General features: G+C 72.4%; 44 protein-coding genes and 9 tRNA genes (1 of these 53 running past the window's edge). 23 read left to right on the top strand and 30 right to left on the bottom strand.

Features of this window, described 5'->3' with window-relative positions:
• Positions 1-349 precede the first annotated feature (349 nt).
• A complete protein-coding gene (locus tag ACFWFZ_RS18625; RefSeq protein WP_030666248.1) occupies positions 350-886 on the bottom strand; it encodes a MarR family winged helix-turn-helix transcriptional regulator in 537 nt (178 codons plus the stop codon).
• A 124-nt stretch (positions 887-1,010) separates the two neighbouring features.
• Here ACFWFZ_RS18625 and ACFWFZ_RS18630 point away from each other — a divergent pair, with 124 nt between their 5' ends.
• Positions 1,011-2,294 carry an MFS transporter gene (locus ACFWFZ_RS18630; RefSeq protein ID WP_387123953.1) on the top strand — a complete coding sequence of 428 codons (1,284 nt, stop codon included), beginning with the start codon at positions 1,011-1,013 and terminating at the stop codon, positions 2,292-2,294.
• Between the two features lie 60 nt (positions 2,295-2,354).
• On the opposite strand, the gene ACFWFZ_RS18635 is transcribed toward ACFWFZ_RS18630, so the two are convergent.
• Both ACFWFZ_RS18635 and ACFWFZ_RS18640 read right to left on the bottom strand, forming a co-directional pair.
• Positions 2,355-4,199 carry a SpoIIE family protein phosphatase gene (locus ACFWFZ_RS18635; RefSeq protein WP_387123955.1) on the bottom strand — a complete coding sequence of 615 codons (1,845 nt, stop codon included), beginning with the start codon at positions 4,197-4,199 and terminating at the stop codon, positions 2,355-2,357.
• A gap of 135 nt (positions 4,200-4,334) precedes the next feature.
• On the bottom strand, positions 4,335-5,765 hold the full coding sequence (locus tag ACFWFZ_RS18640) for an NAD(P)/FAD-dependent oxidoreductase (protein ID WP_387123616.1): 1,431 nt from the start codon (positions 5,763-5,765) through the stop codon (positions 4,335-4,337).
• A gap of 333 nt (positions 5,766-6,098) precedes the next feature.
• Here ACFWFZ_RS18640 and ACFWFZ_RS18645 point away from each other — a divergent pair, with 333 nt between their 5' ends.
• Positions 6,099-6,863 (top strand): TetR/AcrR family transcriptional regulator, encoded by a 765-nt coding sequence (locus ACFWFZ_RS18645; RefSeq protein ID WP_387123618.1) that lies wholly within the window; start codon positions 6,099-6,101, stop codon positions 6,861-6,863.
• A gap of 320 nt (positions 6,864-7,183) precedes the next feature.
• The gene (locus tag ACFWFZ_RS18650; protein WP_387123620.1) at positions 7,184-9,181 is read left to right on the top strand and encodes a sigma-70 family RNA polymerase sigma factor; all 1,998 of its coding nucleotides are present in this window, start codon (positions 7,184-7,186) and stop codon (positions 9,179-9,181) included.
• Positions 9,182-9,671: 490 nt separating this feature from the next.
• Here the strand turns inward: ACFWFZ_RS18650 and ACFWFZ_RS18655 are convergent, their stop codons facing one another.
• Positions 9,672-11,894, bottom strand: coding sequence for an asparagine synthase-related protein (locus ACFWFZ_RS18655; RefSeq protein WP_387123622.1), 2,223 nt, complete (start codon positions 11,892-11,894; stop codon positions 9,672-9,674).
• Positions 11,895-12,524: 630 nt separating this feature from the next.
• On the opposite strand from ACFWFZ_RS18655, the gene ACFWFZ_RS18660 reads away from it, so the two are divergent.
• From ACFWFZ_RS18660 to ACFWFZ_RS18675, 4 genes are all read left to right on the top strand, one after another.
• Positions 12,525-14,186 (top strand): sporulation protein, encoded by a 1,662-nt coding sequence (locus ACFWFZ_RS18660; RefSeq protein ID WP_387123624.1) that lies wholly within the window; start codon positions 12,525-12,527, stop codon positions 14,184-14,186.
• Positions 14,187-14,215: 29 nt separating this feature from the next.
• Entirely contained in the window at positions 14,216-15,448 is a 1,233-nt protein-coding gene (lhgO, locus tag ACFWFZ_RS18665; protein WP_387123626.1) for an L-2-hydroxyglutarate oxidase, read from the top strand.
• 143 nt (positions 15,449-15,591) lie between these two features.
• Positions 15,592-16,431, top strand: a complete 840-nt coding sequence (gene trmB, locus ACFWFZ_RS18670) for a tRNA (guanosine(46)-N7)-methyltransferase TrmB (protein ID WP_387123628.1) — start codon at positions 15,592-15,594, stop codon at positions 16,429-16,431.
• A 43-nt stretch (positions 16,432-16,474) separates the two neighbouring features.
• The gene (locus tag ACFWFZ_RS18675; protein ID WP_387123630.1) at positions 16,475-17,854 is read left to right on the top strand and encodes a PrsW family intramembrane metalloprotease; all 1,380 of its coding nucleotides are present in this window, start codon (positions 16,475-16,477) and stop codon (positions 17,852-17,854) included.
• Here ACFWFZ_RS18675 and ACFWFZ_RS18680 read toward each other — a convergent pair.
• Both ACFWFZ_RS18680 and ACFWFZ_RS18685 read right to left on the bottom strand, forming a co-directional pair.
• Positions 17,763-18,788, bottom strand: a complete 1,026-nt coding sequence (locus ACFWFZ_RS18680) for a M23 family metallopeptidase (protein WP_387123632.1) — start codon at positions 18,786-18,788, stop codon at positions 17,763-17,765. The genes ACFWFZ_RS18675 and ACFWFZ_RS18680 overlap by 92 nt on opposite strands.
• A 432-nt stretch (positions 18,789-19,220) precedes the next feature.
• Positions 19,221-19,294: transfer RNA gene (locus tag ACFWFZ_RS18685), tRNA-Met, on the bottom strand.
• A gap of 326 nt (positions 19,295-19,620) precedes the next feature.
• Between ACFWFZ_RS18685 and ACFWFZ_RS18690 the strand changes: the two genes are divergently transcribed.
• Positions 19,621-20,865 (top strand): hypothetical protein, encoded by a 1,245-nt coding sequence (locus ACFWFZ_RS18690; protein ID WP_387123634.1) that lies wholly within the window; start codon positions 19,621-19,623, stop codon positions 20,863-20,865.
• Positions 20,866-20,934: 69 nt separating this feature from the next.
• Here the strand turns inward: ACFWFZ_RS18690 and ACFWFZ_RS18695 are convergent, their stop codons facing one another.
• From ACFWFZ_RS18695 to ACFWFZ_RS18725, 7 genes are all read right to left on the bottom strand, one after another.
• Positions 20,935-21,450, bottom strand: a complete 516-nt coding sequence (locus ACFWFZ_RS18695; protein WP_387123636.1) for a GNAT family N-acetyltransferase — start codon at positions 21,448-21,450, stop codon at positions 20,935-20,937.
• Between the two features lie 241 nt (positions 21,451-21,691).
• A tRNA-Lys gene (locus ACFWFZ_RS18700) sits at positions 21,692-21,764 on the bottom strand.
• Positions 21,765-22,048: 284 nt separating this feature from the next.
• Positions 22,049-24,211 (bottom strand): DEAD/DEAH box helicase, encoded by a 2,163-nt coding sequence (locus ACFWFZ_RS18705; protein ID WP_387123638.1) that lies wholly within the window; start codon positions 24,209-24,211, stop codon positions 22,049-22,051.
• 256 nt (positions 24,212-24,467) lie between these two features.
• Positions 24,468-25,013 (bottom strand): hypothetical protein, encoded by a 546-nt coding sequence (locus tag ACFWFZ_RS18710; protein WP_387123639.1) that lies wholly within the window; start codon positions 25,011-25,013, stop codon positions 24,468-24,470.
• 85 nt (positions 25,014-25,098) lie between these two features.
• Complete coding sequence (locus ACFWFZ_RS18715; RefSeq protein ID WP_387123641.1) at positions 25,099-25,473, bottom strand: fluoride efflux transporter FluC; 375 nt, start codon at positions 25,471-25,473, stop codon at positions 25,099-25,101.
• Positions 25,470-25,985, bottom strand: a complete 516-nt coding sequence (locus tag ACFWFZ_RS18720; protein WP_387123643.1) for a CrcB family protein — start codon at positions 25,983-25,985, stop codon at positions 25,470-25,472. The genes ACFWFZ_RS18715 and ACFWFZ_RS18720 overlap by 4 nt, the downstream gene beginning before the upstream one ends.
• Positions 25,982-26,332 (bottom strand): metallopeptidase family protein, encoded by a 351-nt coding sequence (locus tag ACFWFZ_RS18725; protein ID WP_030012899.1) that lies wholly within the window; start codon positions 26,330-26,332, stop codon positions 25,982-25,984. The genes ACFWFZ_RS18720 and ACFWFZ_RS18725 overlap by 4 nt, the downstream gene beginning before the upstream one ends.
• 104 nt (positions 26,333-26,436) lie before the next feature.
• On the opposite strand from ACFWFZ_RS18725, the gene ACFWFZ_RS18730 reads away from it, so the two are divergent.
• The 3 genes from ACFWFZ_RS18730 (at position 26,437) to ACFWFZ_RS18740 (ending at position 26,721) form a co-directional block, all read left to right on the top strand.
• Positions 26,437-26,509, top strand: a tRNA-Glu gene (locus ACFWFZ_RS18730).
• A gap of 39 nt (positions 26,510-26,548) precedes the next feature.
• Positions 26,549-26,622, top strand: a tRNA-Asp gene (locus ACFWFZ_RS18735).
• Between the two features lie 22 nt (positions 26,623-26,644).
• Positions 26,645-26,721 (top strand) — tRNA-Phe (locus tag ACFWFZ_RS18740).
• 37 nt (positions 26,722-26,758) lie between these two features.
• Here the strand turns inward: ACFWFZ_RS18740 and ACFWFZ_RS18745 are convergent.
• From ACFWFZ_RS18745 to ACFWFZ_RS18755, 3 genes are read right to left on the bottom strand one after another with little or no spacing between them, the layout of a single operon-like run.
• Positions 26,759-27,595 (bottom strand): cytochrome c biogenesis CcdA family protein, encoded by an 837-nt coding sequence (locus tag ACFWFZ_RS18745; protein ID WP_387123645.1) that lies wholly within the window; start codon positions 27,593-27,595, stop codon positions 26,759-26,761.
• Positions 27,592-28,359 carry a DsbA family protein gene (locus tag ACFWFZ_RS18750; protein WP_387123647.1) on the bottom strand — a complete coding sequence of 256 codons (768 nt, stop codon included), beginning with the start codon at positions 28,357-28,359 and terminating at the stop codon, positions 27,592-27,594. Before ACFWFZ_RS18750 ends, ACFWFZ_RS18745 begins: the two co-directional genes overlap by 4 nt.
• Positions 28,360-28,414: 55 nt before the next feature.
• Positions 28,415-28,825, bottom strand: coding sequence for a hypothetical protein (locus ACFWFZ_RS18755; RefSeq protein ID WP_387123649.1), 411 nt, complete (start codon positions 28,823-28,825; stop codon positions 28,415-28,417).
• 111 nt (positions 28,826-28,936) lie between these two features.
• Between ACFWFZ_RS18755 and hrpA the strand changes: the two genes are divergently transcribed.
• Both hrpA and ACFWFZ_RS18765 read left to right on the top strand, forming a co-directional pair.
• On the top strand, positions 28,937-32,860 hold the full coding sequence (hrpA, locus tag ACFWFZ_RS18760; RefSeq protein WP_387123651.1) for an ATP-dependent RNA helicase HrpA: 3,924 nt from the start codon (positions 28,937-28,939) through the stop codon (positions 32,858-32,860).
• Between the two features lie 71 nt (positions 32,861-32,931).
• A tRNA-Asp gene (locus ACFWFZ_RS18765) sits at positions 32,932-33,005 on the top strand.
• Positions 33,006-33,626: 621 nt separating this feature from the next.
• Here the strand turns inward: ACFWFZ_RS18765 and bldC are convergent.
• The gene (bldC, locus tag ACFWFZ_RS18770) at positions 33,627-33,833 is read right to left on the bottom strand and encodes a developmental transcriptional regulator BldC (RefSeq protein ID WP_003949541.1); all 207 of its coding nucleotides are present in this window, start codon (positions 33,831-33,833) and stop codon (positions 33,627-33,629) included.
• Positions 33,834-34,401: 568 nt separating this feature from the next.
• Positions 34,402-35,256 carry a hypothetical protein gene (locus ACFWFZ_RS18775; protein ID WP_387123653.1) on the bottom strand — a complete coding sequence of 285 codons (855 nt, stop codon included), beginning with the start codon at positions 35,254-35,256 and terminating at the stop codon, positions 34,402-34,404.
• Between the two features lie 191 nt (positions 35,257-35,447).
• Between ACFWFZ_RS18775 and ACFWFZ_RS18780 the strand changes: the two genes are divergently transcribed.
• On the top strand, positions 35,448-36,566 hold the full coding sequence (locus tag ACFWFZ_RS18780) for an amino acid dehydrogenase (RefSeq protein WP_079025728.1): 1,119 nt from the start codon (positions 35,448-35,450) through the stop codon (positions 36,564-36,566).
• 280 nt (positions 36,567-36,846) lie between these two features.
• The gene (locus ACFWFZ_RS18785; protein ID WP_387123655.1) at positions 36,847-37,110 is read left to right on the top strand and encodes a DUF3073 domain-containing protein; all 264 of its coding nucleotides are present in this window, start codon (positions 36,847-36,849) and stop codon (positions 37,108-37,110) included.
• Between the two features lie 81 nt (positions 37,111-37,191).
• Here the strand turns inward: ACFWFZ_RS18785 and purM are convergent, their stop codons facing one another.
• From purM to purS, 7 genes are all read right to left on the bottom strand, one after another.
• A complete protein-coding gene (gene purM / locus ACFWFZ_RS18790; protein ID WP_387123657.1) occupies positions 37,192-38,262 on the bottom strand; it encodes a phosphoribosylformylglycinamidine cyclo-ligase in 1,071 nt (356 codons plus the stop codon).
• A 93-nt stretch (positions 38,263-38,355) separates the two neighbouring features.
• Entirely contained in the window at positions 38,356-39,873 is a 1,518-nt protein-coding gene (gene purF, locus ACFWFZ_RS18795) for an amidophosphoribosyltransferase (protein ID WP_387123659.1), read from the bottom strand.
• Positions 39,874-40,297: 424 nt separating this feature from the next.
• Positions 40,298-41,110: an META domain-containing protein gene (locus tag ACFWFZ_RS18800; RefSeq protein ID WP_387123661.1), complete on the bottom strand. Its 813-nt coding sequence runs from the start codon at positions 41,108-41,110 to the stop codon at positions 40,298-40,300.
• Positions 41,111-41,164: 54 nt separating this feature from the next.
• On the bottom strand, positions 41,165-41,947 hold the full coding sequence (locus ACFWFZ_RS18805) for a sterol carrier family protein (RefSeq protein WP_387123663.1): 783 nt from the start codon (positions 41,945-41,947) through the stop codon (positions 41,165-41,167).
• A gap of 363 nt (positions 41,948-42,310) precedes the next feature.
• Positions 42,311-44,560, bottom strand: coding sequence for a phosphoribosylformylglycinamidine synthase subunit PurL (purL, locus tag ACFWFZ_RS18810; protein ID WP_387123665.1), 2,250 nt, complete (start codon positions 44,558-44,560; stop codon positions 42,311-42,313).
• Positions 44,557-45,237, bottom strand: a complete 681-nt coding sequence (purQ, locus tag ACFWFZ_RS18815) for a phosphoribosylformylglycinamidine synthase subunit PurQ (protein WP_387123667.1) — start codon at positions 45,235-45,237, stop codon at positions 44,557-44,559. Before purQ ends, purL begins: the two co-directional genes overlap by 4 nt.
• 2 nt (positions 45,238-45,239) lie before the next feature.
• Positions 45,240-45,491: a phosphoribosylformylglycinamidine synthase subunit PurS gene (gene purS, locus ACFWFZ_RS18820; protein WP_008740952.1), complete on the bottom strand. Its 252-nt coding sequence runs from the start codon at positions 45,489-45,491 to the stop codon at positions 45,240-45,242.
• Positions 45,492-45,811: 320 nt separating this feature from the next.
• Here purS and ACFWFZ_RS18825 point away from each other — a divergent pair, with 320 nt between their 5' ends.
• The 8 genes from ACFWFZ_RS18825 to ACFWFZ_RS18860 all read left to right on the top strand — a co-directional run bounded on the left by ACFWFZ_RS18825 (position 45,812) and on the right by ACFWFZ_RS18860 (position 50,244).
• The gene (locus tag ACFWFZ_RS18825; protein ID WP_387123669.1) at positions 45,812-46,129 is read left to right on the top strand and encodes an Lsr2 family protein; all 318 of its coding nucleotides are present in this window, start codon (positions 45,812-45,814) and stop codon (positions 46,127-46,129) included.
• An 88-nt stretch (positions 46,130-46,217) separates the two neighbouring features.
• Positions 46,218-46,289, top strand: a tRNA-Gly gene (locus ACFWFZ_RS18830).
• Between the two features lie 72 nt (positions 46,290-46,361).
• Positions 46,362-46,434: transfer RNA gene (locus ACFWFZ_RS18835), tRNA-Gly, on the top strand.
• Positions 46,435-46,578: 144 nt separating this feature from the next.
• Positions 46,579-47,523 carry an ABC transporter ATP-binding protein gene (locus ACFWFZ_RS18840; protein ID WP_387123671.1) on the top strand — a complete coding sequence of 315 codons (945 nt, stop codon included), beginning with the start codon at positions 46,579-46,581 and terminating at the stop codon, positions 47,521-47,523.
• Positions 47,520-48,284: an ABC transporter permease gene (locus ACFWFZ_RS18845; RefSeq protein ID WP_387123673.1), complete on the top strand. Its 765-nt coding sequence runs from the start codon at positions 47,520-47,522 to the stop codon at positions 48,282-48,284. The genes ACFWFZ_RS18840 and ACFWFZ_RS18845 overlap by 4 nt, the downstream gene beginning before the upstream one ends.
• 21 nt (positions 48,285-48,305) lie before the next feature.
• A complete protein-coding gene (locus ACFWFZ_RS18850; RefSeq protein ID WP_387123675.1) occupies positions 48,306-49,541 on the top strand; it encodes a sensor histidine kinase in 1,236 nt (411 codons plus the stop codon).
• Positions 49,538-50,149, top strand: coding sequence for a response regulator (locus ACFWFZ_RS18855; RefSeq protein ID WP_387123677.1), 612 nt, complete (start codon positions 49,538-49,540; stop codon positions 50,147-50,149). Before ACFWFZ_RS18850 ends, ACFWFZ_RS18855 begins: the two co-directional genes overlap by 4 nt.
• 22 nt (positions 50,150-50,171) lie before the next feature.
• Positions 50,172-50,244: transfer RNA gene (locus ACFWFZ_RS18860), tRNA-Gly, on the top strand.
• A gap of 46 nt (positions 50,245-50,290) precedes the next feature.
• Here ACFWFZ_RS18860 and ACFWFZ_RS18865 read toward each other — a convergent pair.
• The 5 genes from ACFWFZ_RS18865 to ACFWFZ_RS18885 all read right to left on the bottom strand — a co-directional run.
• Positions 50,291-51,196: a phosphoribosylaminoimidazolesuccinocarboxamide synthase gene (locus ACFWFZ_RS18865; protein WP_387123679.1), complete on the bottom strand. Its 906-nt coding sequence runs from the start codon at positions 51,194-51,196 to the stop codon at positions 50,291-50,293.
• Between the two features lie 95 nt (positions 51,197-51,291).
• The gene (locus ACFWFZ_RS18870) at positions 51,292-52,779 is read right to left on the bottom strand and encodes a N,N-dimethylformamidase beta subunit family domain-containing protein (protein WP_387123681.1); all 1,488 of its coding nucleotides are present in this window, start codon (positions 52,777-52,779) and stop codon (positions 51,292-51,294) included.
• 184 nt (positions 52,780-52,963) lie between these two features.
• A complete protein-coding gene (locus ACFWFZ_RS18875; RefSeq protein ID WP_387123683.1) occupies positions 52,964-54,769 on the bottom strand; it encodes a hypothetical protein in 1,806 nt (601 codons plus the stop codon).
• A gap of 307 nt (positions 54,770-55,076) precedes the next feature.
• A complete protein-coding gene (purD, locus tag ACFWFZ_RS18880) occupies positions 55,077-56,330 on the bottom strand; it encodes a phosphoribosylamine--glycine ligase (RefSeq protein WP_387123685.1) in 1,254 nt (417 codons plus the stop codon).
• A gap of 60 nt (positions 56,331-56,390) precedes the next feature.
• A protein-coding gene (locus tag ACFWFZ_RS18885) for a DNA polymerase III subunit gamma and tau (protein WP_387123687.1) crosses the window boundary here: on the bottom strand, positions 56,391-57,671 show its 3' portion. Its footprint extends 945 nt past the window's final position; the window shows 1,281 of its 2,226 coding nt (coding positions 946-2,226); the start codon falls outside the window, past its right edge; it ends in the stop codon at positions 56,391-56,393.

Below are 57,671 nucleotides of genomic sequence, written 5' to 3' on the forward strand. Positions count from 1 at the left end.
AACGGACGCTTCCTTCGTACTCACCCTCTCGGGCTTTCCTCCGGGCTTTCGTTCTGCTGTCTTGCGTTTCCGACTCTATCAGACTCTTTCGGGCCTGACCCCCAGTCAGCGGGGTTTGCCTTCCGGGCTGTTGGGCCCTTCCGACTCCCCAAACTCTAGTGGATTTCCCCGGCGATTCATAATCGGCCTTCGGAAATGAATTCGGGCACGCCGAAATCTTTCCCAGTGGGAGATCGTGCTGAGTTGGGTGCCGCAACGAGGCGGCTGATGTGTTGTCACCGAAACCTTCCGGCTCCGTGGCAACTCGAAGAACCTTACGGACCTGTGGAGGCTGTGTCAACCCCGGTGGTCAGCTGGGTGACTGGAGGTCTTCCACCCGGTCGAGCAGGCGCGTGAGCATGTCGCCCAGCACCCCGCGCTCCGCCGTCGAGAGGTCCTGGAGAAGGTCCTCTTCGAAGATCGTGGCCGCGCGCATCGCATCCAGCCACTTGCTGCGGCCCTCGTCCGTGAGCTCCACGATCACGCGGACCCGGTTGGACTCGTCCCGCTCGCGGGTGACCAGGCCCTCCGCCGTCATGCGGTCTATCCGATGGGTCATCGCCGCCGGCGTGAGGCCCAGCTGCTTCGCGAGCTCGCTCGGGCCCATCCGGTAGGGAGCGCCGGAGATGACGAGGGCCTTGAGGACCTCCCACTCCGCATTGCTGATGCCCAGGGCCGCGGTCTGGCGTCCGTACGCGACGTTCATGCGGCGGTTCAGGCGGCTCAGAGCCGAGACGACCTTCTCGACCTGGGGGTCGAGGTCCTGGAACTCGCGCTGGTAGACGGCGATCTGCTCGTCGAGGCTCGGCTCGGGGACGGACGTGGTGCCGTCGGGGGTGTCACCCATGCCTCGAAGTATCGCACGAACGCGTTGGCATCTAACTCCTTCAGTGTGTACTGTTAAGCGTCGAACTTTAGGTATGAAGTCTTCAGTCTTCAGTTATCAAGGCAGGTGAGAAGTGACCAAGGTGATGGGCGCTGCGATGCGGCGGATCCAGGCCGGGAACGCACTGACGGCGTTCGGCATCGGCTTCACGGTTCCGTTCCTCTACATCTATGTGGCGCAGGTGCGAGGTCTGGGCTCCATGGCCGCCACGAGCGCGTTCGTGGCCTTCGCCCTGGGCGCCCTCGTCGCGCTGCCCTTCACCGGCCGGGTCATCGACCGGCGTGGTCCGGTGCCCGTGGTCATGGGGGCGGCCGTCGCCGCCTCGGCCGGCGCGCTCGCGCTCGGGCTCTCCACCGGGATGGTGCCGATCCTGCTGTCCGCGCTGGCGCTGGGCGCCGGTCAGGCCGTGATGCAGCCGGCCCTGGCCACGATGATCGTGTGGTGTTCCACGCCGTCCACCCGGACCCGTGCCTTTGCCCTCCAGTTCTTCATGCAGAACCTGGGTCTGGGCATCGGCGGGCTCCTCGGCGGTCAGATCGTCGACGAGAGCCGGCCCGCGAGCTTCACCCTGCTGTTCGGCATCGAGGCCGTGATGTTCCTGGTGCTGGCGGGTGTCGTCGCCACCGTGCGGCTGCCCCACGTGCCGAGCATCAAGGACGCCGTGCCGAAGGACCCGTCCCAGTCCGGTGGCAGCGGCTGGAAGCGGCTGCTGCGGCACAAGGCCATGGTGCAGCTGTGCGTACTGGGCTTCGTGGTGTTCTTCGCCTGCTACGGGCAGTTCGAGTCGGGTCTGGCCGCCTTCGGTACGGAGGCCGCGGGGATCTCCCCCTCCACGCTCGGTTTCGCCCTCGCCGCCAACACCGGTGCGATCGTCCTCGCGCAGTTCGTCGTGCTGAAGCTGGTCGAGAAGCGCCGCCGCTCGCGGGTGATCGCGCTGGTCGGGCTGATCTGGACCGCGGCGTGGCTGATCGCCGGTTTCTCGGGGCTGGGGCACGGCAGCGCGATGATGGCCGCCGCCGCGTTCATCACCACGTACGCCCTCTTCGGTATCGGCGAGGCCATGCTGTCGCCGACCCTGGCCCCGCTGGTGGCCGATCTGGCGCCCGAGGGCTCGGTGGGTCAGTACAACTCGGCTTTCGCGCTGGTCAAGCAGATGGCGCTGGCGCTGGGTCCGCTCGGGGTGCCGCTCGGTGCTGGCGTTCCGATGCTGTACATCGCGGTCTTCGTGCTCGTGTCGCTCGGGATCGCGGGCCTGGCGCTGCGGCTCGGCAAGGGCCTTTCGCCGATGCAGGACAACCCGGTGCTGGCGAGCAGGGTCGTGGCGCAGGGCGGTCCGGCCGTCGCGGTGAAGGAGCCCGTGCACGCGTAGCCGCGTACGGACACGCGTAAGGCCCCGGTCTTTTGGGACCGGGGCCTTACGCGTGTCCGCCTACTTGTCCGGCAGGGCGAACTCGCACCAGACGGCCTTGCCTCCGCCCGGGGTGCGGCGGGAGCCCCAGGAGGAGGCGATGGTCGCGATGATCGAGATGCCGCGGCCGGTCTCGTCGGCCGGTTCGGCGCGGCGGCGGCGCGGCAGGTGGTCGTCGCCGTCGGTGACCTCGATGATCAGTCGGCGGTCGGTGCGGCGCAGCCGGAGGCGCATGGGCGGGGTGCCGTGCTGGAGGGAGTTCGCGACGAGCTCGCTCGCGGCCAGGACCCCGAGGTCGCACAGCTCGACGGGGAAGCGCCAGGAGGCGAGGACGCCCTGGGCGAAGGCTCGCGCGCGGGGGGCCGCCTCGATGCCGCCGAGGAGTTCCAGGGCGGCGTTGTGGAAGAGCTCGGCGTCCGCGCCGGCACGGGCGGGCTGCTGGATCACCATCACGGCGACGTCGTCGTCGTGGTCGGCGTCCACCCCGAGGGCGCGCATGAGGCGGTCGCAGATGACGGTCGGGGTGCCCTGGGCGCCGGCGAGGGCGCGTTCGAGGGCGGCGACGCCCTCGTCGATGTCCTCGCCGCGGCGCTCGACGAGGCCGTCGGTGTAGAGGACGGCGGTGGAGCCGGGGCCGAGCGCGATGGTGCCGGAGCTGTGCAGCCAGCCGCCGGTGCCGAGCGGCGGGCCGGTGGGGTCGGCGGCGCGGCGTACGGTGCCGTGCTCGTCGCGGACCAGGATCGGGAGGTGGCCGGCGGAGGCGTAGGCGAGCATGCCCTCGTTGGGGTCGTGGACGGCGTACACGCAGGTGGCGATCTGGCTGGCGTCGATCTCGGCGGCGAGTCCGTCGAGGAGCTGGAGCACCTCGTGCGGGGGCAGGTCGAGGCGGGCGTAGGCGCGGACGGCAGTGCGCAGCTGGCCCATGACGGCGGCGGCTCGGACGCCGCGGCCCATGACATCGCCGATGACGAGGGCGGTGCGGCCGGCGCCGAGGGTGATGACGTCGTACCAGTCGCCGCCGACGGCCGCTTCGGTGCCGCCGGGCTGGTAGGTGGCGGCGATGCGCAGGTCGTCGGGCTGTTCCAGCTCCTGCGGGAGGAGGGAGCGCTGGAGGGTGACGGCGGCCTCGCGCTGGCGGCGTTCGCTGGCGCGGAGCCGCTCGGCGGCTTCGGCGTGGTCGGTGACGTCGGCGAGGTGGATCAGGATGCCGTTGTGGTGGGCTTCCGCGTCCTCGGCGGGTGTGGCCGTGGGCTTGGTACCCGTCCCGGTCCCATTCCCGGGCTTGGGGAACTCGACGGGTGTGCAGGTGACGGTGTACGAGCTGCCGCCGCCCGGTGCGGTCCGGTTCTTGGCGGTACGGGGCTTGCCGCTGCGCTGGACCTGGTCGAGGAGGGGGAGGAGGCCGAGTTCGCCGAGCTCGGGGAGGGATTCGTGGGCGGGGGCGCCGGGGGTGCGGTCGCCGAAGCCGGCGGTGTAGGCGTCGTTTACATAGGCGACGCGGTGCTCGGGGCCGTGGACGAGGGCGACCAGGGCGGGCAGCCGGCCGAGGATTTCGCGTACGGAGAGTGCGTCGGGGGAGGGCACGGCGGTGAGGACGCCGGCCGCCCGCTGGGCGGGGGCCGTGCCGGTGCCCGGCCTGGCGCCGCTGCCCGACCCGGACCCTGATCCGGACCCGGAGACCGTGGGGTCGGCGGGGTGGCCGTCGGCGGCGGGCGTGGACCGCTCCGCTCCGGGGTCGGGGCGGCCGCCGCGGGCTGCCGGGACCGCGCCTTCGCCCCGCTTGGCCTGGGCGGCGGCGTGTTCGGTCCGGGCGGCGGCGCGGCGCTGCGTTCCGGGGAACCGGGCGCTCCAGCGCGTGAAGTTCACTGCGTTCAAGCCTCGTGGTGTCGCGAGTGGTCGCTGTGTCGCTCGTGGGCGGTCGCTGACTGGACGATGTCACTCTGTGCAGGTGTGAGCCCACCTATGGTCACACGTCCAGTGTGGCCGACCGCACTGACAACGTCAGCCCTGGCCGTTCTGCGGGGGGTTGGGGGCGAGGGGCGGGGGAAGTGCCTTCGGTCCGCCGCCTGCAGCCAGTTCGAATTCTGCCCTGGGGTGTTCGAGTGAGCCAAGGGAGACGATCTCACGCTTGAAGAGGCCGGAGAGGGTCCATTCGGCGAGTACGCGCATTTTCCGGTTGAAGCTGGGGACGCGGCTGAGGTGGTATGCGCGGTGCATGAACCATGCCGGGTAGCGCTTGAGCTTGTGTCCGTAGACGTGGGCGACGCCCTTGTGGAGGCCGAGTGAGGCGACGGAGCCCGCGTACTTGTGGGCGTACTCGGTCAGGACCTCGCCGCGCAGGGCGGCGAGGAGGTTGTCGGCGAGGACCTTGGCCTGGCGGACGGCGTGCTGGGCGTTGGGGGCGCACTCGCGGCGGGGTCCCTCGGTACCGGGCGGGGCGGTGATGTCGGGGACGGCGGCGGCGTCGCCGGCGGCCCAGGCGTGCTCGACGCCCTCGACGGTGAGGAAGGAGGTGCACAGGAGGCGGCCGCGCTCGTTCTTGGGGAGGTCGGTCGCGGCCAGGAGCGGGTGGGGTTTGACGCCGGCGGTCCAGACGATGGTGCGGGTGGGGAAGCGGGCTCCGTCGCTGAGGACGGCGACGCGGTCCTCGCAGGATTCGAGCCGGGTCTCCAGGCGGACGTCGATGTTGCGGCTGCGCAGTTCGCGGACCGTGTAGACGCCCATCTCCAGGCCGACCTCGGGGAGGATGCGGTCGCTGGCCTCGACGAGGACCCACTTCATGTCCTCGGGCTTGATGTTGTGGTAGTACCGCGCCGCGTAGCGGGCCATGTCCTCCAGCTCGCCGAGGGCCTCGACGCCCGCGAAGCCGCCGCCGACGAAGACGAAGGTGAGGGCGGCGTCGCGGACGGCGGGATCGCGGGTGGAGGAGGCGATGTCCATCTGCTCGATGACGTGGTTGCGCAGGCCGATGGCCTCTTCCACGGTCCTGAAGCCGATGCCGTAGTCGGCGAGGCCGGGCACGGGGAGGGTGCGGGAGACGGAGCCGGGCGCGAGGACGAGTTCGTCGTACTCCACCTCGATGGGGCCGGCGCCCTCGTCGGCGGTGGCGAGTGTGTTGACGGTCGCGGTCCGCTTGGCGTGGTCGATGTGCGTGGCCTGGCCGATGACGATGCGGCACTTGCCGAGGACGCGGCGCAGGGGGACCACGACGTGGCGCGGTGAGATCGCGCCCGCGGCCGCCTCCGGGAGGAAGGGCTGGTACGTCATGTACGGCTCGGGCGTGACCACCGTGACCTCGGCTTCTCCCGCTCTCAGCTTTCGCTGGAGCCGGAGCGCCGTATACATGCCGACGTAGCCGCCGCCGACGATCAGGATGCGCGTGCGGGGCGGGGTACCGGGGGCCGTGCCCCGGGAGTTAGCAGCCTTCACCATCCCATGACGCAACGTGGCCGGGAGTTTGTCCACAGGCCCGACAGATTGTGTGACCGGTGAGGGCCCTGGGGCGGGGCGGGAGAGGGCCTCTGGTGCGGGTGGAAGTTCGCAGGTCAGGGCGGGCGGAGAGGCAGGTTCCGAGGGGATGGAAGGGAAAAGTGGGGGTGAATGCTCCGATCGGGCGGTGGTCCGTCCGGGGCTGCCTCTTCTGAATTGACTCTGGCTCAACTATGTTCGTATCTCGTCGAGGACCGGGCCTGAGACCGTGGCCCCCCTCGGCGTGAAGGCGGGGAGTGTCTCCGGGGGGAGACAAATGATTACCGGGGGATACATATGAACATTTCCGATTTCCATGGTTCTGCGACCGCGCTCTCGGTCGAGAGCACCGGTCGCGCCCTGACCAGCCCGACCACGCACGGTGTGGGGCGCTCCACGCCGCTGCGCGTCGACGCCCAGCGCAACCTTGAGCATGTGCTGCGCGCGGCCCGGGAGGTCTTCGGCGAGCTGGGGTACGGGGCTCCGATGGAGGACGTGGCGCGCCGCGCCCGGGTCGGTGTCGGCACCGTGTACCGGCGGTTCCCGAGCAAGGACGTCCTGGTGCGGCGGATAGCCGAGGAGGAGACGGCCCGGCTGACGGAGCAGGCCAGGACCGCACTGGGTCAGGAGGAGGAGCCGTGGCAGGCGCTGTCGCGCTTCCTGCGCACCTCTGTGGCCTCGGGTGCCGGGCGGCTGCTGCCGCCGCAGGTGCTGCGCGTCGGCTCGACCGCTGAGGAGGCGGCCGAGGAGGCGGAGGAGGCACGGGTTCCGCACCAGCGGCAGGCCGCCGAGGCGGCCGGGGCTCCCGGCCTGCGGGTGGTGGGCGCGGCCGAGGACGAGCCGTCGGACGACGCGGGCGCGGGTGCGCTGCTGGAGGTCGTCGGCCGGCTGGTGCACCGGGCGCGGGAGGCCGGCGAGTTGCGCGCCGATGTGACGGTGGCCGATGTGCTGCTGGTGATAGCGACGGCGGCGCCCGCGCTGCCCGACCCGGCGCAGCAGGCGGCGGCTTCGACCCGGCTGCTCGACATCCTGCTCGAGGGGCTGCGTTCCCGGACGGTGTGAGCCCGGACGGTGTGAGCCCGTCGGTGTAAGCCCGTCGGTGTGATCGCGTCGGTTCGGTGCCGGCCCGTGGTGGGTCGGTACCGGGCCGGTTCGGGTTCGGTGCAGGGTCGGCCGGCCGGTCGGCGCGGGGTCGTGCACGGAACGGCGGGCCGGCGGCGCGCCGGTTCCGGTGAGCCGTGCGCATGGCTGGTGGGCTGTTCGGTGACGTGTCGAAACCTGCCCGGACGGGTGGATGGTGCGCGGAGGGGTCAGGCGCGTGTCCGCCATGTGACACGCTTGAACGGTGTACCGGTTGAGCGTGTCGTGCGGGAGCTTCCGCGATGAGCATTGACGGGCGTGAAGAGTCACCCGGTGGCGCCGGGAGCGAGGCCGAGGTGGGCAGCCTGCCCGCGCAGCAGGTGCCGGCGCAGCGCGAACCGGGCGGGCGGCACGCACGCTCGTCGGGGTTCTCGGTCCCGGCCGGCGGTGCCGGGGGCGATCTGCCGCCTTCCGACGGCGACTTGATCGCCCGGATGCGGGGCGGCGACGACGGTGCGTACGAGGAGCTGTTCCGCCGTCATGCCGACTCGGTACGGCGCTACGCGCGGTCCTGCTGCCGCGACGGGCACACGGCCGACGACCTGACCGCCGAGGTGTTCGCGCGGACCCTGCAGGCGGTACGGGGCGGCGCCGGGCCGGACCAGTCGGTGCGGGCCTATCTGCTGACCACCGTGCGCAGGGTCGCGGCGGCCTGGGCCAAGACGGCCAGGCGTGAGCACCTCGTCGAGGACTTCGCCGTCTTCGCGGAGCAGGCGGCCGCGCGTACGGAGAGCGGTGCCGGGATGTCGGGGCTGTCGGGGGACGACACCCTCGAACTGGGCGCCGACGTACGGGCGATGCGGGTGGCCGAGCAGTCGCTGGCCATGCAGGCCTTCCGGAGCCTGCCCGAGCGGTGGCAGGCAGTGCTGTGGCACACCACGGTCGAGGAGGCATCGCCGAGTGCGATCGCGCCGCTGTTCGGGCTGAGCGCCAACGCGACCGCGGTGCTGGCCAGTCGGGCCCGGGAGGGCCTCAAGCAGGCCTATCTGCAGGCCCATGTGAGTTCGGCGCTGAGTGAGGGCGGCGACTGCGCACGGTACGCGGACCGGCTGGGCGCCTATGCGCGCGGCGGGCTGCGGATGCGGGCGGAGCGGGGGCTTCGGGGGCACCTGGAGGAGTGCGCGAAGTGCCGGCTGGCCGCCGGGGAGCTCAAGGACGTCAACGCGGGCATTCCCGCGCTGCTTCCGGTGGCGGTCATCGGGTGGTTCGCCGCCGGGTACGCGGCCAAGGCCGCCGGGGTGGTGGCCGGTGGGGCCGTCGCCGCAGGCGGGGCCGGTGCCGCGGCGGCCGCCGCGGGCGGGTCGACCGCCGGGGGCGGTTCTGCGGCCGGTGCGGCCGGGGCCGCGGGAGGCGCCGCCGGAGCAGGAGGGGTCGGCGGGTCCGGGTCCGCGGTCGGGGGCGCGCTGGCCTCCGAGGGGCTGGGGGTGCCTGCGAAGGCCGCCATCGCCGCCGGCATCGCGGTGGCCGCGGCCGCCGGGGTGGTGTTCGCGCTGGCCGGGGACGAGCCCGAGCCCCAGGCCCGGGCGAAGCCCGCGCCGAGCGTGGCGGCGCCGGCCGTGCCGAAGGCACCCGCCTCGCCTTCGGCGGAGCCGAGCCCGGCCGAGGCGGAGCCGCCGCCCGCGCGTGCCTCCGTACCGCCGTCGCAGAAGCCGACGCCGTCGGCGGCGGCCTCTGCGTCCCCGGCTGCGCCGGCGCCCTCCGTGTCCCCGTCGCCCTCCCCCAGCCGGGAGAGGCCCGCGCCCACGCCGTCCCCGAGCGCGCCCTCACCGAAGCCGACGACGCCGCCGCCCGTTCCGAAGCCGCCCCAGTCGTTCCAGCTGGCCGCGCTCCCGTATGCGGTCCAGGGCGACCGCAGCGGGCCGGAGTTGCAGACCTGGCGCAGCAGCTGGGTGTGGCAGCGCTGGGGACTGCGGGTCGGTGACCGGCGGTTCGATCAGGGGATCACCGTGAACTCGCGTTCCTCGGTGGAGATCGCCCTCAACCGGCAGTGCACCAGCTTCTCGGCGTGGGCCGGGGTGGACGGCCTGTCGCTGTTCACCGACAGGTCGGTGCGGTTCTCCGTGTATGCCGACGGACAGCGGCTGTGGCAGTCCGGCGCCCTCGGGTACGAGGATCCGCCGGCGGCCGTGCAGGTCTCCCTCACCGGGCACAAGTCGCTGCGGCTGGTGGTGGAGCCGTCCGGACCGGGCAGCCTGCCGACGCTGGCGAGCTGGGCCGACGCGGTGATCAGCTGCCGCTGATCAGTCGGTGGTGAGCGCCTCGGCGACGCCGGCCGGGGTGAGTGCGCGCGCCCGCGTCCTCCCCCCGCCCCCAGCGGCCGGGGCCCAGCAGGGCACGGGTGCGCTCGGGGAGCCCGCCCCGACGGTCGCCTCGGGGGTCGAGCGGGGCCGGCCCGCGCGCCAGGCGGTGGCCGCCGCGAAGGCCCGTACGGCCTCACCCGTACGGCCTCGCCGGGCCGGTCGGCGTCGGCCGGGAACCGGGCCGCGGCCTCGGCCATGCCAGCCATGTCGCCATGCCGGCCAGGACGCGCTCGGCGCACCGGGCGGTGACGGCGGTCTCAGGGCGGGCCCGGTCAAGGCCAGCGCGATGGGCGGGCAGCGCGATCGGGTCGGGTAGCCGCAGCGCGATCGGGTCGGGCAGCGGTTCGACGGGGCGCAGCCGCCGGCTCTTGCCGCAGGACTGAGGGCACCTCCCGGCGGTAGGCGGGGGGAGGCCACCGGTCCTGAACTGTCAGGACAGCGCCGGGCGGTGCACCGGGACCCCCTCGGGCACGGCCCGGCGCCGCGCCGCGGACGTACCCGTCCAGCAGGTGCCGCGCCGGGCGAGCAGGCGGTGCAGCCACAGCTCCATCGAGACGAGTTCGGCGAGCCCGTCCAGCGGGACCGGACGGCCCTCGGCCGCGTCGAGCAGCGCCTGTCGCACGACCCGGGCCTCGATCAGGCCGGCGTCCGCGAGCAGCGGGGCGGCGAAGAGCTCCAGCAGGTCGCCCAGGGCGGCGCGCAGCCCGAGCCCGGTCGCCGTCTCGTTCGCCGTGTGCGCGGTGGCGCCCCAGCCCGGCGGGAGTTCGCGCACCCCGGCCGAGTACAGGACGCTGCGCAGGATCTCCGCGCGGGCGCCGGGCTGCACGCGCAGGGATTCGGGCAGGGCGCGTGCGGCCCGTACGACCTGGTTGTCGAGGAAGGGGGCGTGCAGGCGCTGGCTGCGGACCTCCACGGCCTGTTCGAAGACCCGGTGGTCGGCGGCGTGACGGGCCAGCACGGAGCGGGCCCTGGCCTCCCCCGGCCGCAGCGACAGCGGGGGGCGCCCGGCGGCGGCCGCGAGCCGGATCGAGACCTCCGCCAGCGCCTCCCCCGTGAGCCAGCCCGCCGCCGGACCAGGCCGCGACCAGGTCAGGGCGGCGAGGGAGGCGTCCACCGGACCGGAAGCGCGCTCGGTGACCCCGCCCTCGCGAAGTCTGGCCGCGGCCGCCTCCATGCCCGCGCGGTACGACGTACGGGCCAGTCGGCGGGCCGCCGAGTAGACCGTGATCGGCACCAGCAGGGACTCCCCGGCGGCTCCCGAGGCGGACGCGGACCGGGCCAGCGCCGCCACCGGGCGCAGCAGGTGGCGCCGGCGGCGGTCCATCAACAGGTCGGCCATGCGGGCCGGGTGGGCGTCGAGGACCTGCCGGGCGCCGTGGCCGGTGAAGTGGTCGGCCGCTCCGGCGGCGAGTCTGCGCCGCTCGCGGGCGGCGAAGACCAGGGAGGGGCCGGGTTCGTCGGTGAGCGGGCCGTCCAGTTCGGTGTACGGGAGGGCCTCGGCCGCGGCGGCGACCACGACGTGGTGCAGGCGCGGGTCGGCCGCGATTGCGCGGGCCCGTTCCAGTTCGTCCTCGCGCCCCTGCGGGGTGGCCAGGTCGTTGAAGGTGACCGCCAGCAGCCGCGCCCCGGCGGGGCTGGTGAGGCTGCCCGGCGCCCCTGGCAGACCGGCCGCCAGCAGGGCGAGGGTCGCGGAGGCGCTGCCGCCGGACAGGTCGGCGCCCACCCCGGGGGCCGGCGCGCCGCGGGCCGCACGCCGGTCGGCCGGGCCCATACCGGGCACGGGGCCGGGATCGTACGGTGGCAGCGTCTCGGGAGCATGCCGCGGGGCCGTGAGCCGGGCGCGCACCGCGTCCACCAACGCTTCCCGTACGCCCTCCACCGCGCGGTCGGCGTCGGCCTCGGGCGCGGCCACCGCGAGCGAGGCCACCTGCTCGTAGCCGGTGATCTCCCGGGAGCCCTCGCGCAGGATGAGGGCGTGCCCGGGCGGGATGCGGCGGACCCCCGCGTACGGGGTGCCGTCGCCCAGCGCCTCCGGGCTGTCCGGGCAGGCCAGCAGGGCGGCGAGATGGCCGATGTCGAGCTGCGCCTCGATGAGGTCGGCGAGCGGGAGGGCTGCGGTGGCGTACGCGGTGCCGCTCGCCCAGGGGGTGTAGAAGACGGGCCGGGCGCCCGCGAGGTCGCCGAGGACGGTGATGCGGCGGCCGGCCTGGACCACGGCGGTGTAGCTGCCGGACCACTGGGTGAGGTGGCGCAGCGCGCCGCCGCGGGCTGCGTAGAGGGCCCTGCGCAGTTCGGCGTCGGTCGCACCGCAGCAGCCCAGCACGGCGAGCCGGGTGAACGGGTCGGCGGGGTCGGCGGTGACGGTGCGGATCTCGTCGGGGCGCCAGTCGCCGACCGCCCAGAGCGGGTCGGGATCGCCCCAGAGCAGCTGGGCGCCGACGGGGTGGACGGTGCGTTCCGCGTCCGCTCCCGGGTCGGCCGCATGGGCGGCGTCCGCGATGCCTCCGTGCAGGGGCGCGCCGTCGCCGCCGTAGCCGCCCGGCCCGTACCCGCCAGGTCCGTGTCCCTGGCCGTGGCCAGGTCCGTGGCCGGAGACACGGCCGGCCGTGCCGAAGCTCGCGGCGATACTGCTCCACCCCACCAACCAGCGCACCGCCGCCTCCCCAGCCTGTGGGCACATGACCGGGGCACGGGCAGCACGAACAGCGCTGAGGGCGCGGCCGGCTGGACCCCGGTGGCTCGGGGACCATGCTGCCACGGGACAGGCGTGCGAGAGGGGTTATAGGGGGCGCACACGCTGACGAACACACCCCTGCCGCGCGGTATTTGGCGTTCCGTTCCCACCGCCCCATAGGTCGCTTTCGGCCATTCTTCGGCCGCCTGGAGAGCCGTCGCGCGGTGCCGGCGCCCGGCGCGCGGGCGCGGTCCGGGAGGCGGAATCCGCCCCCCGGACCGTTCCGCCACCCGCGGGGATTGAGGCAGCGGCGTCCCCCGGCCCGCCCGATCCACGCAGCGGGCCGACCCACGCACCGCCCATCGAATCGCCGGGCCCGCGGACCGGCCAGAGCGCACGGGCGGGCGCACGGCCACACGGGCGGAGCACGCCGCGGAACGTGCGCCCCGGCATCGGCCCCGGGGCGGACTGTGCAAACGGACAACAATCCCGCCATACGGAAGTAGGGGCCTTAACGCTTGGGAGGCGGGGAACTACGCTGGGTTTACGAAATGCCGGGCGCCTATGCCCCGGCGGCGTATGCGTTCCGCGTGTGACGAGGGGTGGCGCATGTCCAGGGAGCTCCGCGAGCCCAATGAGAAGCTCGGCGCCGTCCTCGCCCTCGCGGGCATCAGCAACGCCGGGCTGGCCCGGCGTGTCAACGACCTCGGCGCGCAGCGCGGCCTGACGCTGCGGTACGACAAGACGTCGGTGGCCCGGTGGGTGTCGAAGGGCATGGTGCCGCAGGGCGCCGCCCCGCACCTCATCGCCGCCGCCATCGGCGCGAAGCTGGGCCGGCCGGTGCCGCTGCACGAGATCGGCCTGGCGGACGCGGACCCCGCGCCCGAGGTGGGGCTGGCCTTCCCGCGGGACGTGGGTGCCGCCGTACGCTCGGCCACCGACCTCTACCGGCTCGACCTCGCCGGGCGGCGCGGCGGCGGCGGGATCTGGCAGTCGCTCGCGGGCTCGTTCTCCGTGGCGGCGTACGCGACGCCCGCCTCGCGGTGGCTGATATCTCCCGCCGACAGCTCGGTGGCGCGGGAACCGGCGGGCACGGCACACCGCCGGCCCGCGTCCGCGGCCTCCTCGGCTCACGATGCTCCGGCTCAAGGCGCACCGGCGCGCGACCTCCCGTCACAGCAGTCGCCGCCGGCGCCCGGGACGCCGGCGCCCCGGACACTCTCGGACGGGACCCCGGCAGGCCGGACGACCGGGCCGGCGACGGGCCCGATGACAGCACCGGCGGGCCCGGCAGGCCCGCCGTCCACCGTTGTGCCCGCGCAGCACGGAGCCGAAACGCCGCGCGAGCACGTCCAGCGCGTGGGCCACAGCGACGTGACGAAGCTGCGCGAGGCGGCCGAGGACGCCCGCCGCTGGGACTCCAAGTATGGTGGCGGCGACTGGCGTTCGTCGATGGTCCCCGAGTGCCTGCGGGTGGACGCGACGCCGCTGCTGCTCGGCTCGTACACCGACGAGGTGGGCCGCGCCCTGTTCGGCGCCACGGCCGAACTGACCAGGCTGGCCGGGTGGATGGCCTTCGACACCGGCCAGCAGGAGGCGGCCCAGCGCTACTACATCCAGGCACTGCGCCTCGCCCGCGCGGCCGCGGACGTACCGCTCGGCGGCTATGTGCTGGCTTCGATGTCCCTCCAGGCGACCTACCGGGACTTCCCGGACGAGGGCGTGGACCTCGCGCAGGCGGCCGTCGAGCGCAACCGTGGCCTGGCCACGGCGCGCACGATGAGCTTCTTCCGGCTCGTCGAGGCCCGGGCGCACGCGAAGGCGGGCGATTCCGCGGCCGCCGGGGCGGCGCTGCGGGCCGCGGAGGGCTGGCTGGAGCGGTCCCGCGAGGGCGACCCGGATCCGACGTGGCTCGGTTTCTACTCGTACGACCGTTTCGCGGCGGATGCGGCGGAATGCTACCGCGACCTCAAACTCCCCCGGCAGGTGCGGCGCTTCACCGAGCAGGCGCTGTCTCGGCCCACGGAGGAGTACGTACGTTCCCACGGGCTGCGGCTGGTCGTCAGCGCGGTCGCGGAGCTGGAGTCGGGCAATCTGGACGCGGCGTGCGCGGCGGGCACCCGGGCGGTGGAGGTGGCGGGCCGGATCTCCTCTGCCCGCACGACCGAATACGTACGGGACCTGCTGCACCGCCTGGAACCCTACGGGGACGAACCGCGCGTCGCGGAGCTGCGCGAGCGGGCCCGGCCGCTCCTGGTGGCGCCGGCTTAGACCCGCGTGGCCTCGTTGTCGGTGCGGGGGTGCAGTATGCAGGGGTGGGAGGTGTCGGCGTGGGCGGTGGCGTGGACTGCGATGTGCTGGTGATCGGCGGCGGGATCGTCGGCCTGTCGACGGCGCATGCCGTGTCGCGCCTGGCTCCGGGTACGAGGGTCGTCGTCCTGGAGAAGGAGTCGGGCCCGGCCCGGCACCAGACGGGCCGCAACAGCGGTGTGATCCACAGCGGGATCTACTACCGCCCGGGCTCGCTGAAGGCGCGCTTCGCGGTGAGCGGCGCCGCCGAGATGGTGAAATTCTGCGCGGAGCACGGGATCCCGCACGAGGTGACGGGCAAGCTGATCGTCGCCACCGAGCGCGAGGAGCTGCCCCGGCTGCACGCCCTGGTCCAGCGCGGCCGGGAGAACGGCATCCCGGTGCGCGAGCTGGGCCCGGCCCAGATCACCGAGTACGAACCGCAGGTGCAGGGCCTGGCCGCGATCCACGTGGGCAGCACGGGCATCGTGGACTACGGCCGGGTGAGCGCCCAGCTCGCCGAGTCCTCGGGCGCGGAGATCGTCTACGGCGCCGAGGTGGACCTGGTCTCGCGCCGCGCCTCGGCGGTGGCCGTGCGCACCACGTCCGGCCTGGTGTTCCGGGCACGGACGCTGGTGAACTGCGCGGGCCTGCACTGCGACCGAATCGCCCGCCTGGCCGGCGACGACCCGGGCATGCGGATCATCCCCTTCCGCGGCGAGTACTACGACCTGGCTCGTCCGGAACTGGTCCGCGGGCTGGTCTACCCGGTGCCCGACCCGGCCTTCCCCTTCCTGGGGGTGCACCTCACCCGGGGCATCGGCGGCGGCGTCCACGTCGGCCCCAACGCCGTGCCCGCGCTGGCCCGCGAGGGATACGACTGGTCGACCGTGCGCCCGAGGGACCTCGCGGACGAGCTCGCCTGGCCCGGCGCGTGGCGCATGGCCTCCCGGCACTGGCGGTACGGGACGGGCGAGATCCACCGTTCCCTGTCGAAGCAGGCCTTCACCCGGGCGGTGCGGCGCCTGCTGCCGGCCGTCGACGCCGCGGACCTCCGCCCGGCGGCGGCCGGCGTCCGCGCGCAGGCCGTCCTGCGGGACGGCACCCTGGTGGACGACTTCCTGATCCGCGACGCCCCGCGCACGGTCCACGTCCTCAACGCGCCGTCCCCGGCGGCGACGGCCTCCCTCCCGATCGGCCGCGAGATCGCCACCCGCGTCCTGCGCACCCTCGCCTCGGCCTGAGCGGCCCGGCCGCCCCCCCCTGCCGCCGGCACGGCGCCTGGAGCGGAGGAGGCGGGCCACTGCGGCGGGCCACCCGGCGGGCCACCCCGGCGGCACGCCGGGCACAGGCGGGGACCACCGCCCCGTCGTAGAATCAGCGCATTGTGTCTGAGTCCCTGAACCCCACGCCGCCCGCCGTCCCGGACGCGCCCGTCGCCGACTACGCCGCCGGCGCCGCGCCGGAGGCGAACTCGTACGTGCCCCCCAAGTGGCGCACCGAGCCCCGCTTCCCCGACGGCCCCGCCCCGGACCCGGCCGGCTCGCACCACGAGCGGCGGATCCGGAGCTTCCAGCCCCGGCGCAGCCGGGTCACCACCGGCCAGGGCGAGGCCCTCAAGCGGCTCTGGGGCACCTGGGGCCTGGACGTCGACGGCCACTCGGTCATCGACCTCGAAACGCTCTTCGGCGGCCTCCCGGTCGTCCTGGAGATCGGCTTCGGCATGGGCGAGGCCACCGCGCAGATGGCCGCCGCCGACCCGGCGACCGGCATCCTCGCCGTCGACGTGCACACCCCGGGCCAGGGCAACCTCCTCGCCCTCGCCGAGCGGAACGGCCTCGAGAACGTGCGCGTCGCCAACGGCGACGCGATCATCCTGCTCCGTGAGATGCTCCCGCCCGACTCGCTCGCCGGGATCCGCGTGTACTTCCCGGACCCGTGGCCCAAGGCCCGCCACCACAAGCGCCGGCTGATCCAGCCCGAGTTCCTCACCCTGGCCGCCACCCGCCTGGCACCCGGGGCCGTACTGCACTGCGCGACCGACTGGGAGCCGTACGCCGAGCAGATGCTCGAAGTCCTCACGGCCCACCCCGACTTCGAGAACACGCGGCCTGACGGCGGCTTCTCCCCGCGCCCGGACTTCCGCCCGCTGACCCGCTTCGAGGGGCAGGGCCTCGACAAGGGACACGTCGTACACGACTTGCTCTTCCGTCGCACGCAGAACTGAGAACGTCACCGCGCGTGTCCGAGCGGATCGCTAGGGTCATGACGTGTTCCGAGCGCTCCGCCCCGTGCTCGCACGTCCGTCCGCCGCGGTCCGCACGTGCGTGCTCCTCGTCCTGCTCGCCGCCACCGGCATCGCCATCCTCGAACTCGTGCGGGAGCAGACCGGCACCCCGGGCTTCTTCGTCGGCCTCGGCCTGGCCCTGCTGCCGGTGGCCCCGCTCATGGCGGCCTTCCGGTGGCTGGGCCGGGCCGCGCCCGCGCCCTGGCCCCAGTTGCTGTTCTGCTTCGGCTGGGGTGCCTGCACCGCGGCGCTGATCGCCATACTGGCGAACAACTTCGCCACCGAGTGGATAGCCGCGGCCACCGCCGACCCCTCGGGCGCGGACCACCTCGGCTCGATCGCCATCGCCCCGGTGGTGGAGGAGAGCGCCAAGGCGGCCGCGCTGCTCCTGGTGTTCGTGTTCCGCAGAGGTCATTTCACCGGCCCGGCGGACGGTTTCGTGGCGGCCGGCTTCACCGCCACCGGCTTCGCCTTCACCGAGAACATCCTCTACCTCGGCAACGCCTTCGTTCAGGACCTGGCCGACGGGACCGGCGTACTGGACTCGGTGACCGCGGCGACCTTCTTCGTACGGATCGTGCTGTCGCCGTTCGCCCACCCGCTGTTCACCGTGCTCACCGGGCTCGGTTTCGGCGCGGCCGCCGTCAGCACGCGCCGTTCGCGCCGGGTGTGCCTGCCCCTGCTCGGTCTGGCGCCGGCCATGGGCCTGCACGCTCTGTGGAACGGCTCCTCGCGGTTCGGGGACCACGGCTTCTACGTGATGTACGTCTGCGTGATGGTCCCGTTGTTCGGGCTGCTGGTGTGGCTGGCGGTGCGGATAAGGGACCGCCGGCTGCGGGCCGTCGCCGGGGAGCTGGCGCAGTACGCGGCCGCGGGCTGGCTGGCACCCGCCGAGGTGCCCGCCCTGGCCTCGATGCCGGCCCGGTCGCTGGCCCGCGCCCTGGCGCGGCGCAGTGGGGGCCGGGCCGCCGGACGTGCGGTCGCCCGCTACGAGGCGGACGCCGCCGCCCTGGCGCTGCTGCGGAACCGCGCGCGCCGCGGGGGGCCGCTGCGGGAGGCGGATTTCGCGGGCCGGGAACGGGAGTTGCTGCACCGGCTGTGGCAGCGCCGCGCGACGGCGGGACCCGCGCTGGCCCGGGCCGCGGTGCTGGAGGAGCTGCTTCCGCCCTGGTTCGACCCCCTGCGGCCGGCGGTCGCGGCGGATGTTCCCGAGCCGCGCCGGGAAGAGCGCGGAGCGGAGCCGCGCGGGCCTCTGCGCCCGGAGCCGTCCCTCAGACGTCCAGACCCTTGGACTCCAGCCACGCCAGCGGGTCCATCGTCGATCCGCCCTTGCGTACTTCCAGGTGGAGATGGGGTCCGGTGACGTTCCCGGTGGCGCCGACCCGGCCGATGGTGTCGCCGCTGCCGACGGAGCCCGAGGTGACCGACATCGAGGAGAGGTGGCAGTACCAGACCTCCGTACCGTCCTCGAGCTGCAGCACGATCCGGTAGCCGTACGCCCCGGACCAGCCGGCCGAGGTGATCTTCCCGGCCCCCACGGCCTTGACCGGGGTGCCGGTCGGGGCCGCGAAGTCGAGGCCCGTGTGGTGGCCGGAGGACCACATGGAGCCGGAGGCTCCGTAGTGCGAGGTGAGGGTGTAGGCGGAGGTGGGCAGGGACCAGCTTCCGGCCGCTGCGGCGGGACGCTCCTGCGCCGCAGCGGCCTCGGCGGCCTTCCTGGCGGCCTCGGCCTCCTGCGCGGCCTTCGCCTCGGCCTGCGCCTTGGCCTCCTCGGCCGCCTGGCGGGCCGCTTCCAGCTTGTCCTTGGCCTCCTGGGCGGACGCCACCTGCGCGGCACGCTCGGCCTCCGCGCGCGCCTTCGCCTCGGCGGCCTCGTGCTGCGCGTCGGCCTGCTGGAGGATGCGGTTGCGCAGGAGCTCGCCGGGGTCCGCGCCGCGGTCGGCCTGCTGGGCGATGATCCCGATCGTGCCGCCGCGCTCGCCCTCGGCCTCCTGGCCGGAAGCCCCGTCGCCCTGACGGTCGTTGTCCCCGGTCACCAGGCCGGGGAGGGAGGGCAGGGATATGGCGACCTGCGGCCGGTCCTGCGCGGTGGCGATGCCGCTGGCACCGACGGCGGCGATGACACCGACGCCGAGGACCGTGGAGCTGCGGGCGAGCCCCCCGCGCTGCTTGGCGACACGGTGCTTGCCCCGCACCGGGCGGACCGTGTCCTCGGTGGGGTTCCACTCGCCCCAGGCACCCGCGGTGGGCGGCTCCTGGATCTCGATGCCTTCAGGAGCAGGCGAGTTGGAGGCCACGGGGGCACACTCCTCATTGACACGCACGCGCACGGTGCCGTCTCTTGCGACGGCCGGGACGACCGCGCTGCGTTATCGAAAGGTAATAGAAGTGAGGGAGTGATTCCAAGCTGTTGCGCTTGACCGTTCTCACCAATCAGCCACAGCCTGGCTTGCTTTGGCCACCTCTTTTCACCCTATAAATGGATCAACTCGGGCAAAAATCAAACGATTCGCCCATCCATCCGGCCGCAAGCACGACATGACTGACCATCAATCACCTTGCAGACAGCACCCGTTCGGTCACGCTGCGTCACGTGATGACGTCCACCCGCCTCACCGCCGGCCCCTGCCGGGCAGCCGCAGGTGCCGACGTACGCCGACGGGACGCGGGGACGGGCCGGGAACACGACGAAGGCCCGGTTCCCAAGGGAACCGGGCCTTCGTCTTCAGTAGCGGGGACAGGATTTGAACCTGCGACCTCTGGGTTATGAGCCCAGCGAGCTACCGAGCTGCTCCACCCCGCGTCGGTGAACACAACTCTACGCCATCGTGGAGCCGCCCTCCGCCAATTAACCGCCCACCCGCCCCAGGATCGACATCACCGCAGGTCAAAGACCTAAAACCGGTTCACATCCGGCCCGCATCCGGCCGGAATCCGGCCCCCGGCGAACCAAGATCATCTCTGTTGCGTGCCGGTGACACTGCAGGGATGGTTCCGCGATCGGATCCGGGCGAGGATTCACCTGTCGCCAAGGCCAGGGGGAAGACGGACCGGCCGGTCGACACAGACCACACTCCAAGCGGCTCGGCGCCCTGCCGATGCCCTCGTGATTCCTGGGGGGAGTCCACCATGTCCGTTCGCACCGCAGCCGCCATCGCAGTCGTCGCCGGCGTTGTCACCACTCTGCTTCCGCTCTCGGCCACCGCCGCGTCCGCCGCCGACGGCCAGGCCGTGCTCCGTACGGAGATGGGCGCTCCCGTCCCCGGCGGCCCGCTGACCCGCGGCGGCGCCACCGAGACCTTCGACCTCACGGTGAAGAACCCGACCGGCAAGGCCGTCGAGTACAAGCCGTGGATGCTTCTCGACCGCAAGGGCCCGAGCCTGCTCCAGGAGGACGACGTCGTATTCGAGGTCGAGGCGGTGGACGCCCCGGCGACCACGTCCTCGATCGGCCGGCAGGACGGCGAGTGGCAGGGCCTGTTCTCCCCGTCCGCCGGGGAGCCCGGCTCGGCCTTCGACATCCCCGCGAACGGCAAGATGACCTGGAAGGTAACCATCGGGCTCGGCGTGAACTACCCCACCAACAACGGCGACTTCAGCCTGACCGCCTCCAGCCACAACAACTCCGTCGCCCCCGGCGGCTCGGACTCCCACCTCTTCAAGGTCGACCCACAGATCAAGACGGGCGAGCTGAAGGCCTGGTTCAAGCAGGTCAGTTCGGGCAAGGACGGCCAGGAGCAGCGTGCGTACCTGGACCTGAACCACCAGGCCACCGGTGACGGCACGTTCAACGTCCCGCTCGCCACCAGCCTGGCCCTGTCCCACCCGGGCCAGGAGAAGGCCGACTTCCGCCTCCAGGCCCTGATCGACGGCCGCTGGCAGGACCTCGAAGCCAAGGACAGCCGCTACGAGCTGCCGCGCATCGCCAAGGGCTTCGGCGCCTCCTCCGGCGTCCACACCCAGCCGCTGCGGCTCAGCCTGGGCAAGGACACCAGGCTGACCAAGCGCACCATGATCACGATGGAGGCCGAGGTCCGCCAGGCCGAGGGCAACACCTGGCCGCTCAAGACCGTCCCGGTGCAGTTCCCGCTGGTCCCGATCACAGAGCCGGCCCCGACCGAGCCGACCCCGAACCCCACCACGCCGACCACCAGCCCGTCCCCGACGGCCTCACCCTCCTCCGCATCCACCGTCCGGCAGGCCGTCGCCACCACCACGGGCAACTCCGACGTGACGCCGACCGCGGGCTCCTCCACGGGCTCCCTGGCCAGTACCGGCGCCGGCTCGTCCACCGGCCTGTACGCCGGCCTCGCCGCGGCCCTGGTCGCGCTCGGCGCGGCCGCCGCCTGGCTCGGCCGCCGCCGCTCTGCCTGATCGCGCCCCCCACACCCCGAGCGCCCCGCCCGATCCCGGCGGGGCGCTTCACGTTGCGCGGGAGAGCGGTCAGGCGGCGGCCTGTTCGCGGCGGCGGGTCAGGACGCGGGTGGTGGAGCCGTCGTCCTCCCGCACGTCCCGGACGTGCGCGAAGCCGATGCGGGTCAGCAGGGACAGGGAGGCCGTGTTGGGCGCGGCCACCGTGGCGTGCACCTCGGTCAGGCCGAGGCGGTCGAAGGCGTACGCGACGACCGCCTCCGCGATCTCGGTGCCCAGTCCGCATCCCCAGGCCTCGGGGGCCAGCGCGTAGATGATCTCGTGGCCGTCGACCTCGTCGGTCCGCTTGATCTCGGCGTGCCCGACCAGCCGCCCGTCCCTGCGCACGGCCCAGACGTCGAAGAGCTCCTCGGCGTAGACCTTCGAGAAGACCCGCCCGAACAGGGCCCGGTCCTCGGCCTCGGTGGTGGGGCCGTCCCCCATCCACCGGGAGACCCGGGCATCCTGGAAGAGGGCGACGAAGGCTTCCTCGTCCTCGGGGATGTACGGGTCGAGCAGCAGGCGTTCGGTGCGCAGAACCGGAGTCACGGCGCCGACGCTACCGCCCACCTCCCGCGGGGACACCCCGGTTTACGGCCCCGCCGGTCCTGCTCCCGCCCCCGGCGGCCCGCCGCGGCCGCGCGCTGGGCCGCAACGCCGCTCCGTCCCGGGGCGTCCGCTCACGCACCGCTCACCGACGGGCCCGGAAACGACTGAGCGCCCCCTCCGGCCGAAACCAGAAGGGGCGCTCAGCACCAGGTCGGAGGGGAATCCCCCCACCTGGGAGCGGTAGGCCATGTCGGACTCGAACCGACAACCAACGGATTAAAAGTCCGCTGCTCTGCCAATTGAGCTAATGGCCCTCCGGGTGCTCACCCCAGAGCATAGCCGGACAGCGCCGGTCAGCCGATCGGGTATCGACCGACCGGCCTGTCGGCGTCAGTTCAGGGGCGCGCCGACGGCCGGACGCCGGCCGGGGGCGGGTGCCGGAGACCGTCCCGGACGTGCCGAGTTCGGGCGCTTGGCCATCGGCGGGGCGGATGGTGAGCGGCGCGGGACGGTCCTGGGTTCGGATCGCGGCAACACGCGACAGGGCCCCCACCGACCGGAGTCGTGGGGGCCCTGTCAGGCAGTCAGCTCAGCCGCGTCAGCCGTTGCGCTTCCAGCGCGGCTTGTCGTCGCGGCGGCCGCCGAAGCCGCCGGAGGGGCGGTCGTCGCGACGGAAGCCGCCACGGTCGCCACCACGGTCACCGCGGTCGTCACGGTTGAAGCCACCCGACGGACGGTCATCACGGCGGAAACCACCCGACGGACGGTCGTCGCGACGGAAACCGCCACGGTCGCCACCACGGTCACCGCGGTCGTCACGGTTGAAGCCACCCGACGGACGGTCATCACGACGGAAACCGCCACGGTCGCCACCACGGTCACCGCGGTCGTCACGGTTGAAGCCACCCGACGGACGGTCATCACGACGGAAACCACCCGACGGACGGTCGTCCCGACGGAAACCACCGGACGGACGGTCGTCCCGACGGAAACCGCCACGGTCGCCACCACGGTCACCGCGGTCGTCACGGCGGAAGCCGCCACGGTCGCCACCCCGGTCGCCACCGCGGTCGCCGCCGCGGTTGTCACGGCGCTCGAAGTTGCCGCGGTCGTCGCGCTGGGCGCGGTTCTCCTCGCGGCGCTCCTGGGCGGCGATCTCGGCGGCAGCGGCAGCGGCGGCAGCCGCGACCTCGGCCTCGGCGGCCTCGGCCACCTCGGCGACAGCGGCCTCCGGGTCCTCGCCGCGCTCACGCGCGGAACGGGCGACCAGGCGGTCGGCCTCCTCGCGCAGCTCCACGGCGCGGCGCGACAGGCGCTCCAGCTGCTTGGTGAGCTCGGCGACCTCGCGCTCGGCCTGCTTGGCGGCGTTGTTCGCGGAGTCGGCCTGGACCTCGGTCAGCGAACGGGCACCGGTGATCTCGGCGACCTCCGGCTCGAAGGCGCCGGCGCCCTGGACGATGTGGCGCGAGGCGTCGACGCCCGCGTCCTCCATCAGGCGGAAGATCTGGCGGCGCTGGTGCGGCAGCGCGAGGGAGACGACGACGCCGGACTTGCCGGCACGGGCGGTGCGGCCCGAGCGGTGCAGGTAGTCCTTGTGGTCACCGGCCGGGTCCACGTTCAGGACCAGGTCGATGCCGTCGACGTGGATGCCGCGGGCCGCGACGTCGGTGGCGACGAGCGCGTTGACGTAGCCGTCCTTGAAGTCGGCGAGGACGCGGGTACGGGCGCCCTGCGTCATGCCGCCGTGCAGGGCGTCGGCCTTGACGCCGGCCTCGACGAGCTGCTCGGCGATGCGGTCGGCGCCCAGCTGGGTGCGGACGAAGATGATGGTGCGGCCCTTGCGGGCGGCGATGGCGGCCGTGACCGGCGCCTTGTCCTTCGGCTTCACGACGAGCACGTGGTGCGTCATGGTCGTGACGTTGCCCTGGGCGCTGTCGACCTCGTGCGTGACCGGGTTGGTCAGGTAGCGCTTGACCAGGGTGCCGATCTCGTTCTCCATGGTGGCGGAGAAGAGCATGCGCTGGCCGCCCTCGGGGATCTGGTCGAGCAGCTCGGTGACCTCGGGCAGGAAGCCCAGGTCGGCCATCTGGTCGGCCTCGTCGAGGACCGCGACCTGGACGTTCTCCAGGGAGCAGGCACCGCGGTTGATGATGTCGCGCAGTCGGCCCGGGGTGGCGACGAGGACGTCGACACCGCGCTCCAGAGCGAAGATCTGGTTGCTCATGGAGGTACCGCCGCAGACGACCTTCATCTTCAGGCCGAGGACGTCGCCGTACGGCTGGAGGGCGTCCGCGACCTGCATCGCGAGCTCACGCGTCGGCGTCAGGATGATCGCGCGGGGCTTCTTCTTCTCGGTGTGGCCGCCGGCCAGCGTGGCCAGGGTCGGCAGACCGAAGGAGAGGGTCTTGCCGGAGCCGGTGCGGCCGCGGCCGAGGATGTCCTTGCCGGCCAGGGCGTCCGGGATGGTCGCGGCCTGGATCGGGAAGGGGGAGGTGACACCGTTCTGGGCGAGCTTGCGCACGATGCCGTCGGGCAGACCCAGGTCACCGAAGGTGATCGTGGGCTCGGCGTCGGCATCGGCGTCGAAGTCGTCGGTGGAGTCCTCGAAGGACTCTCCGCTCACGTCGGCCTCGAGAGCCTCGATGATGCCTTCCGCCTCCGCGGCCTCGATGGCCTCGGTGACGACGAGGGCCTCGGCGTCGATGATCTCGTTGGAGTCGTTCTCGGGCATGACGGAACGGTCAGAACTGGAAATGGACATGCGAAATGCGAAACCTTCCGGAGTCTCGGCACGCGCCCAAACTCCGTGAATCGCAAATCGACCGCCTCAATGCGGTCAGCCACGGCTAGGGAGAGTACGCGCCACGCGGCGCTCTTCGGATTCGGCGCCGGGCAATGGGATCAAACGATCTATAACCATACGCACCCTCCCCGGGGTCTGGCAAGTCGCTCCGGCAGAAACGTGCCTGACCTGCACAAACGTCCCGCATCGGCCGACTGCGAACCGCAGGTCGCGCCTAGGCCTGCGGCGCCGGCTGGGTGCTGGGCTCCGGCTGCGGGCTCGACGGACTCGGAGTGGGTTCCGTCACAGGCGGCGTCGGAAGCGGCAGCGCCGGGGTCGGGCTCGCCGACTGCTGACCGCCGCCGCCCGGCCCGCCCTGGCCGCCGGAACCGCCCGCACCTCCGGAACCACCCGTCGACGGCTCCTGGTGGCCCTGCCCGCCGGCGCCGCCGCCCGGTCCCGCCGACGGCACGGGCCCGCCCGGCGCCCCGCTCGGCGCACCCGGGCTGGGGGAGGCCCCGGTCGCGCCGGAGGCCTTGCCGTCGTCCCTGGGTCTGCCGTCCTGGCTCCCCGTACCGTCCTTCGCGCCGTGCCCGTTGCCGCGGACCCCCGCACCGCGCCCGGAGGCGGTACCGGCACCCGCCTCGGAGCCCGTGACCCGGTCCGCGGCGGCGGAGGGCCCCGGCTTCGCCGCGTCCTCGCCGACACTCATGCAGCCGGCCGTCGCCGCGACCGCGAGCGCGGTGACGGCCAGTCGGAGGGAAGCGGACAACTGGCGCACGGGGGCACCTCCGGAGCCTGGGGACGAAGGCCCGCAGGAGCGGGTCGATGTGCCCAACTCCCTTTGCCCCGCATGGGACACGCCCTCAGGCGAACAGTTGTCGCGCCACCTGCGAGCCGAGGTGCACCGCCCCCAGCCCCACCAGCACCGACATCGCGACGTTCGCCGCCGCCAGGAAGCCCCACCCGCGCTCGGCCAGCCGCAGCGTCTCGTAGGAGAAGGTCGAGTACGTGCCCAGCGCCCCGCACAGCCCGGGCCCCAGCAGCAGCGCCGCCCACGAGGAGGCGGCCCCGGCCAGCGCCGCGCCGGTCAGCACCCCCAGCACCAGGCAGGCGACCGCGTTCACGACGAAGGTCCCCCACGGGAAGACGGAGTCGTGCCGCTGCTGCACCGCACGGTCCGTCATGTAGCGCAGCGGCGCACCGACGACCGCGCCCGCCACCACGAGCAGCCAGTTCACCGGACCACCCGGTCCGTCCCCCGGTCCGCCCCCCTGCCCCGTACGGCGAGCCTGGTCACCGAGGCCGCCGCCCACACCGCGCCCAGCGCCGCCACCACCGTGAGCCCCGCGTAGGCCAGCGCGGACCGCGCCTCCCCCTCGTCGAGGAGCCGCGAGAAGTCCAGCGCGTACGTGGAGAAGGTGGTGAAGCCGCCGAGGACGCCGACCCCGGCGAAGGGCCGCAGCAGCGGATGCGGCGCCGTCCGCCCGCCCTCGCTGATCAGCACCATCAGTACGCCGATCAGCGCGCACCCGGAGGCGTTGACCCACAGGGTCGCCCACGGGAACGCCCCGGGCGCCGCCGGCCAGAGCAGAAGGATCCCGTACCGCGCCGAGGCCCCGACCGCTCCGCCGGCGGCCACCGCCGCGAGCACCCGGCCCTGCGGCTCGGCCCGCTGCGCGGGCACGTGCAGGTCGACGTCCGGGTCGATCGCCTCGGCGCCCGGAGCCGGCCGGGAGTCCTTTCGGGTCACCCGTACCCCAGCGCGTGCAGTCGCTCGTCGTCGATCCCGAAGTGGTGGGCGATCTCGTGCACCACGGTGACCTCCGTCTCCGCGACCACGCTCTCCCGGTCCTCGCACATCCGCAACGTGGGATTGCGGTAGATGGTGATCCGGTCCGGCAGCACCCCGGCGTACCACTCGCCGCGGTCCGTCAGCGGGGTCCCCTCGTACAGCCCGAGCAGCTCGGGGTCGTCCGCGGGCGGTTCGTCCTCGACGAACACCGCCACGTTGTCCATCAGCCGCGTCAGCTCCGGCGGAATGCGGTCCAGGGCCTCTGCGACGAGCTCCTCGAACTCCTCGCGCGTCATCTCCAGCACCCGGCCATTGTCGCTCCGGGGGAAACCGTTTTGGCGATAGCTCCCCGGATCCCATATGCTTCTCACGTCCCCGACGCGCTGAAGAAGTGCCCGGTGGGTCTTTAGCCCTCATCGTCTAGTGGCCCAGGACGCCGCCCTTTCAAGGCGGTAGCACGGGTTCGAATCCCGTTGGGGGTACGCATCACCGTGTGCAAGACTTGCTCTCGCACACTGCAAGGTCCTGTGGAGCAGTTGGTTAGCTCGCCACCCTGTCAAGGTGGAGGTCGCGGGTTCAAGTCCCGTCAGGATCGCTGAAACCGGAAACGGTTTCGTGGCTGGGTAGCTCAGTTGGTACGAGCGATCGCCTGAAAAGCGATAGGTCGCCGGTTCGACCCCGGCCCCAGCCACCATCGGAAGGCCCCGTCCATCGGACGGGGCCTTCCTGCGTCACTCGGCCTCTTCCGCGGGGCCGGAGCGACGGCGCCACTGCACGGCACCGAAGACCACCGCCCCCACGGCGACCAGTGCGAGCAGCGCCCCGTCCGGGACCGCCTCGGCCAGCGTCCGGACCCGCTGCTCCACCGCGAAGGAGTCGTCCACGTCCAGCAGCCCCGGCAGTGCGCTCGCCCCGTCGTAGACGAGGAACAGCACACCCAGGGTGATGAAGAACAGCCCGGACAGCAGCGAGGTGGTGTGCAGCTCGAAGCGGCCCACGCGCAGGGCCCGGCCGCGAAGCCAGCGCCGCCGGCCCAGCTCGAACCGCTCCCACAGCAGGGCCATCACGAACAGCGGCACGGCCATCCCCAGCGCGTAGACCGCGAGCAGCAGGCCGCCGTAGACCGGGCTGCCGCTGACCGCCGCGACCGTCAGGACGCTGCCCAGGATCGGGCCCGCGCAGAAGCCGGCCAGCCCGTAGACCGCGCCGAGCGCGTACACGGACAGGGCGGTGGTCGGCCGGATCCTCCCCGACAGCTCCGAGATCCGCCGCGAGGCGAAGCCCAGGCCCAGGATCTGCGCCACGCCGAGCGCGATGATCAGCCAGCCGCCGGCCAGGACCAGCTGGTCGCGGTTGCTGTGGAAGAACCGCCCGGCGTACGAGCCGGCCGCCCCCAGCGGTACGAGGGTGCTCGCGAGGCCCGCGTAGAAGATGCCGGTGCGGGCCAGCAGCCGTGAGGGGGAGTCGATCGAGTACGCGAAGAAGGCCGGCAGGAGCAGGGCGCTGCAGGGGCTGAGCAGCGCGAGGAGGCCGCCCAGCAGGGCGGCCAGGTATCCGATGTCGGTCACGGCTTCGCCGCCGCCTCGGCCTGCGCGATGGCGGTGGCGAAGGCGCCGAGCGGCTGGGCGCCGGCGATCGGCTTGCCGTTGACGAGGAAGGACGGGGTGGAGGTGACGCCGATGCGGTAGCCCTCCTCCTGGTCCTTCTTCAGGGCCGCCGCCGCCTGCTCGCCGGCCATGTCGGCCTTGAAGCGGTCCAGGTCGGGGACACCGGCCTCGCGGGCCAGCTCCAGGAGCCGCGGCTCGGCGAAGCCCTTCTCCTTGGAGCCGTCGGCGTACGCGGCCGAGTGGAAGGTGGCGAACCGGTCCTGCTGCCCGGCGGCCCAGGCGGCCCGGGCGGCGGCCTCCGACTCGGCGCCGAAGATGGGGAAGTTGCGCCACTCGATGCGCAGGGTGCCGTTCTCGACGTACTTCTTCACCAGCTCGGGCTCGGTGTCCCGGGCGAACTTGCCGCAGTACCCGCACTTGAAGTCGGAGTACTCGATGAGCACGACGGGCGCGTCCGCGCGGCCGACGGCGAGCTTGTCACCGGCCTCGCGGCGGGCCAGCGCCTGGAGCGCGGCGGAGGTGTCGGTCCGGGGCGCGGCGGCGGCGGTCGCGGAGCCGGCGGCGCCCTTCTCGGCGGGGGCGGTGGCCTGCCAGGAGACGATGCCGAGGGTGACGGCGGCGAGGGCGACTCCCGTACAGATCAGCAGCGGCCTGACCGCGGACCTGGTCGTGCCCTTGGTCTTGGTCTTGGTCTTGGTCTTCGGCGTGGTCTTGGAAGAGGACATGCGGGTGCTCCAGCGTTACGGGTGGCGAGGCGGACCGGTGAGGTGACGGGTCCTCCTAGACCCGCATCACGGACAGCTCCACCGGGCCGGGCGCCGCCCGTACGGGACCCCGTACGCGGACCCGTACGGGCGGGTCGGCGTGCGGCCGGGCCGCCGCGGGCACCGGCCGGCCGGGCGGGACCTGTGCGTGGTCGCCGCCGGCCCGGGGCGGGACGGCGGGCGTACCGCCCCGGTCGGGGGAGGCGGGGGCGCAGGAGGGGCCGCCGCCCTGGACCGCCGGATCGGCGCGGGGACGGTCGGGCAGCGGCGCCGCCCGGTAGGCGTCGGACGCCGTCGGGGCCGCGGCCGTGGCCGGGGGCTGCCGGGAGGCGGGCAGAAGCGTTCCGGCAGCGGCGGGGGCCGTCCCGCCCAGCAGCACCGCCAGGACCGCGAGCACGGCGCAGCCGAAGAGGCGGGGGCGGTACAAGGTGGGCTGCCTCTCACTCGTGCGGCCGAGGGACTCGTCCCGAAATGGTACGGGTCCACCCGACAAATGCGTTCGCCACCCGGAGGGCCCAGGTGAGATCCTCGATCAGGTATGTCTACTTCCTTCGCCGCCCTGCAGACGCTTCTCGGTGAGATCTCCCTCCGTGACGCGCACCGCCTCGGCCGCCGCCTCGAAGGCGCCCGCCGTATCCGCAAGCCCGAGGCCAAGCAGGCCGTGCTCGACGAGATCGCCGCGGAGGCCGCGAAGGCCGCCGAGCGACTGGCCGGCCGCGCCTCGCGGATGCCGGAGGTCACGTATCCCGAGAACCTGCCCGTCAGCCAGAAGAAGGACGAGATCGCCGAGGCGATACGCGACCACCAGGTCGTGATCGTCGCGGGCGAGACCGGCTCCGGCAAGACCACGCAGATCCCCAAGATCTGCATGGAGCTGGGCCGTGGCGTCCGGGGCATGATCGGGCACACCCAGCCCCGGCGGATCGCCGCCCGCACCGTCGCGGAGCGCATCGCCGAGGAGCTGAAGTCCGAGATCGGTCAGACCGTCGGCTGGAAGGTCCGGTTCACCGACCAGGTGAACCAGGACGCCACCTTCGTGAAGCTGATGACCGACGGCATCCTGCTCGCCGAGATCCAGACGGACCGCGAGCTGCGCGCCTACGACACGATCATCATCGACGAGGCCCACGAGCGGTCGCTGAACATCGACTTCCTGCTCGGCTACCTCGCCACACTGCTGCCCAAGCGGCCCGACCTCAAGGTGATCATCACCTCCGCGACCATCGACCCGGAGCGCTTCTCCCGCCACTTCGGCGACGCCCCGATCGTCGAGGTCAGCGGGCGGACGTACCCGGTGGAGGTGCGCTACCGGCCCCTCCTGGAGGAGGACTCCGAGGACTCCGACCGCGACCAGATCACCGCGATCTGCGACGCCGTGGACGAACTCCAGGGCGAGGGCGCCGGCGACATCCTGGTCTTCCTCTCCGGCGAGCGCGAGATCCGCGACACCGCCGACGCACTGATCAAGAAGAAGCTCCGCTTCACCGAGGTGCTGCCGCTCTACGCCCGCCTCTCCCACGCCGAGCAGCACCGGGTCTTCCAGCAGCACACCGGCCGCCGGATCGTGCTCGCGACCAACGTCGCCGAGACCTCCCTGACCGTGCCGGGCATCAAGTACGTGATCGACCCGGGCACGGCCCGGATCTCCCGCTACAGCCACCGCACCAAGGTGCAGCGCCTGCCGATCGAGCGGATCTCGCAGGCCAGCGCCAACCAGCGCAAGGGCCGCTGCGGCCGTACCAGCGACGGCATCTGCATCCGGCTGTACTCCGAGGACGACTTCAACGCCCGTCCCGAGTTCACCGACGCCGAGATCCTGCGCACGAACCTGGCCTCCGTCATCCTCCAGATGACCGCCGCCGGGCTCGGCGAGATCGAGAAGTTCCCCTTCATCGACCCGCCGGACCACCGCAACATCCGCGACGGCGTACAGCTCCTGCAGGAGCTCGGGGCGCTGGACCCGGCCGAGAAGGACCCGTCGAGGCGCCTGACGCAGATGGGCCGCAAGCTGTCCCAGCTGCCCGTCGACCCGCGGCTGGCCCGCATGGTCATCGAGGCCGACAAGAACAACTGCGTCCGCGAGGTCATGGTCATCGCGGCGGCCCTGTCCATCCAGGACCCGCGCGAGCGGCCCTCGGACAAGCAGACCCAGGCCGACCAGCACCACGCCCGGTTCAAGGACGAGACCAGCGACTTCCTGTCGTTCCTCACCATGTGGCGCTACGTCCGCGAGCAGCAGAAGGAGCGCGGCTCCTCCTCCTTCCGCCGGATGTGCAAGCAGGAGTACCTGAACTTCCTGCGGATCCGCGAGTGGCAGGACATCTACTCCCAGCTGCGCACGGTCGCCAAGGGCATGGGCATCCACGTCAACGAGGCCGACGCCCCCGAGCAGGTCGTCCACGTCTCGCTGCTGGCCGGACTGCTCTCGCACATAGGGCTCAAGGACACCGACAAGAACGAGTACCTCGGTGCCCGCAGCGCCAAGTTCGCGATCTTCCCGGGCTCGTCGCTGTTCAAGAAGCAGCCGAAGTTCGTGATGTCGGCCGAGCTGGTGGAGACCTCGCGGCTGTGGGCCAGGGTCAACGCCAAGGTGGAGCCCGAGTGGGTGGAGCCGCTGGCGCAGCACCTGGTCAAGCGCACCTACAGCGAGCCGCACTGGGAGAAGGACCAGGCGGCCGTGATGGCGTACGAGAAGGTCACGCTGTACGGCGTGCCGATCGTCGCCCAGCGGAAGATCAACTACGGCCGGATCGACCCCGAGGTCTCGCGCGAGCTGTTCATCCGCAACGCGCTGGTCGAGGGCGACTGGCGCACCCACCACAAGTTCTACGCCGACAACCGCAAGCTCCTCACCGAGGTGGAGGAGCTGGAGAACCGGGCCCGGCGCCGCGACATCGTGGTGGACGACGAGACCCTCTTCGACTTCTACGACCAGCGGATCCCCGAGCACGTGGTGTCCGGGGCGCACTTCGACTCCTGGTGGAAGCACAAGAAGCGCGACGAGCCCGAACTGCTCGACTTCGAGCGGGAGATGCTGCTCACGGAGAAGGCGGCCGGCGTCACCAAGGCCGACTATCCGGACTCCTGGCGGCAGGGGCAGCTGAAGTTCCGGGTGACCTACCAGTTCGAGCCCGGCGCGGACGCGGACGGCGTGACCGTCCACATCCCGCTGCAGGTGCTGAACCAGGTCACCGACGAGGGCTTCGACTGGCAGATCCCGGGCCTGCGCGAGGAGGTCGTCACCGAGCTGATCCGCTCGCTGCCCAAACCGATCCGCCGGCACTACGTGCCCGCGCCGAACTACGCGGGGCGGTTCCTGGGCACTGCCGTGCCGCTGCAGGAGCCGCTGCCGGTCACCCTCGCCCGTGAGCTCCAGCGGATGGTCGGGGTGCCGGTGTCGGCCGAGGACTTCGACCTGACCCGGATCCCCGACCACCTGAAGATCACCTTCCGGATCGTCGACGAGCGTCGCCGCAAGATCGCCGAGGACAAGGACCTGGAGGCCCTGCGGCTCAAGCTGAAGCCGAAGGCCCGCCAGGCCCTCTCCAAGGCCGCGGCCGCCACCGCCGAGCGCGCGGGCGGGGAGTCGGTGGAGCGCACCGGGCTGACCGACTGGACCATCGGCGCCCTGACCAAGGTCTTCGAGACCCGCCGGGCGGGCCAGCCGGTCAAGGCGTACCCGGCGCTCGTGGACGACGGCGCGAGCGTCTCCGTACGGCTCTTCGACACCGAGGCGGAGCAGCAGCAGGCGATGTGGCTCGGCACCCGTCGGCTCATCCTGCTGAACATCCCGGTGAACCCGGCCAAGTTCGCCTCGGACCACCTCACCAACCAGCAGAAGCTGGCCCTGTCCAGGAACCCGCACGGCTCGATCCAGGCGCTGTTCGACGACTGTGCGACGGCGGCGGCCGACAAGCTCATCGCCGACCACGGCGGCCCGGCGTGGGACGAGGCGGGCTTCCGCAAGCTCTACGAGGCCGTCCGCGCCGACCTGGTGGACACGACCGTCCGGGCGGTGAACCAGGTGCAGCAGGTGCTGGCCGCCTGGCAGGCCTGTGAGCGGCGCCTGAAGGCCACCTCCAGCCTCGCCCTGGTCGCGAACATCCAGGACGTCAGAACGCAGCTGGCGGCGCTGATGCCGGCCGGCTTCGTGACGCTCACCGGGCTGCGCAGGCTGCCGGACCTGATGCGCTACCTGGTGGCGGCGGACCGGCGGCTCCAGCAGATGCCCACGGGGGTCCAGCGCGACACCACGCGCATGGAGAAGGTCCACGAGATGCAGGACGAGTACGCCTGGCTGCTGGAGCAGCTGCCGAAGGGACGGCCCGTCCCCGCCACCGTGACCGACATCCGCTGGATGATCGAGGAGCTGCGCGTCAGCTACTTCGCGCACGCCCTCGGCACGGCGTACCCGATCTCCGACAAGCGGATCGTGAAGGCGGTGGACGCGGCGGCCCCCTGATCGGTTCGACCGCACCCCCTGAGCTGCTGTACAGTCTGATTCGCAGCCGCCGCAGAGCGGCCGCGAATCAAGGTCCTGTGGAGCAGTTGGTTAGCTCGCCACCCTGTCAAGGTGGAGGTCGCGGGTTCAAGTCCCGTCAGGATCGCAACAACGTCAGGGCCCGTGTCCCCCAGGGGATACGGGCCCTGACGCGTTGGCCGGCGGGACCGCCCGGGCCGGGTTGGGGATCCGACCGCCCGGCTGCCGGCCGACCGCCGCCCGAACTGCCCGAACGCCCGCCCGCGCGTCGGCGGGCGTTCTCGTACGCGTCCCTTCCCCGCCTCTCCCGCGACCGGCTGCCGCGTGGACCGCGGCGGCGGCTGGATCGGCTCTTCGCCGTCTCCGGCCCCGCTCTCGCCGAGAATCCCCCGTTCGCATGATGTCCACGCGAGCCACTTCCCCTTTACGGGGTGCATTGCCGGATATACAAGAGTGATCATCTGTGACGGGTGTCACCGCACGAGTTTTTGGAAGTCACACTTTTATCGCATCCATACGCCCGCTCGATTTAATATGTGCAATGGTACCCACCCGGTCAGGCATCCTCGTCGGCCTCGACACTCCGCTGACCTGGGCATAAAAAGATCGCGCTGGACCCGGCGGAGTCCAGCGCGACCGAACGACCCGAGAACCTGTTGGGGCAGGCCGGGCCGTATGAAGCAATGTGGGTTTTCGTCGGATTGGGGGACCCGACACAGACCCGTTAAAGCGGGGTGTTTACGCGACCTCAGGCCTCGCTGCGCTGCTGCGGAATTCCCGCCAGCAGTGCGCGGACCTCGGCCTCGCGGTACCGGCGGTGTCCACCCAGGGTGCGGATGGACGTGAGCTTGCCAGCCTTGGCCCAGCGGGTGACCGTCTTCGGGTCCACGCGGAACATCGTGGCAACCTCAGCCGGGGTCAGCAGCGGCTCGGCATCAGGGGTGCGAGCGGTCATGAGCGGCCTCCTCGGGAGAACCGAACCATCTCGGTTCTTTCCTCTAAATTCTGCACCTTGGCCCGCGTTGCCCGAAATGGACATACGCGGGCCGAGTCGGTTATAGGACGAACGGCTTGTCCTCGGCACTACAACTACACCATCCGTCCAGCCTCGACGGCCAAACCGACGGAATTGCCCTCCGAGGTGTTCATCAGCGGCGGAAGCCCGATGGACCGTCCCATAACGGACAGTCACCCCACTGTGACGATCAGTCACAGAGCGATCAGGAGTCGTCAGACCCCCCGTAGAGTGCAATGCCGAGCATTCCGCCCTTAGTTGGGCGGAAGGAACCCTCCCCGGACTCCTTGTCCTATTTTGGCACGAGGGTAGGGGAAGGGCGCAAGGGTGTGGTTAGTGCGGTCCGTCACGCTTGGGCCAATGGCCCGTATCGGGACGTAGGTCCTGGCACTACGTCCCAAATGCCACGATCAGGCCTCTGATCAGCCAGTTTTGTCCGAACGACCGATACGCGGCGGTACGTACGGACTCCCAAATGGTGAAACCAGCCACACCGGTGACTTTCGGCCTAATTCGCGAAAAGCCGCTCCCGGACCGCCCTCCACCGCTCCGCCAGCCCCGCGTACGTGCCCGCCGCGCCCTCGGCGTCCCCCGCCCGCAGGGCCGCGATGCCCGCCGCGAGATCCCCCGCCGAGCGGTCGGCCGCCAGCCGGTCCGCGGGCAGGGCGTGCACCAGCCCGCCGTAGTCCAGCTCGACCATCGACCGCGGATGGAACTCCTCCAGCCAGCTCCCCACCTCGACCAGGCCCTCGGCGAGCATCCCGTACCCCTCCGCGTCGCGCAGCGTCCGCAGGGCCCGGGCGAGCCGCCGGCGCGCCTGCACCATCGGCGTCCGGTAGCGCAGCAGCTCCCCCGGCACGTACTCCCTCTCCTCGTCCGCCACCAGCACGAACCAGCGCAGCGGGATCTGCCACACCCCCGTGCGGATCCACGGGCGCGCGTCCGGGTTCCGCTCGCGCCAGCGCTCGTACTCCTCGGCCGCCCGCCGACGGGCCGGCGGCGGGAGCGCCGCGTCCAGCACCGGGCGCGGGAACTGGTCGACCAGCTCCTCCAGCGCCAGCCAGCCGCGCAGCCGGGTGCGCCACGGACAGACCAGCAGCACCCCGTCGACCTGCGCGGTGAACGCGTCGGCGCTCTCCTGCGTCGGCACCCCCACCACGGGCACCCGTACCAAGTCCGCCAGCGACCGGCGCAGTTCGTCCTGGGCGGTCGGGGCCGTCCCGCGCCGGGCGTACTGCGCCCAGTGCGTGCGCTCCGGCTCCGCGAAAGCGGCCAGGGGTTCGTAGACGCGCAGGTAGGAGGCGTACGGGACGGCCGGCGCCGAGCGGGCGGAGGGCAGCAGGGGATCGGAGGATTCGGTCACCCTCTCGTACTCCCCCCTTCAGGGGCCCGCTTCACCTCCGGGCCGCCCGTCACCCGGCCCGGGACCCTGCCGTACTCCAGGAGTGTTTCGATCCCCGGACAGATCACCCCCATCCGGCCTACAGGTCTTACGCTGCTCCCAGCACGCCCTCCCCCACCCGCAGGGGGGCGTCTTTCCGCCGCATCTCTTCCATGGGAGTCACCACCGTGACCGAAATGACCGACGGCGTCCTGCACACCCTGTTCCGTACGGAGCAGGGCGGCCACGAGCAAGTCGTGCTGTGCCAGGACCGAGCCACCGGCCTGAAAGCCGTCATCGCGATCCACTCCACCGCCCTGGGCCCCGCCCTCGGTGGTACGCGTTTCCACGCCTACGCCTCGGACGAGGAGGCCGTGCGTGACGCGCTCAACCTCTCCCGCGGCATGTCCTACAAGAACGCCATGGCCGGTCTCGGCCTCGGCGGCGGCAAGGCCGTGATCATCGGTGACCCCGACGTCATCAAGACCGAGGAGCTCCTGGAGGCCTACGGCCGCTTCGTGGAGTCCCTCGGCGGCCGTTACGTGACCGCCTGCGACGTCGGCACCTTCGTCGCCGACATGGACGTCGTCGCCCGTGAGACCCGCTGGGCCACCGGCCGCTCCCCCGAGAACGGTGGCGCCGGAGACTCCTCGGTGCTCACCGCCTACGGCGTCTTCCAGGGCATGCGCGCCAGCGCGCAGCACCTGTGGGGCGACCCGACGCTGCGCGGCCGCAAGGTCGGCGTCGCGGGCGTCGGCAAGGTCGGCCACTACCTGGTGGAGCACCTGCTGGAGGACGGCGCCGAGGTCGTCATCACCGACGTCCGCCAGGAGTCGGTGCAGCGCATCCTCGACAAGCACCCGGGCAAGGTCACCGCGGTCGCCGACACGGACGCCCTGATCCGCGTCGAGGGCCTGGACATCTACGCCCCGTGCGCGCTCGGCGGCGCCCTGAACGACGAGACGGTCCCGGCCCTCACCGCCACCATCGTGTGCGGCGCGGCCAACAACCAGCTCGCCCACGCGGGCATCGAGAAGGACCTCGCGGACCGCGGCATCCTCTACGCCCCGGACTACGTGGTCAACGCGGGCGGGGTCATCCAGGTCGCCGACGAGCTGCACGGCTTCGACTTCGACCGGTGCAAGGTGCAGGCCACGAAGATCTTCGACACCACGCTGGAGATCTTCGCTCGTGCGAAGGCGGACGGTATCCCGCCGGCCGCGGCGGCCGACCGGATCGCCGAGCAGCGCATGGCCGACGGCCGCCGGACCCTCCCGGTGACGGCCTCCTAGGGGCCCCTCGCGAGACCCGCCGGGGTGCGGCGAGACGGAACTCACTGCACTTCGGCGGGTCGCCCGCCAGGAAAGGGTTAAAATCGCAGCTGACCAGCGAGGACGGGGCGCCTTGCTGGTTCTGCACCGGGGCGCGTCATGTGGGCGGCGTACCGTATGGCCGCGGAAGCAGGTACCGTTAAACCCCTACGGACGGTCTCTCCACGGAGAGCCCGCTCCGAACCATGAACGCGTGTCAGACTCTGGGGCCGTCGAGCCCCGTCACCGAGGGGGTCGAGCCATGGGGCGCGGCCGGGCCAAGGCCAAGCAGACAAAGGTCGCCCGCCAGCTGAAGTACAACAGCGGCGGGACTGACCTCTCGCGTCTGGCCAATGAGCTGGGCGCATCGCCGACAGAGCCGCTGCAGATCAGCGAGCCGGTCGAAGTCGATGACGAGCTGGATGACGACGACGACCCGTACGCCAGGTACGCGGATCTCTACAACAGCGATGACGAGGACGAGGACGACGAGTCCGGTCCGTCGGCACAGCGTCGCGGCGCTTGACGCCCTGAGGCGTCTGCACGACACGACACAGACTGAAACCCGGTCCAGGGCATTAGGCCCCGGGCCGGGTTTCAGTGCTGCTCAGCTCGCGTAGGAACCGGTGAGGGCCGCGCCCTCGGTGCGGTCGCCGCGCTCCAGGATCTCGCCCGCGACCCAGGCGTCGACGCCCCGGTCGGCCAGCGCGGTCAGCGCCACGTCCACGGAATCGGCGGGCACGACGGCCATCATGCCGACGCCCATGTTCAGGGTCTTCTCCAGCTCCAGCTGCTCCACCTGCCCGGCCTTGCCGACCAGGTCGAAGATCGCGCCGGGGGCCCAGGTCGAACGGTCGACCGTGGCGTGCAGGTGGTCCGGGATGACCCGGGCCAGGTTCGCCGCGAGGCCGCCGCCGGTGATGTGCGAGTACGCGTGCACCTCGGCCGTACGGGTGAGCGCCATGCAGTCCAGCGAGTAGATCTTGGTGGGTTCGAGCAGCTCCTCGCCGAGGGTCCGGCCGAGCTCCTCCACATGGCGGTCGAGCGACATGCCGGCACGGTCGAAGAGGACGTGGCGGACCAGCGAGTACCCGTTCGAGTGAAGGCCGGAGGATGCCATCGCGATGACGGCGTCACCCGTACGGATGCGATCCGCGCCGAGCAGGCGGTCGTACTCGACGACACCCGTTCCGGCGCCCGCCACGTCGAAGTCGTCCGGGCCCAGCAGGCCGGGGTGCTCGGCGGTCTCGCCGCCCACCAGGGCGCAGCCGGCGAGGACACAGCCCTCGGCGATGCCCTTGACGATGGCGGCGACACGCTCGGGGTGCACCTTGCCGACGCAGATGTAGTCGGTCATGAAGAGCGGCTCGGCGCCGCAGACGACGATGTCGTCCATGACCATCGCGACCAGGTCGTGGCCGATGGTGTCGTACACGCCCAGCTGGCGGGCGATGTCCACCTTCGTGCCGACCCCGTCGGTGGCGGAGGCCAGCAGGGGGCGCTCGTACCGCTTGAGGGCGGAGGCGTCGAAGAGGCCGGCGAAACCGCCGAGGCCGCCGAGGACCTCGGGGCGCTGCGTCTTCTTCACCCACTCCTTCATCAGCTCGACGGCGCGGTCTCCGGCTTCGATGTCGACGCCCGCGGCTGCGTAGCTGGCACCGGTGGTCTTCTCTGTCATGACAGGAGAGAGCTTTCGTGTCGTTACTGCGGTTGGTGCGGGGCCCTGGGAAAAGCCTGAAAGACAGGGCCCCGCGCAGGTCGAGCCGGGGACTTACGGGCGACGGAGCGCGTCGGCGGCGTCCGCGCCGCCGGCCAGCTCGGTCTCCAGGAGCTGCTTGCCGAGGAGCTGCGGGTCGGGGAGCTCCATCGGGTACTCGCCGTCGAAGCAGGCACGGCAGAGGTGGGGCTTCTGGATCGTCGTCGCCTCGATCATCGAGTCGATCGAGATGTACGAGAGGGAGTCCGCGCCCAGGGACGTGGCGATCTCGTCGACCGTCATGCCGTTGGCGATGAGCTCGGCCCGGGTGGCGAAGTCGATGCCGAAGAAGCACGGCCACTTCACCGGCGGCGAGGAGATCCGGATGTGGACCTCCGCCGCGCCGGCCTCGCGGAGCATCTTGACCAGGGCACGCTGGGTGTTGCCGCGGACGATCGAGTCGTCCACGACCACCAGGCGCTTGCCCCGGATGACTTCCTTGAGGGGGTTGAGCTTCAGGCGGATGCCGAGCTGGCGGATCGTCTGCGACGGCTGGATGAAGGTCCGGCCGACGTAGGCGTTCTTGACCAGGCCCGAGCCGTACGGAATCCCGCTGGCCTCGGCGTATCCGACCGCGGCGGGCGTGCCGGACTCCGGCGTCGCTATCACCAGGTCGGCCTCGACCGGGGCTTCCTTGGCCAGGCGCCGACCCATCTCGACACGCGAGAGGTAGACGTTCCGGCCGGCGATGTCGGTGTCCGGGCGCGCCAGGTAGACGTACTCGAAGACACAGCCCTTGGGCTTCGCTTCCGCGAATCGGGAGGTGCGCAGGCCGTTCTCGTCGATCGCGATGAGCTCGCCCGGCTCGACCTCGCGGACGAAGCTGGCGCCGCAGATGTCGAGGGCGGCGGTCTCACTCGCGACCACCCAGCCGCGCTCCAGGCGGCCGAGGACCAGCGGGCGGATGCCCTGCGGGTCACGGGCGGTGTAGAGGGTTCCCTCGTCCATGAACACCAGCGAGAAGGCTCCCTTGACCTGCGGGAGGACCCTGGCGGCCGACTCCTCGATGGTCAGGGGCTTGCCGTCTTCGTCCACCTGGCCGGCCAGCAGGGCCGTGACCAGGTCGGTGTCGTTGGTGGCGGCCACCTGGGTGGCACGGCCGTCCTGACGGGGGAGGTCGGCGACCATCTCGGCGAGCTCGGCGGTGTTCACCAGGTTGCCGTTGTGACCCAGGGCCAGGGAGCCGTGGGCGGTCGCGCGGAAAGTGGGCTGCGCGTTCTCCCACACGGATGCGCCGGTGGTCGAATAGCGGGCGTGACCGACCGCGATATGACCTTGGAGCGAACCGAGGGAGGTTTCGTCGAAGACCTGGGAAACGAGGCCCATGTCCTTGAAGACGAGGATCTGGGAACCGTTGCTCACAGCGATTCCCGCGGACTCTTGTCCACGGTGCTGTAGCGCATACAGTCCGAAGTAGGTGAGCTTGGCGACCTCTTCACCCGGAGCCCAGACACCGAAGACGCCGCAAGCGTCCTGGGGGCCCTTTTCGCCGGGGAGCAGGTCGTGGTTGAGTCGTCCATCACCACGAGGCACGCTCCCGAGTGTAGGCGAGATCGACCACTGGTCCGAATTGGGGACGGCCGGGAAATGTCACAGCACAGAGGGTGACGGGAACCCCACGTCTCGGTATTGGATCACCTTGTCGGCATCTACGAACGCATGCGCACAGGCGCTCGGCCGCGCGGCCTCTCGGTGACCGCGCCGTCACCCTCGTCGAGTGCCGGTACGCCGGCTGAGCCGCGTCGCGAAGCGCCCTCCGCCGCCGCTGCGCACATCCGGCAACTCTTCCTCTCCCCTCCCCTTTTCCGTTCCGCCCGCCCTGATCCCACGTGCCGCGCACCGTCTGGCGCCGCTACCGGTGCGGCCCGCGAACCGCGCCGCAGTGCTACTTGTGCCTTCGTACGAGAAGAGGCTGTCCCGGCGTGCCTTCACAGGCGCCCGTCGGCGTGCCCGCGGCCTACTCGGCGTCGGACGGCGCCTCGGCGATCAGGCCCTTGCCGTCCGCGGCGGTGAGGGTCAGCAGACGGCCCTCGATGCCCCAGACCAGGGGGCCGCTCGCGAACAATTCGGTCAGCTTCTGCTCGACCTCGCCCGCCGGGCCGTCGCACGCCATCCGCGTGGTGGTGAGCGGCCCGAAGGTGAGCCTGTCGCCGTCGCGGGTGGCCTGGGCGCTGAACCGGTTGCAGCCGAGGGTCCCGCTCACCGACAGGTCGGCGGCGATGGTGAACCGGGCCGTGCCGGAGGCCCCCGCGGGCAGCGAGGACACCGACCCGCCGCTGATCAGGGACTGGACGGTCCACTCGACCGCGGTCAGCGGAGCGTCCGGGACGGCGGGCTCCGAGGTCATGGCGATGGTGCTTCCGTCGGCGGTCTTCAGAGTGAGCCGGTCGGGCCCCCGGTCGATGGCCAGCCGTCCGGTGAACAGCTTGGCGAAGGCCGTCTCGAACTCCATGTCCGCGCAGGCCATGGTGGTCGTGGCGCCGGGCGTCACGGTCACCGCGGAGGTGCCCGCGAAGGAGAGGGCCGCCGTGAAGCGGTTGCAGCCGTAGTTGCCCTTGGCCTGGTTCTCGCCGATGTCCAGACGGGCCGTTTCCGGGGCGTGCAGGGTGCGGCCGCCCGTGGTCAGGGAATCCACGGACCAGCGGCCCACCGGGTCGGGGAGCACCGCGCCCGAGCCGGTTCCCTGCCCGTCCTGGCCGCAGCCGGCCGCGGCGAGCGCGAGTACGAGGGCCAGCCCCGCGGGGATGTGGACGTGCCGGAGGGTACGCATGCCCCTGGGACGAACGCGCCGGGCGGTCGGTTCCCCCACACTCCCGGCCCCCGCTCAGCCCATCAGGGGGAGCAGCGCCGACAGGTCGGCCCGTTCGCCGCCGGCCCGCACCTGGGCCCCGTCGAGCGCCGCGGCCCACGACGTACGGCCCGTCGCCAGCCGGATCCAGGTCAGCGGGTCGGTCTCCACCACGTTCGGCGGGGTGCCGCGGGTGTGGCGCGGGCCCTCGATGCACTGGACCACCGCGAAGGGCGGGATCCGTACCTCGACCGACCCGCCGGGGGCCCGCAGGGCCAGGGAGTCGGCGAGCAGCCGGGTGCAGGCGGCCAGCGCCTGCCGCTCGATCGGGATGTCCAGTCCGGCGGCCCGGTTCAGGTCGTCGGTGTGCACCACCAGCTCCACCGTTCTGGTGACCAGGAAGTCGGCCAGGGTCATGTCCCCGACCCACAGCTGGAGCACCCGCCCGCCCGGGTTCGCCGCGAGCTCCCGGGCCATGGCGGTGGCCGCCCGGTCGTACAGCTCGGGCAGGGACGCGCCGGTCAGGGCCTCCCGGGCCGCCTCGGAGATCTTCCCGGCGAGGGAGGCGGTGGCGAAGGGCCACTCGACGGCGGTCAGTTCGGCGACGGCGGCGGGCGGCCTCGCCAGGCCTACGGCCAGCGAGTCCGCGATCCACGCGATGTGCGCGGCGAGGTCGGCGACGGTCCAGTCCCCGAGCCCGCTGGGCCGTTCCAGCTGCTCGGGGCCCAACTCCCCGACGGCCCGTCCGACATGGCCGAACTGTGCGATCACGGCCGCCCTGATCTTGGCGTCGTCGTACCTACGGGTCTTGGGTGCCATGCCGGGAGTCTGCCCGATCCGTCGCCGCCTCCGCAGCCGCCACCGCACCTGCTGGATCCGCAGCCGCCGCAGGAACTGCCCGAGCCGCTCGACCGCTGAGCCGCGCGCTGCCTGCCCTGCCTCTTCCTGCGGTCCCGGAACGCGATCAGCGGCGGGGCGGTGGTGGCGTCTGCGTCGGCCGCCAGCCGGCGGGGGCGAGGGGCACGTGGCGGACACGCGGTCAGCATGCGGAACGCTCGCCGGGGCGGGTACGGCCGTCGTGCCACGGAACCGCTACGGCCGGTCGGCCGGGCGGTACGGCCGGGGCCCCGCACGGAACTGCGTGCGGGGCCCCGGTCGTGTTCTCGCTGTTCGCGCCGTCGATCAGGCCAGCAGGGCCGGGATCGTCGCCTCGTGGGCCTCGCGGAGCTCGGCCAGGGACAGGCTGAACTCGCCCTGGATCTCGATCTCGTCGCCGTCCACCACGCCGATACGGGCGGCCGGCAGGCCGCGCGCACCGCACATGTCGGTGAAGCGGAGCTCCTCGCTGCGCGGGACGGCCACGATGGCGCGGCCCGCGGACTCGGAGAAGAGGAACGTGAAGGCGTCCAGGCCCTCGGGGACCACGACGCGCGCGCCGTTGCCGCCCTTGAGGCAGGACTCGGTGAGCGCCTGGATCACGCCGCCGTCGGACAGGTCGTGCGCGGCGTCGATCATGCCGTCGCGCGAGGCGGAGATCAGGATCTCGGCGAGCAGCTTCTCGCGGCCCAGGTCCACCTTCGGCGGCAGCCCGCCGAGGTGGTCGTGGACGACCTGCGACCACGCCGAGCCGCCGAACTCGCCGGCGGTGTCGCCGAGCAGGTACAGCAGCTGGCCGGCCTCCGCGAACGCCATCGGCGTACGGCGGTTGACGTCGTCGATCACGCCGAGCACGGCCACGACCGGGGTCGGGTGGATCGCGACGTCGCCGGTCTGGTTGTAGAGCGAGACGTTGCCGCCGGTCACCGGGGTGCCCAGCTCCAGGCAGCCGTCCGCGAGACCGCGGGTGGCCTCGGCGAACTGCCACATGACGCCCGGGTCCTCGGGAGAGCCGAAGTTCAGGCAGTCGGAGATCGCCAGGGGCTTGGCACCGGTCGCGGCGACGTTGCGGTACGCCTCGGCCAGGGCCAGCTGCGCGCCCGTGTACGGGTCGAGCTTGGCGTAGCGGCCGTTGCCGTCGGTGGCCATGGCGACGCCGAGGTTGGACTCCTCGTCGATGCGGACCATGCCCGCGTCCTCGGGCTGCGCCAGGACGGTGTTGCCCTGCACGAAGCGGTCGTACTGGTCGGTGACCCAGGACTTGGAGGCCTGGTTCGGGGAGGAGACCAGGGCCAGGACCTGCGCGCGCAGCTCCTCGGAGGTCTGCGGGCGGGGCAGCTTGCCCGCGTCGTCGGCCTGGAGCGCGTCCTGCCAGTCGGGGCGGGCGTAGGGGCGGTTGTAGACCGGGCCCTCGTGGGCGACGGTGCCCGGGGGCACGTCCACGATCTGCTCGCCGTGCCAGAAGATCTCCAGGCGCTCGCCGTCGGTCACCTCACCGATGACGGTGGCGATGACGTCCCACTTCTCGCAGATCTCCATGAAGCGGTCGACGTGCTGCGGCTCGACGATCGCGCACATGCGCTCCTGCGACTCGCTCATGAGGATCTCCTCGGGCGAGAGCGTCGCGTCGCGCAGCGGGACGGTGTCGAGCTCGACCCGCATGCCGCCGGAGCCGGCGGAGGCCAGCTCTGAGGTGGCGCAGGAGAGCCCGGCGCCGCCGAGGTCCTGGATGCCCGCGACCAGCTTCTCCTTGAAGATCTCCAGGGTGCACTCGATGAGGAGCTTCTCCTGGAAGGGGTCGCCGACCTGGACGGCGGGGCGCTTGGTCGGCTTGGTGTCGTCGAAGGTCTCGGACGCGAGGACCGAGACGCCGCCGATGCCGTCGCCGCCCGTGCGGGCGCCGTAGAGGATGACCTTGTTGCCGGGGCCGGAGGCCTGGGCGAGGTGGATGTCCTCGTGCTTCATGACGCCGATGCAGCCGGCGTTGACGAGCGGGTTGCCCTGGTAGCAGGCGTCGAAGACGACCTCGCCGCCGATGTTGGGCAGGCCCAGGCAGTTGCCGTAGCCGCCGATGCCCGCGACGACGCCCGGCAGGACGCGCTTGGTGTCGGGGTGGTCGGCCGCGCCGAAGCGCAGCGGGTCGACGACGGCGACCGGGCGGGCGCCCATGGCGAGGATGTCGCGGACGATGCCGCCGATGCCGGTGGCCGCGCCCTGGTAGGGCTCAATGTAGCTCGGGTGGTTGTGCGACTCGACCTTGAAGGTGACCGCGTAGCCCTGGCCGACGTCGACGACGCCGGCGTTCTCGCCGATGCCGACGAGCATGGCGTCGTTCTGGGGGGCCTTCTCGCCGAACTGCTTCAGGTGGACCTTGCTGCTCTTGTACGAGCAGTGCTCGGACCACATGACCGAGTACATGGCGAGCTCGGCGCCGGTCGGGCGGCGGCCGAGGATCTCCCGGATCCGGGCGTACTCGTCCTCCTTGAGGCCGAGCTCCTTCCAGGGCTGGGAGGCGTCCGGGGTTTCGGTGGCGTTCTTGACGGTGTCGAGGCTCATGCGCTGACCAGCTTCTTCAGGACCGACGTGAAGAACGGGAGGCCGTCGGTGCCGCCGGTTCCGATCAGCGGCTCGACCGCGTGCTCGGGGTGCGGCATGAGGCCGACGACGTTGCCCTGGGCGTTGGTGATGCCGGCGATGTCGCGGAGCGACCCGTTCGGGTTTATGTCCAGGTACCGGAAGGCCACGCGGCCCTCGGCCTCCAGTTCGTCGAGCGTGCGCTCGTCGGCGACGTACCGGCCGTCCATGTTCTTGAGCGGTACGGAGATCTCCTGGCCGGCGGTGTAGTCGCCGGTCCACGCGGTCTCCGCGTTCTCCACCCGCAGCTTCTGGTCGCGGCAGATGAAGTGCAGGTGGTTGTTGCGGAGCATCGCCCCCGGCAGCAGGTGGGCCTCGGTGAGGACCTGGAAGCCGTTGCAGATGCCGAGGACGGGCATGCCGCCCCTGGCCTGCTCGATGATGGTCTCCATCACCGGCGAGAAGCGGGAGATGGCTCCGGCGCGCAGGTAGTCCCCGTAGGAGAAGCCGCCCGCGAGGACGACCGCGTCGACCTGGTGCAGGTCCTTGTCGCGGTGCCAGAGCGAGACCGGCTCGGCCCCCGCGAGGCGGACGGCGCGCAGCGAGTCACGGTCGTCGAGCGTTCCGGGGAACGTGACGACACCGATGCGAGTGGTCACCGTCAGGCCTCGACCTTCACGGTGAAGTCTTCGATGACGGTGTTGGCGAGGAACGTTTCGGCCATCTTGTGGATGCGGTCAAGGGCGGCCTGGTCGACCGGACCCTCCACTTCCAGTTCGAAGCGCTTCCCCTGACGGACGTCGGCGATGCCCTCGAAGCCCAGGCGCGGCAGTGCACGCTGCACCGCCTGGCCCTGGGGGTCGAGGATCTCCGGCTTGAGCATGACGTCGACTACGACGCGTGCCACTGGCACTCCCGATGAGGTGGTTGGTGCAAGGCGGTTCCATCAGCGTACCCGGCCGAAATTTCTACGCGGGTAGATATCGGGCGCCCTTGATCGCCGAGCCGTTTCAGCTTCACCAACGCTTCGCAAAATCCCCAGGAAAACCACGTACCCGGCATTGCGGCGGGACACGCGGAGAGAATTAACTGAGCTTCGCAATGCAATGAGAATCGAGGTACAAAGGAATCAACCGGGATTCCGGACGAAAGTTGCATTGCCCCAAAACATCCGAACAGGCGACATCGCCGCACGTCAGCAGCTGGCGGCGTCGCACGAAGGGACCGATATCCGTGGCGCAGCGCGTAGTGGTCACGCTCTCCGACGACATCGATGGCGGAGAAGCGGCGGAAACGGTCAGGTTCGCCCTGGACGGTAAGTCCTACGAGATCGACCTCAATGTCGCCAACGCAAAGAAACTGCGGGAGAGCCTGGAACCGTTCATGGCCGCCGGCCGCCGCCAGTCCCGCTCGGGGAAGGCCTTCAAGCACACCTCGGTCGCCCCCGACCCGGCGGTCGTCCGCGCGTGGGCCCGGTCCCACCAGCACGACGTGCCGCCGCGCGGCCGCATCCCCAAGAAGATCTACGAGGCCTACAACGCGGCCCACTGAGGGCCGATTTGCCATCCACCCCCTCCCTTCGGCTAATGTGTGGATCACGCCGAGGGGCGAGGCCGCAGGTCAGAGCCTCCGAGGCCGTGCGGGTGTAGTTCAGTAGCAGAACATCCCTCTTCCAGAGGGAAGGCGCAGTGTGCGATTCCTGTCACCCGCTCTGCATCACTTTCAGACCACTCCGGTGGATCGGGTAGAGTGATGCACGTACTGCCCCGGCAGTGCACTGCTTGCGGACGTAGCTCAGTTGGTAGAGCACCACCTTGCCAAGGTGGATGTCGCGCGTTCGAGTCGCGTCGTCCGCTCTCTGAGCAGAAGGCCCCGATCATTGCGATCGGGGCCTTCTGCGTATTTCCCCTCATACGACCGCCGGGCACCCTGACAAATGTCATCACCGGTCATGACAGCGCGCACTGACGACCCGCTCCGGGCGCCGCGACGCTTGGGTCATGACTGACACCGTGATCGAAGCGCGGGACCTGCGCCGCGGCTACTCCGGGGGATTCGAGGCCGTACGGGGCGTCTCCTTCTCCGTGGCGCGGGGCGAGGTCTTCGCCCTGCTCGGCACCAACGGCGCCGGTAAGACCTCCACCGTCGAACTGCTGGAGGGACTGGCCGCGCCGAGCGGCGGGCAGGTCCGCGTCTTCGGCCTCGACCCCTGCGCGCGGCGGGCCGAGGTCCGGCCGCGCACCGGGGTCATGCTCCAGGAGGGCGGGTTCCCCTCCGACCTGTCGGTCACCGAGACCGTGCGGATGTGGGGCGGGGTCACCACCGGTGCCCGCCCGGCGGCCGAGGTGCTGCAGCTGGTCGGCCTGGCAGCACGGTCCTCCGTACGGGTGAAGCAGCTGTCCGGCGGTGAGCGGCGGCGTCTGGACCTGGCGCTGGCCCTGCTCGGCCGGCCCGAGGTGCTCTTCCTGGACGAGCCGACCACCGGCATGGACCCCGAAGGGCGCCGGGACACCTGGGCCCTGGTCCGCGAGCTGCGGGAACAGGGCACCACGGTGCTGCTGACCACGCACTACCTGGAGGAGGCCGAGGAGCTCGCGGACCGCCTCGCGATCCTCCACGACGGCGAGATCGTCCTGTCCGGCACCCCGGCCGAGGTGACCGCCACCCGGCCGGCCCGGATCCGCTTCACCCTGCCCGCCGGGGTGCCCGCGGCCCGGCTCCCGCTGACGCTGCGGGCGGCGGCCTGCGGGCAGCGCGTGGAGATCCGTACCGAACGCCTCCAGGCGGATCTGGCCGAACTGCTCGGCTGGGCCGGGGAGAACGGCGTGGAACTGTCCGGGCTCGACGCCCGGTCCGCCTCCCTGGAGGAGGCCTTCCTGGAGATCGCCCACAGCCGCCGCGGCGCCGGCGACCGTACCGAGGACACGATGGCGGGGACCCGATGAACACGCTCACCCTGAACGCCGGCCGGATCACCGCACTCGGCCGCTCCGAGCTCACCCTGCTGGTGCGCAACCGGGCCACGCTCACCCTGGCCCTGCTGATGCCCCTGGTGATGGTCTTCATCCTGCGCTCCTCACTCGGCGACTCCGAGGGCGCGCAGGCGGTCGGCGAGGCCACCCTGACCGGCGGGATCGGCATGGTGCTGCTCCTCGTCGTCCACATGAACCTGGTCTCCTCCTACGTCGCACGCCGCGAGGAACTCGTCCTGAAGCGGCTGCGGACCGGCGAGGCGAGCGACGTGGAGATCCTGGCCGGGACCGCGCTGCCCGCCGCCGCCCTGGCACTGGCGCAGATCGCCGTCCTCTCGGTCGCCGGGGCGGCCGCCCTGGACGTGCGCATGCCGCGGAACCCGCTGCTGATCGCGGCGGCCGTCCTGGCCGGCGTGCTGCTGCTCGCTGCACTGTCCGCGGTGACCAGCTCCTTCACCCGCACCGTGGAGACCGCGGGCCTCACCACGCTGCCGCTGTTCCTGGCGAGCGTGCTCGGCTCGGGGATGTTCGCACCGGCGGACTCCCTGCCGGACGTGGTCGCCTCGGTGTGCGAACTGCTGCCGCTGAGCGGCGTGATGACGCTCGTGCGGGCCGGCTGGAGCGGCGGCGCGGCGGGCGGGGACCTGCTCGGTGCCGGGCTCACCACGCTGGCCTGGATCGTGATCAGCGTGTTTGCTGTCCAGCGGTGGTTCCGCTGGGAACCGCGTCGCTAGAGGAGTCGGGGGACGGGCCCAGTGCCGAAGTTGACGGGGTGGTGGAAGAACCGCAGCAGTGCGGGGAAGATCGAGCTGTACACCCGGGGGTCGTTCCATCTCTTCGTGCTCCTGGAGGTCACGTCGTTCGGCTTGGCGCCCGTGGCCTCCACGGCCGGGAAGTCCTCCGTCGCGGTGGCCGTGTCGCTCTTCCTGCTGCTGTGCGTCCACGCGGTCCTGTGCGGGGTTCTCACCTCCAAGGCGCTGCACTGGGTGGTGGGGCGGCGGGAGCGCCCCACCCGGCTGGCGGTGACGACGGCCGCCGTGACGGCCGCCTGCACCCTCGGCGTCCTGATCCTCCGGGTGACCGGCCACATCTCCGAGCCGACGGTGGCACCGACGCTGGTGGCGGGGCTGACCTGGTTCGCCTCCGGATCCCTGGTGCTGTGCCTGCGGTCGGTGAAGCGCATGTGGTGCGTCCCGGCGACGGCGGTCGCGACCGGACTTGCCGTGCTCGCCCTGGGCATGCCGGCCACCACGGCGCTCGGATACGCCGTCGGCGTGCTGCTGGGCAGCATGTTCTTCGGCGCCACCTACGGTTTCTCCGCCTGGCTGCTGACCACGGTCTACGAGCTGGACCGCTCACGCGAGGTCCAGGCCCGCCTCGCGGTGGCGGAGGAGCGGCTGCGCTTCGGCCGTGACCTGCACGACGTGATGGGCCGCAACCTGGCGGTCATCGCCCTCAAGAGCGAGCTGGCGGTACAGCTGGCCCGCCGTGAACGGCCTGAGGCCGTGGAGCAGATGATCGAGGTCCAGCGGATCGCCCAGGAGTCCCAGCGGGAGGTACGGGACGTGGTGCGGGGCTACCGGGAGGCGGACCTCGCCGTGGAGCTGGAGGGTGCGCGCGGGGTGCTCAGCGCGGCCGGGATGGACTGCCGCGTCGACTTCGGGGCCGGACCCGAGCTGCCCTCCGAGGTCCAGTCGGCGCTCGGCTGGGTGGTCCGCGAGGCCACGACGAACGTGCTGCGGCACGGGGACGCGCAACGCTGCCTGATCCGGCTGACCGCCCTGGAGGGCGGAGCCGTCACGCTGGTGGTGGAGAACGACGGGGCACCGCAGGCCCCCGCCGGGCCGCCCGGCTCGGGCCTGGCCGGGCTGCGCGAACGGCTCGCCGCACTGGACGGGACGCTGCAGGCCGGGCTCGTCGGCGACGGCCGGTTCCGGCTGCGGGCGCAGATACCGGGCCGACGACTGGAAGAACTGGAGGTGCGGGCGTGAGCCCCGTACGCGTACTGCTCGCCGACGACGAGCACCTGATCCGCGGGGCGCTGGCCGCGCTCCTCGCGCTGGAGGACGACCTGCTCGTCGTCGCGGAGGCGGCCTCGGGCCCCGAGGCGCTGGCGATGGCGCGGGCGCACCGGCCGGACGTGGCGGTACTGGACCTGCAGATGCCGGGGGCGGACGGTGTGAGTGTCGCCACAGCACTGCGCGCCGAACTCCCCGACTGCAAGGCCATGATCGTGACCAGCCACGGGCGTCCCGGGCACCTGAAGCGGGCCCTGGCCGCGGGGGTGCGGGCCTTCGCCCCGAAGACGGTCTCGGCGCAGCGGCTGGCCGAACTGATCCGGACCGTGCACGCCGGAGGCCGTTACGTGGACCCGGAGTTGGCGGCCGACGCGATCAGCGCAGGGGACTCCCCGCTGACCGCCCGGGAGGCCGAGGTACTGGAGCTGGCGGGGGACGGCGCGCCGATCGCGGAGATCGCCGAGCGGGCCTCGCTGTCGCAGGGGACCGTACGCAACTACCTGTCCTCGGCGGCCACGAAGCTCGGTGCCGAGAACCGGCACACGGCAGTGCGTCTCGCACGGGAGCGAGGTTGGGTATAGTAGGTCTCGCCTTACGGCGCCTGCGGACATAGCTCAGTTGGTAGAGCACCACCTTGCCAAGGTGGATGTCGCGCGTTCGAGTCGCGTTGTCCGCTCTGTAAGGAAGAAGCCCCGGTCCTCGGACCGGGGCTTCTCTCGTTCCTACGCCCAGTTCAGCCCGGTCAGGCGCTCGTATGCCTCGATGTACTTCGCGCGGGTCTGCGCGACGACCTGGGTCGGGAGGGCCGGCGGCGGGAGTTCGCCCTTCGGGTCCCAGCCGGAGGCCGCGGAGGACAGCCAGTCGCGGACGTACTGCTTGTCGAAGGAGGGCTGCGAGCGGCCCGGCTCCCACTGGTCGGCCGGCCAGAAACGGGAGGAGTCCGGGGTCAGCACCTCGTCCGCGGCGACCAGGGTGTGGTCCTGCGGGTCGAAGCCGAACTCGAACTTGGTGTCGGCCAGGATGATGCCGCGCTCGCGGGCGATGTCGCGGGCCCGGGAGTACACGGCGAGGGTGGTCTGGCGCAGCAGCGCGGCCGTCTCGACACCGGTGGTACGCGCGACCTCCTCGTAGGAGACGTTCTCGTCGTGCTCGCCGACCTCGGCCTTGGCGGCCGGGGTGAAGATCGGGCCGGGCAGCTCGGAGCCGTCCACGAGGCCCTCGGGCAGGCCCAGTCCGCAGACCGTGCGGGTCTGGTTGTACTCGGCCAGGCCGGAGCCGGCGAGGTAGCCGCGGGCCACGCACTCGACCGGGACCATGTCGAGGTTCTTGCAGATCAGCGTGCGGCCGGCCCAGTCGGCGGGCGCGCCGGCCGGCAGCTCGGTGGACAGGACGTGGTTCGGGACGAGGTCCGCGAGCTGGTCGAACCACCACAGGGAGAGCTGGGTCAGGACGCGGCCCTTGTCCGGGATCTCGGTGGGCAGGACCCAGTCGAAGGCGGAGATGCGGTCGCTGGCGACCATGACGAGGCGGCCGTCCTCGTCCTGGTAGAGGTCGCGCACCTTGCCGGTGTGGAGGTGGACGAGGCCCGGAACCTGAACCGGCTCGGGCTTTTCGACGAATCCGGACACGGGGTCTCCCTGTGGTTCTGTATGAAGCGCACACCGATTCTCGCGCACCGGCGTCCCCTCCCGGGGACAGGGGTGCGTCGGGCGCGCGGGCCGTGTCAGTCGCGCTTGCAGATCCGGTCGAGGAGATTGGCCGTGGCCCGCTGCACGCGTTCGTCGACGTGGCCGGGGCGGTCGAGGGCCGGGGACCAGGCGAAGGTGCCGGAGGCGAAGACCAGCGCCCCGCTGGGCGCACGGTAGAGGGAGGTCTCCTGGTGGCGGCGATGGCCCTCGCTGTCGAGGTACGGGGAGTGCGCGAGCAGGATCCGGTCCTGGTGCTCGGGGAGCTGGGTCCGCGGGAAGTACCGGTCGGCCTCGCCCGCGACCAGGCCGGGCAGCTCGTCGTTCTCGCCGGCGCCGGTGGCGTCCCACAGCCAGTGCGTGGCGTTGCGCACGATCAGCGGCGCCGGGTCGGGGACGCGGCCCGCGTACTGGATGCCGAGCAGCTGCTGCTCCGGGCGGTCGACCTCGCGCCAGAGACTGGGGCGGCCCGGTCCGCGGCGTTTTCGGCAGGTGAGCAGCCGGTCCTCGACGCCGGAGGGCGACGGGGCCAGCTCGACCTGCCAGTACATGGTGTTCGCGGAGAGGAAGACGAGCGAGGTGCCGTGGTTGCGGGCGCGCTCGACGGTGCGGCGCATCGGGGCCGACCAGTACTCGTCGTGGCCGGGGAAGACCAGGCCGCGGTAGCGGGTGGGGTCGACGCGGCCGGCGTGCAGGTCGCGGGTGTCGGCGTAGGCGATGTCGTATCCGTAGCGCTCGGCCCAGCGGATGAAGTCGTAGGCGTGGCCGACGTGGAGGGGCAGGCCGGCGCCCGCGTAGGGCCGGTCGAAGGAGACGGTGACGGCCGCGTCCTGCTCGCCGAGGAGCCGGCCCGACTCGTCCCAGGCGTGGTAGAGGCTGGCGCCGGTCCGGCCGTCCTCCGGGTAGAGGTTGTACGCCTGCCAGGTGATGTCGGGGAGCAGGAGCAGGAGGTCGGCGGGGTGGTCGTCGCGAACCGTGAAGGGGATGTGGGAGCGGTAGCCGTCGGCGGTGGTGAGGACGGCGACGTACGCGCCCACGCTCCAGTAGGACGGGACCTGCAGGCGCCAGGAGAGCCACCAGTGGTGGCAGGAGACGGTGCGGTCCGCGGCGAGGGGGGCGGGCTGGACGATGCCGGAGAGGCGCGGGCTGGTGGTGATCTTCGATGCGCCGTCGCCGCCGTAGTGGCCGATCCGGTACACGTCGACGGAGAACTGCTGGGGCGGGTCGACGGTGATGTGGAAGTCGATGGCCTCGCCCGGCGCGACGGCGCCGTTGGAGGCGAAGCCCTTGATCTGGCGGTGCACGTCGTCGGCCGTGCGGGGGCCGCCGTTGCCGCGGGCCCGGGGGATCTGGCCGGTGCCGGCGGCCGCCGCTGCCGGGTCCACGTACCAGGGGACGACCTGGCCGGTGTCGTCGAAGTAGAGCTCGCTGCCCCGGAACCAGGGCAGGGGGCCCTGGCCGAAAGGGTCGTTCACCGCGTGCGCGAGCGCACCGGATTCCCAACGCCGGATCTGGTCCGTACCCATGACCGCTCCCCTCCCTCGCTCCCCCGGCTGGCGTGCATCGCCTCGGTGCGTGGCGCGCGTCGCGCCGGTGCGGCCCTTCTCGGACCTCCGTTTCGGGAACATCCGGCCGCGACCGCTCCCAGCACATCACATAACGCACGCACTCCGTCACCGTTCGTCGCGAATTGGCGAGACCGGAACGGTCTCAGACGAGGCGGACCGGCTTCTCCGTGCGGACGCCCAGGGCCGACAGCCACTCCCGCAGGGGCTTGGGGTCGCCGTCCTCGACCAGGCAGAGCACGCGGGGCGCCAGATCGGTCCGGCGGTCGCCGCCGACCAGCAGGACCGGGCCGTCGAGCCAGTCCATGCCGGGTGCGGCCCCGGCCGAGTCCACGGCGGCGCAGCACACCATCGCCGTCACGTGGTCGGCCAGCAGGTCCCGGCCGCTGCGCGGCGGCTGGAGCGGGAACAGCGGTACGGCGTCCGCGCCGCGGGCCCTGTCGGCCCCGCCTGCGGTGCCCGCGGCCCGCTCCTCGCGGGCGAGGTCGGCGCTGAGCCGACCGGCCAGGGCCTCGCCGAGCGCCCCTTCTCCCGAGGCGTTCGTCAGGCAGCCCAGCACCCGCTCCAGCGTGGGCCCGGTGAAGCCGTCCGCGCCGGGGGGCGCGGCGGCGGCCTCGATCGTGGCCGGTCCCGCCGTACCGGACGGGCCGGACGGGGCGGGTGAGCCGGCGGCGCCCGCGGCGGCGGGGGCCACCGCGGCGGGGGCGGCGGACCCGGCACCGGCCGGGCTCGCGGAGCCCGCCGGCGCGGTGGGTCCGGCGGAGCCGTGCGGACCGACGGGTCCGGTGGACCCCGCGGGGAGGCCCGCCGGGCCGGCGAGCGCGTCCAGTGCGGCGTGCAGGCGGGCCGCCTCCGCACGCCATTTGCGGTCCACGACCTCTTCCGGATAGGCCGCCCACTCCACCGGGGACCAGTCCGGGCCGGCCTCGGCGGGACCCCCGTGGAAGAGCCGGGCGGCCAGCAGCGAGGTCGCCTCGTCGATCACGCCGGGCTGCTCCAGCAGATCACAGGCGGGCCGCTCGCCGAGCCGCGAGGTGAAGCCCTCGGCCAGCCGGTCCCGCCGCGACAGCTCGGTCAGCGCCGACACCACCCCGGCGTCCAGGTGCGCCGGCCAGCGACCCATCCGCCAGGCGGGCAGCGCCACCCGGGTCAGCAGCCGGTCCCATCCCGCGTAGGCGAGGCCGACCTGCTCCTGGGCGACGATGCGCAGACCGTAGTCCACACCCTGTGCACGGTCCGACGCGGCGGCGGCCACCCCGCGCTCCATCTCGGCGGCGTCCGTCCGGCACAGCCTCAGCAGCAGCCGGGCCGGCGCGGCGATCCAGCCGAGGCCCCGGCGGCCGCCCACGTCCACGGCCGCGTCCAGCCCCCGCACGAAGCCGCGCGCGTCGGCTATGTCCGGGTGCGCGGAAGGACCCGTACCGGCCACGACCGGCGCGAGCACCGCCCGCAGCTCCGCGACCCGCATCCACCACAGGAACGGTGAGCCGATCACCAGCACGGGAGCCGCGCCGGGCGCGGACTGGGGGCCGCCGGCTATGCCGCCCCGGCGGTGGGCCGCATGGGCCCGGTCCTCCAGCCAGCTGTCGCAGTCCGGTGTCAGGGCTATCGCGGAGGGCGGCGGCACATCCATCCGGTCGGCCAGGTCCCGCACCAGGCGGTAGAGATCGGGCGCGGCGGCCTCGGACAGCGGCACCGTCGGCGTCACCGCCGGGCTCGCCCGCAGCACCACCGCGGCGAAGATCCCGCCGAGGAGCAGCACCAGCGCCGCGACCGCGCCCACCACGAGGGTCACGGTGCCCCAGGGCTCGCCGGACAGCCGGCCCGTCGTCAGGGCGGCCGCCAGCACCACCGCGACGGCCGCCGGCAGCAGTACGACGGCTAGGGCCCGGCTGCGCACACGCAGCACGGCCAGAGCGCGGGACCGCGCGGACGGAACGCCCGCTTCCATGGTCGAACCGAATCCGGACACGGCCGGTCTCACCCCCTCTGCCCTGCGGCTGCGTTGCTCACTCCCCCACTGTGACACCCGCCACTGACATCGCAAGGTCGGTGGGCCAAGTGCCGGAATGCTTGCGCCGCACCCTAGTTGGGGCACGCCCGGCCGTCAGGCAGACGAGGTGACGATCACCCGATGGAATGGCTTTGGGTAAAGCTGAGTGCGTTCGAACGAGGCCGGATGCAGTCGCACGCGGACACGCCCGCGGGCCCGGGCGCGAGACGTGCGCACCGGGCCCGCGGGTCTGCGGAACCGCTGGTCAGCCGAGCCCGGCCGCCTTGGCGGCGATGTCCGTACGATGCTGCGAGCCGTCCAGCCGGATCCGCGCCACCGCCCTATACGCCTTCTCACGGGCCTGCGCCAGATCAGAACCGGTCGCCGTCACCGACAGCACGCGACCACCCGCGCTGACGACGGCGTCGCCCTCGCGCCGGGTCCCGGCGTGCAGCACATAGGCGTCGGGCGCGTCCTCGGCGGCCACCTCGGCCAGGCCCTCGATCGGGTCGCCGGTGCGGGGGGTGTCGGGGTAGTTGTGCGAGGCGATGACGACCGTGACGGCCGCGTCCTCGCGCCACACCAGCGGCGGCTCGTCGGCCAGGGTGCCGTTGGCGGCGTGCAGCAGTACCCGCGCGAGCGGGGTGCGCAGCCGGGCCAGGACCACCTGGGTCTCGGGGTCGCCGAACCGGGCGTTGAACTCGATGACCCGGGTGCCGCGGCCGGTGATCGCGAGGCCGGCGTAGAGCAGCCCCGAGAAGGGGGTGCCGCGGCGGCGCAGCTCGTCGACGGTCGGCTGGAGCACGAGCTCCATGACCTCGTCGACCAGCTTCGGGTCGGCCCAGGGAAGCGGGGAGTACGCGCCCATGCCGCCGGTGTTGGGGCCCTGGTCGCCGTCCAGGGCGCGCTTGAAGTCCTGCGCGGGCTGGAGCGGGACCACGGTCACGCCGTCGGTGATGGCGAAGAGGGAGACCTCGGGGCCGTCGAGGTACTCCTCGATGACCACGCGGTCGCAGGCGAGCGCGTGCGCGCGGGCCGCGGCGAGGTCGTCGGTGACCACGACGCCCTTGCCGGCCGCCAGACCGTCGTCCTTGACGACGTAGGGGGCGCCGAAGGCGTCGAGGGCCGCGTCCACCTCCTCCGCAGTGGTGCAGACGTAGCTGCGCGCGGTCGGGACCCCGGCCGCCGCCATCACGTCCTTGGCGAAGGCCTTGGAGCCTTCGAGCTGCGCCGCTTCGGCGGACGGGCCGAAGACCGGGATGCCGGCGGCGCGCACGGCGTCACCGACCCCGGCGACCAGCGGGGCCTCCGGGCCGACGACGACCAGGTCGGCGCCGAGTTCGGTCGCGAGAGCGGCGACGGCTTCGCCGTCGAGGGCGTCGACCGGGCGGAGCTCGGCCACCTCGGCGATGCCGGCGTTGCCGGGAGCGCAGTACAGCGCGGAGACGTCGGGGTCGAGGGACAGAGAGCGGCACAGGGCGTGTTCGCGGGCGCCGCCGCCGATGACGAGGACCTTCACGCTGCTCAGCCTAGCCCGGACGGCGGGGCGGGCTTCGTGCGGCCACCCAACCGGGACGGTCTACTCGTTTGTGTATTCCTCCACAACGGTGGCTCCGAGCTCCCGCACGATCAGGTCGTGCCCGGTCAGCGCGCTCTCGACGAGGTCGGGGTCGTCGTCCTCGGCGAAGTCGTCCTCGGGAGCCACCGGCGGGGGCGCCTGCTGTACGGGCGGCGGCGGGGCGGAGACCGACTGCTGGGGCTGCTGATGCTGCTGGGACTGCTGCTGCTGCGGCGGCGCGGACGGGGCCTGCGGGGCGGGAGCCTGCTGCTGCTGCGGGGGCGGCGGGCTGTACGCCGGCGCGGGCGCGGACGGCGCCCCGTACGACGGGCCCGGGCCGCCCGCCGGGGCGGGGGAGCCGCCGCCCACGACGGCGTCGATCTTCCAGTTGACCTGGAACTGCTCGGCCAGGACGGCCTTGAGCACGTCCTCGCTGCCGCTGCTGGCGAAGTTGTCGCGGGCTCCGGCGTTGGGGAAGCCGAGCTGGAGGGTGGTCCCGTCGAAGCCGGTGACCTGGGCGTTCTGGCTCAGCAGGATCCAGGTGAAGCGACGGCGGTTCTTGACGGCCTCCAGGACGCCGGGCCACATCGCCTGGACCTGTCCTGCTCCGGCCGCCATACCGGGGGAGGGCGCGGGGGCGGCCGCCGCCGGGGCGGGGGACGCGGGCGCCGGAGTGGCCGGAACGTGCGCGGGCGCGGGCACGCCCTGCCCGGGGGCGGCCGCACTGGGCCAGGCACCGGGTGCGGGGGCCGCGGCGGCAGGCCGGGCGGCCGGGGCACCACCGCCGGGCTGCGCGGCTCCGGGCCACGCGCCGGGCGCGGGCGCGGCCGGCGCTGGCGGTGCGGGCGGTGCGGCGGCCGGTACGGCGGACGGGGCGACGGGCGGTACGGCTTCCGGCTGCGCGGGGGCCCGTACCGGCTCGGGAGCGGCGGCCGACGCGACGGGGCCCGGCGCCGGGGTGTGGGCGGCGGCCCGCGCGGCGGCGGGACCCCCGCCTGGACCGGCGGGCGCCATGGCGTGCGCCTCGGGCCCGGGCACATAGCCCATCGCGGGGGCCACGGCCTGCGGCGCGGCGGCGAAGGCGGCGGCTCCGCTGCGCTCCAGGCGCTCCAGACGGGCCTGGAAGGACCGCTCGTCGTCGAAGGCGGCGGGGAGCAGCACGCGGGCGCAGATGAGCTCCAGCTGGAGCCGCGGCGAGGTCGCGCCCCGCATCTCGGTGAGGCCCGCGTTGACCAGGTCGGCGGCGCGCGAGAGCTCGGCGGCCCCGAACACGGACGCCTGGGCCTGCATCCGCTCCACGAC

This window comes from Streptomyces sp. NPDC060232 (genome assembly GCF_042726555.1).
Taxonomy (GTDB): Bacteria; Actinomycetota; Actinomycetes; order Streptomycetales; family Streptomycetaceae; genus Streptomyces.

Coding starts and splice junctions, on each gene's coding strand:
- purL (WP_387123665.1), bottom strand. CDS start 44,560: ATGAGCCTCGACACCGTCAAGAACGCCACCGAAACCCCGGACGCCTCC.
- ACFWFZ_RS18625 (WP_030666248.1), bottom strand. CDS start 886: ATGGGTGACACCCCCGACGGCACCACGTCCGTCCCCGAGCCGAGCCTC.
- ACFWFZ_RS18805 (WP_387123663.1), bottom strand. CDS start 41,947: ATGGCACCCAAGACCCGTAGGTACGACGACGCCAAGATCAGGGCGGCC.
- ACFWFZ_RS18690 (WP_387123634.1), top strand. CDS start 19,621: ATGTCCGTTCGCACCGCAGCCGCCATCGCAGTCGTCGCCGGCGTTGTC.
- bldC (WP_003949541.1), bottom strand. CDS start 33,833: ATGACCGCTCGCACCCCTGATGCCGAGCCGCTGCTGACCCCGGCTGAG.
- ACFWFZ_RS18660 (WP_387123624.1), top strand. CDS start 12,525: ATGTCCAGGGAGCTCCGCGAGCCCAATGAGAAGCTCGGCGCCGTCCTC.
- ACFWFZ_RS18875 (WP_387123683.1), bottom strand. CDS start 54,769: ATGGAAGCGGGCGTTCCGTCCGCGCGGTCCCGCGCTCTGGCCGTGCTG.
- ACFWFZ_RS18780 (WP_079025728.1), top strand. CDS start 35,448: ATGGGAGTCACCACCGTGACCGAAATGACCGACGGCGTCCTGCACACC.
- ACFWFZ_RS18870 (WP_387123681.1), bottom strand. CDS start 52,779: ATGGGTACGGACCAGATCCGGCGTTGGGAATCCGGTGCGCTCGCGCAC.
- ACFWFZ_RS18785 (WP_387123655.1), top strand. CDS start 36,847: ATGGGGCGCGGCCGGGCCAAGGCCAAGCAGACAAAGGTCGCCCGCCAG.
- ACFWFZ_RS18705 (WP_387123638.1), bottom strand. CDS start 24,211: ATGTCCATTTCCAGTTCTGACCGTTCCGTCATGCCCGAGAACGACTCC.
- ACFWFZ_RS18650 (WP_387123620.1), top strand. CDS start 7,184: ATGAGCATTGACGGGCGTGAAGAGTCACCCGGTGGCGCCGGGAGCGAG.
- ACFWFZ_RS18630 (WP_387123953.1), top strand. CDS start 1,011: ATGGGCGCTGCGATGCGGCGGATCCAGGCCGGGAACGCACTGACGGCG.
- ACFWFZ_RS18840 (WP_387123671.1), top strand. CDS start 46,579: ATGACTGACACCGTGATCGAAGCGCGGGACCTGCGCCGCGGCTACTCC.
- ACFWFZ_RS18645 (WP_387123618.1), top strand. CDS start 6,099: ATGAACATTTCCGATTTCCATGGTTCTGCGACCGCGCTCTCGGTCGAG.
- purM (WP_387123657.1), bottom strand. CDS start 38,262: ATGACAGAGAAGACCACCGGTGCCAGCTACGCAGCCGCGGGCGTCGAC.
- hrpA (WP_387123651.1), top strand. CDS start 28,937: ATGTCTACTTCCTTCGCCGCCCTGCAGACGCTTCTCGGTGAGATCTCC.
- ACFWFZ_RS18800 (WP_387123661.1), bottom strand. CDS start 41,110: ATGCGTACCCTCCGGCACGTCCACATCCCCGCGGGGCTGGCCCTCGTA.
- ACFWFZ_RS18750 (WP_387123647.1), bottom strand. CDS start 28,359: ATGTCCTCTTCCAAGACCACGCCGAAGACCAAGACCAAGACCAAGACC.
- ACFWFZ_RS18845 (WP_387123673.1), top strand. CDS start 47,520: ATGAACACGCTCACCCTGAACGCCGGCCGGATCACCGCACTCGGCCGC.
- ACFWFZ_RS18640 (WP_387123616.1), bottom strand. CDS start 5,765: ATGGTGAAGGCTGCTAACTCCCGGGGCACGGCCCCCGGTACCCCGCCC.